Below are 48,507 nucleotides of genomic sequence, written 5' to 3'. Positions count from 1 at the left end.
TAAATGTAATTTTTTTAAAAGTAATCTTTGATTGCTCTTTTTGTCATGCTCTTTTTTATTAATTAAACATTAATCAAACAACTATAAAAATCTTTTAACTTTTACTTGACTTCATATAGTTAGTCTCTTTCAATGAAGCAGCTGCTCTCTTAGATTGATTTCTAAATATAGCATTGGCAACCTCCTCTGAAGATCCCTTTAAAGCAAGAGCCAAATCCTTTGTCTCTACTTCTCTTAATACCCTCTGTATTGATACATCGTCTAATGTAACAATATCTTCGAATACAAACATAGATTCTTTTACCTTTTCTGCTAATTCTGGATTTTCTCTTTCTAATGCTTCTGTTATATTCTTTTCTGTTGTTCTATCTACCTGATTTAATATATCAACTATAGTAGGAACCCCTCCTATTACCTTCATATCTGATTTTACTATTGAAGATAATTTACTATCTAATACTTTTTCTACTTCCTTAACTACTGCAGGTGAAGTACTACTCATAGTAGCAATCCTATAGGCTACGTCCGCCTGTAAATCTTCAGGTAATTCAGAAAGAATTTGTCCAGCCTTATCTGATTGAAGATAGCACAGTACTAGCGCAATAGTTTGCGGATGTTCATCAGATATTATATTTAAAAGCTGGCTTGCATCTGCTTTTCTTGCAATAGCAAAAGGTCTAAATTGCTGTGTAGCCTCTGTAACTTTATCTAATATTTCCATAGCTCTTTGGCTTCCTAAGGCTTTACCTAGAAGAGTTTTTGCATACTCAATACCGCCTTCCACCAAATAATCTTTAGCTTTATTCATCTGTATAAATTCTTCCAAAATTTTTTCTTTCTGTTCTGATTTAACTGTAGTAATATTAGCTATCTCATAAGTAATCTTTTGGATTTCTGCTTCTGGCAGCCTTTTAATAATACCAGCAGAAGCTTCAGGTCCAAGAGTTATAAATAGTATAGCTGCCTTTTGAACACCTGTTAATTTTTCCGTTTCTCCACTTCTAGCCATATACTATCACCTCTCATCCTCTGCCAGCCATGATTTAACTACTTCCGCAACTTGTTCTGGTTTTTCTGTAGCATATTTTTTAATTTCTTTTTCCGTATGGGTTTTTTCATTTTCTACATCCAATTCAATTGGTTTGAATTTAGTCTGATCTTCTACTGGCGTATTATCATCAATAACTGTATCTATATTCTTTGGTAAAATCTCTTCTTCTTCTTCTTCATCTTCTCTTCTCTTTCTGATAATCAAGTATGCAGCAAGTGCAGCCACAGCTAATCCTCCTACTATTCCAAGAATTGTATATAGTTTCTTACGTTTTTGTGCTGCTTCCTCATTTTTCATTTGCTCCAAGTCCTTGTTTATGTTGTCCTTGGCTGTAGTATCAAAGGGAATCCCTTCTACGCTTATGGTATCTCCTCTGTTTTGCTTGTAGCCTACTGCTGAAGCAACAGTATTATTTACAGAGGCTTTTGTGGCATTATCTAAAGCTCCATCTAAAACTACAGAAACTGTAAGTCTTTCAACAGCTCCTGGTGCCTTAATTGTTTTATCCTGTGATTTTGATATTTCATAATTTTTTGTAGCTTCCTCATGAGTAGTTACACTGCCATCAGGATTTTTAGCTATTTTATTTCCCATTGCATCATCTACAGGACTTCCACTAGCAGAGTTGCCAGCATCTTTATTAGTATCCTTTACATTTTTTTCACTTACTACTGTATTTTTTGGATCATAAGTGACACTATCCTTTTCAACAGCATCAAAATTTAAATCCGCATTTACCTTAACCTTTACTTTATCCTTGCCATATACTGCTTCTAGCATATTTAATGCCTTATTCTCTAAATTCTTTTCATATTCTGTTTTTAATGCTTGCTGCTTTTCCGCAGCACCAGTCATGTCTAAATTATCCTTATTAAATAAATCCTTTGTAAGACTTCCATTGGTATCATTTATCTCTACATTTTCTTTTGGTAAATTTCTTACGCTGCCAGATACTAAAGCAACCATAGCTTTTACCTGATCTTCAGTAAGTTTTTTATATGGCTTTAATTTTAATGTTACCGATGCCGTTGCTGGGGTAGAATCCTTTACAAAAACACTATCCTCCGGCATAACCAGATGTACCCTTGCATTTTCAACCTCTGGGAAACTTTTTATGGTTCTCTCTAATTCTCCTTGTAATGCTCTTTGATAATTGATTTTCATTTCGGCATCAGTAGATCCAAATTTACTTTTGTCAAGAAGTTCAAACCCTTGACTACCATTAGTTATAGGTACTTCTGATAATACTTCTACTCTTAAACTATCTACTTGATCCTCAGGTACTAATATTGAATTTCCTTCAACCTTACAATCTACTTTCTTTTCCTTCAACTTATTATAAACAGCACCCATATCATTATTGTCCATACTAGAAAATAGTACTCCATATTTTGTAGTATTTAGTGAAATACCTAAATATATTAAAGCCGCTAAAATACCTATTATAATAGCACCATAGGCTATTTTCTTTTTTTTACTCCACCCATTTAATCTTTCCTTAAAATTTTTCGTCCATTGGGATAGCTTGTTCATTCGTAGCACTCCTTACTATAACTGCATTCTATTCAACTCCTGGTATGCTTCTACAATTTTATTCCTAACCTGCACCGCTAGTTCTAAAGACATTTTTGCCTCCTCAGAATCCAGCATTACCTTATGTATATCAACGTCATCCCCTTTTATAAAAGATTCTGCGGTATTGGCAGATTTTATTTGCTTTTCATTGACTTCATCCAGTTTTTCCTTTAAGGTGCTAAAAAAGCCATTGTCCGAATTTTCTTCTTTAACTTTATTGTCTTCTTTTCCAATACTCATATTTTGAAATATCCTAGTATCCGGTGTAAATTCATTAATTTTCATTTAACATTCCCTACCTTCCTATTTCTAAAGCTTTCATAAACATACTTTTTTCAGAATTCATTGCATCCACATTTGCCTCATATGCACGAGTTGAAGCAATCATATCTGCCATCTCATTTAATATGTTAACATTAGGCATTAAAACATACCCATCCTTATCTGCATCTGGATGCGATGGATCATATACTCTTCTAAATTCCGAATTATCATCTACCACTCCAACTGCCTTGACTCCTAATAACTTTTCTTCATCTTTACCTGTATCTTTATTTAATTCATGTGTTAAATTCTCTTGGAATAAAGCTACTTTTCTTTTATAAGGTTCACCATTTTTCCCTCTTGTTGTTGAAACATTGCTCATATTTGAAGCAATAGTATCCATTCTCAATCTTTCCGCAGAAAGACCACTGGCACTTATTCTTAAATTATTAAATGCTTTTATCAATTAAATATCCCCCATTTCCATATTTATAATTTGATATCAATGTTATCTTCCGTTTATTACATAACGTTTTGAGGAAAGACTATTATTGACTTCAGTAATAAGGGCATTGTACATTAAAGTGTTGGCTGCTTGGTTAGTCTTCTCTAAGTCGATATCTACATTATTGCCATCCTGTCTCATACTTGAGGACTTATCCTGTTTTACTTCTATATCACCATATTTACTTTCTTCAGTTATATGCCTTTCATTAGTAGACTTTAACTTCAAATCATCAGAAGCTTCCTTTAAAGTATCTTCAAAAGTCACATAATGTCTTTTATAATTTGCTGTATTTATATTGGCTACATTATTTGATATTACCCTACTTCTAGTTGAAGAAGCATCCAAGGCTTTCTTCATTAAATCATACGCTTGACTATCTATAGATGAATTTCCATTGTTCATTTCACAATCCTCCAATTATATTAATTACATTAGTATACCTTTTAAGTATACTAATCAAATATTGACTTATCAAATAGGTTATTTACTGAGCAAGACGGTAAACACGGTTTTTTCTTTATTTTTCTCCAAATTATTCTTATTGAATAACATTATGTCAATAATTCTACTTAATTGATATAAATACCACCGTTTCTAAGATAATATTGTGTTACCAATAATACAATTATTATACAATATTTTCTTCTAGTTTTCTACATTAAATTTTAATTTCTTTTATATTCAAATTAAAATTTTACATATACTTTATTTATCCGATTCTATAAATAGACAACTTAGGGTATTATGGCACCCGTTAACTACATTTTACATTATATTATAATATTTAGTAAAGAAATTTCAATGAATATTATGATAAATATCTTTATTTTATAACAGCATTTTTCTTACTCTTTAAAAAAATAAAAATAGAGGCGAATATAGTAATTTATTCGCCTCTATTTTTATTTTTTTATCTACTTTTTACGTTTTCTAATATTCTAAGTGCATCCTGAGGGAATTTGTTTGATTGTACCATCATAGCATTGCCTGATTCTATTAGTATCCCTGTTTTTGTAAATTCTATCATTTCCTCCGCTATGTCTACATCTCTAATTCTACTTTCGGATCTTTGTGTAGCAATTTCAAAATCCCCTAAATTTCCTAAAGTACTTTCAAATTTATTTGAAATAGCTCCATATTTGCTTCTTACATCAACTATAGTATTTGATGCTGCGTCTACTATTTCTAAAGCTTTATCTACAAAATCAGCATCTTTTATATCTAAATTGTCCTTTAAATATTGAAGTGTTTTTTTACTGTCTATTTTCTTTTCATCATTGCTATCAATCATTGTTGCTCCAACCTTGTCTGGAGATAAATCATATAGCTTTATATCCATAGAATCTCCTGAATTTGCTCCTATTTGCATGGATTTTTTAACCACAGCTTCGCCATTATCATTTTTTAAATCGAACAATTTTACTCCATTGAATTCTGTGTTCTTTGCAATTTCCTCATATCCATCTATCATTTGATTTATTTCACCTTTTATTACTTTCTGATCTTCCGGGCTATTTGCTCCACTACCGGATTGTACCACTAACTCTCTAACTCTGCCTAAAATAGAATTTAAGGAACTTAAGGCTCCATCTGCTGTCTGCATCATGCTTACACCATCTTGAACATTCCTTTGAGCCATTTGCAATCCTCTTATTTGAATTCTCATTCTTTCACTTTGGGACATTTCATTAGGTCCATCACTGGCTTTTATTATTTTTTCTCCTGAAGATATACGGGATAAAGACTTACTGTTAAGCTTTAGATTTTTATTATACTCCCGAAATATATTAAGGGAGGATATGTTATTATTTAGTCTCATTTTAATCACTCCATAATAAATTTTATTATTTAATCATATATTTATATTAAATTTCTCATTTATATATCGTATTTTTTCCAAAAAAACTTTATAATGAATTTAATAGAACATTTAATCTTCCGATACCTATGCATAACTACATTAATAAAGGAGAGTAAAAAATGGATACTATAATATTAACAGATTCAAGCTGTGATTTACCTTTGGAAATTATTGAAAAAAATCAAATATCCTTTCTTGGCTTAAATTATCATTTAAGTTATGGGGATTATGTGGATGACTTTGGTAAATCCTTAGATTACAAAAAGTTTTACAATAGTGTTAGGGAAGGAGAAATGCCTACTACATCTCAAATTAATATCTATAGGTTTCAAGATACCTTTAGAAAGTATGCAAAGCAAGGTAAATCAGTTATATATATAGGAATGTCTTCAGCTATAAGCGGTTGTATAAATTGTGCTACTATGGCTAGAGATCAATTACTTGAAGAGATGCCCAATGCCGATATAACAGTAATTGATAGCAAGAGCGCCTCTATAGGGCAAGGTATTTTAATATGTAAAGCAGCTGAAATGCTGTCTAATGGGTATTCTAAATGCGAAATTATAAATTGGGTTGAAGAAAACAAATTAAACGTAAATCATTGGTTTATAGTTGATGATTTAATGCATTTAAAAAGAGGCGGAAGGCTATCCTATACCGCTGCTACAATAGGATCTATACTTGATATTAAGCCCATCCTTTGCATAAATAGAAAAGGTGAGCTGATAAATTTCAATAACATAAGAGGAAGAAAAAAAGCTATAAGAACACTAATTAAACTTTTTGAAGAGAACTGTATAAATCCAGAAAATCAAGTCATAGGCATAAGTCATGGCGATTGTATAGAAGATGCATTATTCTTAAAGGAATTAGTAACAGAAGAGTTCAAAGTTAAAGATGTCATTATAAATTATGTAGGGCCAGCTATAGGATCTCATACAGGTCCTGGAATGTTATCATTATGTTTTTTCGGGAAAGAAAGATCTTAAAAAAATTACTTCGAAATTTTTAAAGCAAATATTTCGGAGTATAGAATATAGAGCATAGGGTATATGGTATAGAGGACAGATTCTGAAATGAAAAAACTGTAGTAAATTTTGGGTAAAAATTTACTACAGTTTTTTACTTCTTTTAATTAGCTTCATCTTTAGCTTTTGCGTAATCTATAAATTGTATTTCTTCAGCAACTACTTGTGTTATGTATCTCCTATCCCCATTGCTATTGTTGTATGACCTGATATTGATTCTTCCAGAAATACTTATAAGCTTTCCTTTTGTTAAGTAAGGGGCAATAGTTTCTGCAGATTTTCTCCAGTAAACCACTGGTACAAAATCAGCTTCTCTTTCTCCATTATTGTTTACAAATGGTCTTTGTACTGCTAATGTAAAAATTAATAGAGGGTTGCCTTCTTCCCCCACATGTTTTAATTCACAATCCTTTGTGAGTCTGCCTATGAGTAAAACCTTATTCATTTTTCCACCTCTAAATACATCATTTTTTTATAATTATACCCACAGTTATTATTTATAAACAGTTACTTAATATTTTTTAGAAAGTTCTACATAATGTTCTGCATTACTCCTAAGTTTTTCTATCTCTTCTTCCCTAAGTTTCCTAATAATTTTTGCAGGTGAGCCCATACATAACACTCCAGATGGTATTTCTTTTCCCTCTGTAATTAAACTGCCAGCTCCAATTATAGTACATTCTCCTATTTTAGCATTGTTCAATACTATACTACCCATTCCAATTAAGGAAGAATTGCCAATGCTACAGCCATGTAAAATTACTCCATGACCAACTGTTACGCTATCTCCAATACTAAGCGGAGCTATGCCATCCACATGAAGAGTGCAATTATCCTGAATATTAGTATTTTTACCTATGATTATTCTATTTGTATCCCCTCTTATTACAGTGCCAAACCATACATTTGAGTTTTCTCCTATATGTACATCCCCTAAAATATCTGCACTGCCAGCTACAAAGCAGCTATTATGTATTTCTGGATATTTATCTTCAAACTTTTCCACCATAATAATGTTACCTCCTTAATAAATTAATATTTTTATCAATATGTCCCCCTTATTTTATCATAAAAATTATTTTTGTAGTATTACTTTACCGAAGTAACAGATTAATTTATTGAAAATTTTGACAAAAATAAAAAATTTGAATATAATATAAAAGATGTGTTATATTATAGACTTTTTAATTAATTAATGTCATAAAAATGTACATAAGGGGGTTCAAAATGGAAAAAAGTATGTTAAACCCAAATGAACTTTGTCAGGCGGGAATTAATTCTGCCATTGGCAAATCAAAATTATCATCCACTCAAACAATTTTACTAGGAATCTTAGCTGGTGCATTTATTGCACTGGGTGGTTTTTGTTCTACAGTAGCTTCCCATAGCATTTCAAACTTTTCTATTTCAAAACTTGTGTCTGGTTTGGTATTCCCTGTGGGATTAATATTAGTTATTATCTGTGGTGCGGAATTATTTACTGGGAATTGCCTAATGATCACAGCATTTTTAGATAAAAAAATAAAACTAAAAAGTATGTTAAGGAATTGGATACTAGTTTATTTTTCTAATTTTATAGGTGCGCTAATAGTTGTTCTATTATTGTACTTTAGTGGTTCAATGGGACTAAATTCTGGGAAATTAGGTGCTACTGTCATTAAAACTGCTTATGCAAAAAGTACTCTAACTGCTTTAAAAGCCTTCTGCAGTGGAATATTATGTAATATTATTGTTTGCTTAGCAGTTTGGGGATCTTATGCTGCTAAAGATGTAGCGGGAAAAATAGCTATAATCTGGTTCCCCATAATGACTTTTGTGGTTTCAGGCTTTGAACATAGCGTTGCTAATATGTACTTTTTATTTGTAGGATTATTAGCAAAAAATAATCCTATTTATGCAAAAGCTTCTCTACTATCCAACTCAGAGCTTTCTAAAATAAATATGGGAACCATATTACATAATTTAACTTGGGTAACCTTAGGCAATATTATAGGAGGTGCATTATTTATTGGTACAGTTTATTGGATAGTATATGGTAAAAATTCTTCAAATGAAAAAGCTTCCAATAAAAAAATAGCCAACATTCCAACTAACATGATAGAGAATAAATGATAAATAATAAATAAGTAAGAGGTAAGAGATAAGAAGTAAGAGTTGTGGTGAAAATTAAGCTTTGCTAAATTTTTTCATAAACTCTTACTTCTTACTTATTAGTTCGTTCTTACCCAAATAACAAATTAGCAATTTATTGTGGTCAAATACACGGTCTACTCCATAGGCTCTCCTTTAAAATTTTCATAGCTAGGCGGATTCTTTTTGCTGCTCTTAGGTCTTCTTTCTTCTGGTCTGACCCCATCATTTTTTCCAGCCTTTTGATGTTTATCTCCTTTAAATGATTTCATTTAACTTCCCTGCCTTTATAATTCTATTTTATTGTTATTTTCCCATGGCGCTTGATTATTATTCAATATAAAAAAATTGTGGCCAATTTTTTTAGTTGACAATTGACAATTGACAGTGAACAGTTAAGGATAATTTTTCTCCATTGTCATTACGAAAAATTGAAATTTGTATTTGAAGTAAGAACTAAGAAGTAAGAGTTAAAAATTAATAAAATTTTATTCAAAGCTTTTCTGTAGTGTAAGCGAAAGAAAAGCCTCCTTAACTGTCAATTTTCAATTGTCCACTGTCAACTGTCCTCTAAACGTCCAGGCTCATGATAAACCTATAGTAAATATAATATGCAATAAAGATACATGATATAGAGCATACTAAAACAATATTAGGTGCTGTTATCTGTATATAAATATCACTTACTCCCACCTGAAATATTAATAATGCTATAGCCCATACAATTCCCAATATTACATTTCGCATTTTATTAGGTCTAAACTTAATAAATAAAATTTCTACTATAAGAAAAAAGCCATAAAATAAATTGTAAATAATGATATTTATAAAGCTTATCTTTAAAAAAGATATAAAACTTTTGTCCATAATAAATCCTAAATATGAAAATGCACTAGAATCCATTATAATAAACATTATAATCCCATAAAACATAACAAAAAAAACTATAAATAAATTAACCATTATTATTTTATTTTTAAAATATTCTCTCCTGCAATAGTTTAAACTTAAAAAATAGCTTATATCTCTTTTTAATCTTTCTGCATCATAGGGTTTAGGAACCGTAATACATAAAAAAACTAACAAGCTGCTAACAATCATGCCTTTATATGGTTTGCTGATACCATAGGGTAACCATAAAGAGGCAAATATTCCCCCTATAATGCTAATTAAAAAGATAAGAATTATAGGTTCTTGTAAAAAAGCTCTATTTAACTGAACATTAAATCTTTTATTATTTATTAGTTTCATATATCTCCCACCCAATCCTTTATAGTTAAACTTACAAATAATTCTAAATAGGTATGGTTTCTATTTCTCTTCATAGCTTTTAATCATATCTATAATTTCTTCTTTATTTATATCAACCTTTTCCCCTTCTTTAATGGTCTTTAAAACAAAGTCCTTAAAAAAGCTCTTTCTTCTTTTTCCTTTTATGTATTCCTTAGCTCCTGGTTTAACAAACATACCTATCCCTCTCTTTTTGTACAGTATGTCCTCCTCTGTTAAAATATTTATTCCCTTTCTTGAAGTGGCAGGATTAATACCATATACTTCTGAGAATTGATTGGTAGACATAACCTGTTCCCCCTCTTTTAAAAGCCCATTTAGTATATCGTCCTCAATCCCTTGGGCTATTTGCATGTATATAGGCTTAGAGTCGTCCAATATTAATTTCAATTTTTTTCACCCCTTTAAAGGCTTGCAATTAAGGTACCTAAATCTTTTATATATATTTAACGAAATGGATAATAGGAATTGCCCATATTCACTATCCATGCAATAGTTTCACTAAATTAACATTCTATGATTTTTTCTACTGTTTTTTCTTCTTTCTTACAAATAGCCATAATGAACATACATAGATATGTCCATACGCTTATTTCTATAAGCTCTATACATGCATAACCCATAGGATTAGTTCTTAAATCCATGCCTATTGGTGACGCCATCTTAAATATAATTCCTAAAAGCAATGATATTACTCCAAATATAATTCCTAAAAACAATATTTCCACGTAATATTTTTTACCCAATGAGGTTCCTTCTTTTAATGCTTCTACTGGATTTGTATTATTATATACCAAATATGCATCGCATGGAATAAGTATGGGGCTAAGATAGGAGGTTACAAAAATATATACAATTGGCATGATTATATCAAAAGCTCCTAAAAGCAATACTCCTATTGTGATAGCATACATAATTATGGTTAGTGCTAAATATCTTAAATAAATGCCTAAACTTTCTTTAAGATCTTCCCTATAATTTACACGCTTTTCATTTATCAATTCTTTTATAACTACCATTAAAAATGCACAAAATAATGAACCTACAAATAATTGAAATAGAATTGGTACAAAATTATCTACTACTGCTTGCTTTAAACCTGATAAATTTCCTTTAAAGAAATCATAGAAATCATACGTGCTAAAACCTAAATTGTGCATAATACTTTCATATAGTGTCCTAACTAAAATAAATGGCAGTAAAAATTTAAATCCTTTCATATATTTTCTCCAAACTTCTTTATACATAAAACTTTCCTCCTGTAATTTATTTATGTTTGTTTATTAATTTCATCTATGTCCCCCTAATCCTTTATAGTTAAACTTACGAATAATTTCTGAATAGGCATGGTTTCTATTTGGAAGCCCATTTCTTCCAATATTTCTTTATCCTCCTCAGATAAGTGTTGAAATACCTCAAGAGTTCCTATTTCTCCATGGGATTTCTTGTTTAAAACATTGAATTTTTCTTCAATGCCTTCTAATTTTTCTTTTTGCCCCCTTATATAAAAAGCTTTTTCCTTCAAAGCATCCACATCATCACATAAAAGAAGCCTGCCTTTATGAATAATAATTATGCTTTCAAAAAGTCTGCTTACTTCTTCTAAATAGTGAGTAGAAAATATTATACATCTTGGATATCTATCATAATCTTCTAAAAGTGCCCTATAAAATATTTCTCTGCCTACTGGATCAAGCCCTGAATATGGCTCGTCAAACATTGTTAAAGGTGCACGACTGGCAAGACCTATTATTATGTTCACCATAGATTTCATGCCCTTAGAAAGGTCTCCATAGTTCTTGCTCACATCTAAATTAAATTTTTCTATTAGCTGTTCTTTAAAATCCTCATCCCAATTAGGATAAAATATCTTTGCTATATGAAAAATTTCCTTAGAATTCATATTAGGCATAAAATTATTTCCATCACCTACAAAACAAATTTGTGATAAAATCTTTTCATTTTCAAAAGGCTCTTCTCCAAAGACTTCTACAGTTCCTGAAGTCTTTATATAATAACAGGCAATTATTTTTAGTAAAGTGGTTTTTCCAGCTCCATTTCTACCTGCCAAGCCATAAATTTTATTATGTTCAATATCCAAAGATAAATCATTTAAAACTTTTTTATTATTAAATACTTTATTTAATTCTTTTATACTTACTGCTAAATCCATAATATTCCCTCCAATAATTATATTAGGAATAAGAAGTTTCACTTGATTAACATTCTATGATTTTCCCTACTGATTTTTCTTCTTTCTTACAAATAAACATAACAAACATACATAGATACATCTCTACACTTGTTATTATAAATTCCATACATACATAAATTATAGAACTAGTTTTCAGTCCCATTCTTACCATACTTACTCCGCTTACTCCCGATACTATTCCTGCTATAATTCCTAAAAAAAATATTTCCATAAAATATTTTTTACCCACTGCCAGTCCTTTTTTGAAAGCTTCAACTGAACTTGTATTGTAGTATATTAAATATGAATCACATGGAATAACTATAGGGGTAATACCTATTAATAAAACCCATGCAATTGCCTTAAGCATATCTATCATTCCTAAAAGATTTATCCCAATTAAGACAGCCTCAATAATGATACTCAATACTAAATATCTTAAATAAAAGCCTATGCCTTCTTTAAAATCTTCTCTATAATCTATATGCTTTTCATTTATTAATTCTTTAATTACTACCATTAAAAATGCATAAAATAACGAACCTACAAACACAATAAATAGAATTGGTGCTAAATTACTCATTACTGCTTGCTTGAAATCCGATAAATTCCCTCTAAAAATATTATATAAATCATATTTGTTAAACCCTAAATTAAAGCCAATACCTTCACACAGTACCTTTACTAAAATAAATGGCAGCAAGAATTTAAATCCTTTCGTATATTTATTCCAAACTTCTTTATACATAAAATCCCCTCCCTTAATTAGTTGGTTACTTATGTAACTAACTATATCACCTGTGTATATGTTTGTCAACTATAAACTAAGAGGTAAGAACTAAGAAGTAAGAGTTGTGGTGAAAATTCAGCTTTGCTGAATTTTTTCATAAACTCTTACTTTTTACTTATTAGTTCTTACCTAAACTGTCATCTAAAGTTCTTGATTTAAAGATAGCATTAGTGCTAAAATTAATTGATAGAGATTATATCTTAGGTAAGGCTTATTATTTAAAATAAAGTTAAATCTAACATATAGATGAAAATAATATAGGATGGTGAAAATTTTAATGGGACAAATTATTCTTACAGATTCAGCCAAAAAGAAAATAGAAGAAGAGTTAGAATTCTTAAAAACAGTAAAAAGAGTTGAAATTAAAGCTGCTTTAAAATCTGCACGTGCTCAAGGAGATTTAAGTGAGAATGCAGATTATAGTGCTGCAAAAGATGATCAATCAATGAATGAGACTAGAATACTTGAATTGGAAACTCAATTAAAAAATTCTATAGTGGTGGAAAGTTCTACTGATACAAATGTTTTTGATTTAAATAAAACTGCTTTGGTAAGATTTCATGATTTAGAGGATGATGAAAAAGTGACCTTAGTAAGCTCTGTGGAAGCAGATGTGAAGAATATGAAGATAAGCATAGAATCCCCTTTAGGAAAGGCTCTTTACAAATTAGAAGTAGGTAAAAGAGTAGCAGTACAATCTCCAGATGGGGATTATGACGTAGAAATACTTAAAATACTTTAGTAAATTACCTCCAGGATAAATAATGGAGGTTTTCGGTGATTTTCAGACATTTTATATAAAAAAGGGCTAGATAGCAAAGCTAGTCCTTTTTTATATTTTAAATAAATAATAGCAAAAAACAATTACTTTTACCTTTAATAAATCTAATTATCAAAGGGTTGTGAGCTTACATATAGATCAAATAAGGCAGCTGCGTCTTGTTCACTTATCTTATTGTCAGATAATTTTCTATATAATATATATAAATTAGCATTTAGTTCAGCATTAGTTAATTTTGTTTCTTTCATCTTCTGATCTATTTTTTCTAATAAACTTAAAGAGTTGTCCTTTAGCTCTTTATCAATCATTTCCAGCATATCCTCTGCCTCTTTAATGATCTGCTTATCTTTAGCCATAAGTTTTATAGCTATAGCCCTAGATTGAATTTTTATTAATACATCTTTATTTACTAATAATTTTTCCTCTCCCATATTTCCCTCCATTAATTATGATCATATATAAAGTTATATAGCTAGCAATATATTCATATTATAACATAATATAAGTAATTGTTCACATCTACCCAGTTATTTTTTTTATCATATTAAAAAGATAAGGTTTCATTGTATCAATGTCATAAGGTTCTTGAAGTATTATAGAACTATAGCATATGGAACTGGTAAGTTCTATAACCATAAAAAGATTTATTTCAAATTCTTCCTCATCTATATTTTCCTTTTGCCTTATTTCTTCCAGTAACTCATTTATAATCCTCATATCTTCATATTGGTTTGCGCTAGCTATAGCTTTTCTATATAATCCCCAGGACAAATTTTTATGGATTATTTTAAGGAGTTTTGTATTGCCCCTAAGATACTCTATTATGTAATCTATAAAAAATATTATGGATTGTGAAAAATCCTGAAGGTTTTTAGATAAAGTTACTTCCACTGCTTCTTTTAGAACAGAAGCACTTTTCTTCAATATTATTTTGTCTATTATATCATACTTATTTTTAAAGTATAAATAGAAGGTTCCCTTAGCTACACCTGCCTTCTTAACTATATCATCTATTGAGGTACCATTTATCCCTTTATTTGAAAAAAGTTCAAAAGCTGAATCATAAAGATTCTTTTCTTTGATGACTTTCTTATTTATAGGCTTATTTTCATCTTTATCATTTGACATAAGCTAAATTTCACTCCTTATAAAAACTTTTCTTATATATTTATTATTGTTTAAAAAAATTTTTCAGTCAATGGTAAACTTTAAATGTTACCTACAAATTTCTAGCTATTTTACACATAACACACAAAAAAGTAGCTATAGGGTATACCTATTAGCTACTTAGTAAAATATGAATTAAAGAATACTTTTAATCCATTGAATAAAGTTTTTCTTCTCTTCAACTGCAACTTTCTTTGGCTCTTTCTTTTGTTTTTTTACTTCAGGAGCTTTTACATCATCAGTTTTCATTATAAACTTAACTTTTCCATCCATATTATCTCCGGTTCCAGTGAAAGTACCATAATTTTTGGACATCTCATAGAGCTTATCCTTTACCTCAATAATATTATTTATATCTCCTATTTTAGGAGTTACTTTAGAGTTAATTTTTCCTATACCTTCATCACTAAATTTTTTAGCTCCTGAATAAAGCTCACCAGTTCCAGAATATAATTTACTGCTTCCTTCCTCTAAAGGATCTATTCCATTATCTACTAAAGAACCTATCCCTAAAGAAAGCTTCTTGCTGCCACTATAAAGTTTATCCATTCCATCTGTCATTTTCGGCATAGCATCTAAAAGTTTATTTGCTTTATCCACATTTCCCTGTTTCAATGCATCATTAACTATGTCTAATATTTGACCGTTATCCTTTAAATCTTGCTGCATTGAGGTGAGTGTGCCCATCATTTGTGGCACTTTTCCCATATCCTGAGGAATGTTTTGCTGTAGTTTAACTAGCTTTGGCCCAGCTTTCTCCAAATCTTTCTGCAATACATTAACTTTATTTAAGGTTTCTTTTAGCTTTGGATCCTTTGTACTAGATATCATAGCCTTTATTTCATTTAAATTTTCCTTATTTGCATCTAAATCCTGTTTCATAGAGGCTATCTTAGGTAATACGCTCTGCATATATTTTACATTGTCAGAATTCAATCCATTTTGAATATCTTTCATTAACTTCACATTATCTTCACTATACACACTGTTTTGAACAGTTTTTAAATCATTTAATAAATCTCTAGCAGCATTTATATTTTCTTTACTTAAACCTTTTAGCAGCTGCTGATTTTTACTTTGTGATAAATCATTTTTAGCGCTTTCCAAATTGTCTATCATAATATTTAAATTATTTATGTTTTCTTCATTTAAAATATTGTTTAATTCAGCTATATTCTTATCTTGACTCTTTAAATTATTTTGCATTTCCTGAAAAGAATTTAATAAAGGTTTCATAGAATTAATACTTTCCTTGGAGTCATTTAAACTCTTATCAGTTTCACATACTGCCTTATAATACCCATTAAGAAGAGCGTTAGCATTTGCCTTTTGCTCAGTAGACATATTTGGATTAGAATCTATACTGCTTTGCAAAAGTTTTATATTGGCATCATTTCTTAGAGGCTCAGTTTGGGCATGAAAAGATTCAGCTCCTGCTATTTGTTTATCTAACAATTGATTTATAGGAGACATATCAATTGTTTCTAATTTTTCTCCCTGGTTGATTACGTTCCTTAAGCTATATAAATTATCCTTATTTAAAATTTCCTTCATAGAATCTAATTTAGCAGTATCCATATTGCTTATACCCTGTAATTTTTCCGTAATATTTGACATAGATTCTGCTCCATCTAACAAACCCGTCAATTCATCTATCTTTTTCATGTCAATATTTCCTAATTTATCTACCTGATTCATAATATTATTTATTTCATTAATATTATCCTTAGATAGTAAGTTCATCACTGGAAGCATTTTATTCATATCAATTTTTTGTAATGCTTCTGCATCATTAATTAAATTATTCATTTTTTTAGTGTTTCCTTCATCTGCTAATGAAGGGGCATTTTTAAATAATGGATTATTTAATATACCATTAACATCTAAACCTTTAAAATCATTAAGGGTCTTACCAAACAATACCATGTTCTCTGTTTTAATAAGTTCTAGTGAGTTTTTAAGTGATGAGGTATCCATATTCTTTGCCACAAAAGCATCTTCTATAAGTTTTCTTTCATTCTGTACCTTATTTTTATCCCTTACAAGGGAAAGTTTATCGGAGTTTTCATCCATATCTTTTCTTATATCCCATAAACCATTATGTGCATCTTCTATACCATTAGATAATTTCCCCGAAGCATATTGGGAAGAAATCATACCATTTTTCACTTTTGTAATACCAACATTTAAACCCTGTGCTCCATTTTTAGTCTGTAAAATACCATTTAATAACTCATTTGAAGCATTTTGCAGATCATTTATTCCATTTTTAAGTTCATCAACATTTTTTGCATCTTTAATTGCCTTTATTTCTGGCAGCTGTGGAGTTACAGTTATAAGTATTGGATCCATTTTAAAATTATTTACATCACAATTTATTTCCAATTCATTAGGTATTTTACTATTTATATCATCATTATTTAAATCAAAACTTTCTTTCATACCTGGAAAAGCTGCAAAATTTATTATCTTGTTATTACCTTCGGAAATTATTGTTCCATCATTTATTTTAATATTTGAAAAGTTATCAAAAGGTAATGTTACCACCGTAAGAGCTGTCATTGGTGTATATATATTTTTCATCTTTCCATTTATATTTACCATTTGCTTATCTGTGTTTTTATAATTAATTTTTATTTTTAATTTTCCCGATTCACCCGCTATATCCTTAGGATTTACTTCTTTTCCATCAAAATAATATTTTACACTTATCTCTACTGGCGGATCTTCTTTTGTAGTTCCCTGATAGAATATGTCTTTTTTATCACTTTTCCAAGTTAGCTTATCTCCATCCTTTAATGGTACCTCATTTCCTTTAACATTTTTTATATCATTTAATTTTGATATATCTTCCACATTCAAATTTTCTTCATCACTATGAAGCCAATCACTTACTATTTCTTCTTTTACCTTACCATTTCCATTTAAATTTACATACACAGATTCATCTTTTACTACTGCATCCTTTGCATAAACTACATTGGGTGCCATCGTTGAACCTACCACTACTAAACATATTAAATTTTTTGAAAGACATTTATTTCTTGCCATAGTTCTCTCTCCTTTTTTAAATTTATTATGTTATCTCTTAAACAGCAGTTTTTTTATCTATTTTAAATCCAGAATCTTTTCTCCAGTTTCTGCTAGTAACAGCAATAAGTTTTTCGCAAACTAACAATATAGAAGGAAGTATAAAGATTATTACTACCATACTTATAAGTGCTCCTCTTGCCATCATAGTACATAAGGTTTTTATTATGGACAAGTTTGATATCATGCCAACTCCAAAAGTAGCACCAAAGAATGTTAGTGCACTGGTAGCAATAGATTTTCCTGACTCCTTAACTGCTTTTTCCATAGCATCAAACTTATTTAAGCCATTTTGCAATTCCTCTTTAAATCTTGATGTTAATAGTATTGCGTAATCAACAGTAGCCCCTAGCTGAATACAGCCTATTACTATAGAAGCAATAAAAGGCACTGTAGTTCCCATATAGAAGGAAACGCTCATATTTATAAGTATTGCCAGTTCAATAGATGCTACTAATAAAATTGGAATTGATATTGACTGAAATACTGCAAAGATTATGGCAAATATAGCTAATATAGATATAGCATTGGAGCTTTTAAAATCCTTATCCGCTAATTGAACTAAATCCTTTGTTAGAACTCCTTCACCAGTTAACATTGCATTTTTATCATAACTTTTCACAATGGATTCTATTTCATCTATCTGATTATTTTCTTCATTTGTAGCTGATTTATATTTTGAATTTACTAGTATCAGATTATATCCACCTTTTTTAAACAAATCTTTAATGTCATTTGGTACAAAAGATTCAGGTATTGCTGCTCCAACAAATTTATCATATCCTAAAACTTTATCTACTCCATCAACTTCCTCAATTTTCTTAATCATCTCAGTTCTCTTATAAGGCGGCACATCATCATTAACTAAAGCAAAATGTGTGGTGGTCATGTTATAGTCTTCTTTTAACTTATTTGTAGCAATAATAGAAGGCAAATTCTCCGGTAAAGATTTATCTAAGTTATAATAAACTTTCAAATGATTATTACCAAATATTGCAGGTATAAATGCTAATAAAAATATAGCAATAAATACCTTGTACTTTTTTGATACCAATGATGCCGTCTTGCTAAAATCAGGCAGTACAGTTTTATGTTTAAACTTGTATATATATTTATCAAACATTAAAATCAAAGCAGGTAGTATTGTTACTGTTGATATAACTCCTAGTAAAACTCCTTTAGCCATGACAATTCCTATATCTTTACCTAGGCTTAACTGCATAGAGCATAATGCTAAAAATCCTGCTATAGTGGTAAGAGAGCTTCCTGAAATAGAAGTTATAGTATTTGCAATAGCCTCCCCCATGGCCTCATTTCTATCATTAAACTTCAATTTTTCTTCCTCATATCTATGAAGTAAGAATATAGAATAATCCATAGTAACTCCCAATTGCAATACTGCTGCAATTGACTTGGTTACATAAGAAACCTGCCCTAAAAATATATTAGTCCCCATGTTATACATTATTGCAAAACCCATACTAATTAAAAATATAAATGGTATTATAGTAGATTCCATAGTAAGAGCAAGTACTATTATTGAAAGTATTACTGCTATCAAAATATAAAAAGGCGTTTCTTTATCTGATAAATCCTTTGTATCCTTAACTATGGCAGATGCTCCGCTTAGGAAACACTGCTTATCTGTAATATTCCTTATCTCTCCTATAGCCTTTTGTGTTTTTTCTGAAGATGCAGAATCAGTATATCGTATTATAAGCATAGTAGAATTTTTACTATAAAAACTATCCTTTATTTCCTCTGGCAGTATTTCTTTTGGTATACTAGTATCCAGCATATCACTTATCCAAATTACTTTTTCCACTCCACTTATCTCTGATATATTATCTTTTAACTTTAAAACATCTTTGCTTTCCATATTTTCAATTATCAGCATAGAATTTGCTGCATTTGAAAACTTTTTATCCAGTATCTCTTGTCCCTTCATAGAATCCAAATTCTTCGGTAAGTACTCTAGCATATCATAGTTTACCTTGGTTTTCGCCATTCCCCAAAAGGATGGTATCAGTAATAGCACTGAAATAATTAATACTAAAACTCTTTTTTCCGCTATTAATTTACCAAATTTTTTCATTGTATTCCCTCCTTGTTGCCCCAAATTTATGACTAATAGTCAATTGGTACCTTTTTATTATATACCAATATGACTATTAGTCAATATTAAAGTATGTCTATTGTGTTAACAAAGATTTAATTTTATATAAAAAAAAAGACATGGCTTATTAACCATATCTTTCTTTATTATTTAAAAAAGTGATCCGCACTTTCTAACATACTTTCTGCTGATTCCAGACTAAGTGGTCTGCTAAAATAATAGCCTTGAATTTTATCACATTCCATATGCTCTAACAAAGATACTTGCCCTTCTTTTCCCACTCCTTCAGCTATTACTTCCATATTTATTTTGTGAGCTAATTTAATTATTCCATGTGTAATATCCCTATCACTAGAATTTAAATCTATATCATCAATAAAAGACTTATCAATCTTTATGGTATTTATAGGCAAACCTTTTAAATGTTTAAATGAAGAATATCCTATACCAAAATTGTCTATAGCAACCTTTACACCTAATTCTTTAAATTCTTTTAATAGCTTAATGCTGCACTCTAAGGATTCCATAAGCATTGTTTCTGCAATTTCAAATTCTATATATTTAGGATCTATATTAGTTTCTTTAATAATCCTTCTTATTTTTTCACCAAAATCTTTATTCTGTATTTGTACAGCGGATAAATTAATTGCAATAGTAAAGGGAGCATATCCTTTTTTCATCCATTCCACATACTGATTGCATACAGTCTTAATAAGCCACTCTCCTATAGGAATTATAAGTGATGTTTCTTCAGCTATTGGTATAAACTCCACTGGAGAAATCCACCCTAGTTCTTTACTATTCCATCTTAATAGTGCCTCAAAACCCGCTAATTTTTTCCCGCTTACATGAATTTGAGGTTGATAGTACACCTGTAATTCATTATTTTCTAATGCATTTCTTAAATATTTTTCAATTTCACTCTTTCTTTCCATTTCCTGTCTCATATTATTGGTGAAAAAACAATAACTATTTTTGCCAGAATTCTTTCCTTTATACATAGCAATATCTGCATTTTTAATAAGAATATTTACATCAGTACTATCCTGGGGAAATATACTTATTCCAATGCTTACCGAAGTACAAGCATATTTATTTCCTATTTTTAAAGGTTCAATGAACATACCCTTTATATTTTCACATAAATTGACTACATTATTGCAATCCTTATCACAACATATGAATATTAAAAATTCATCTCCTCCAATTCTGGAAATATAGTTACCCTCTCCCACATAAAATTTAAGAATTTCCGCAACTATCTTTAATAATTCATCCCCATAATTGTGTCCTAAAGTATCATTTATCTTCTTAAAATTATCTAAATCCAAAAACATTACTGCAATTTTTTCATTGCTATTGGTTTTTATAATTTTATCTATAGTTTTCTGCAAGCTTTTTATGAACATCTCTTTATTAGGGAGATTAGTTAACTCATCGCAGGAGGCTAGAAATATCTCTTCTCTTAGCTCATCTTCCGACTTTATAAGCTCATCAATCCTTTTATCCTTACTTTGTATTTTTACTTCTAAGTAAAATATAACACATAGAATTATAATTAGAGTGGAATTATACATCAGCATATTCATTTTATATTTGTAAAAAGTACTTTGAAATAATATTAATAACAAAGTTACCAATGCTATTTGAACTAATATGTATTTGTTTAGCTTTCCTTTAGTATTTTTTATATTCATAATTTCTCACCTCTGCTTCTTATTATAATTATATATTCTATCCGAACTTTTAACAATATGTTACAAAATGTTTTACAATATTTATAATAATACATCCTATTTCATTAGCATATTATATATTTATTTAATAAAATTAAATAATATGTAATAAAAAGGTGAGGCGTATATAAATCTTTACTTAATAATAAGAGGACATTTCTTTAAATACTAAATTCAACTTTACTAGTATATCAAATTAGCATTTTAAATCAATAGATGTTTACACCTGCTCTTCTATATAAAAAACCACCCTGGAATCAGGGTGGTTTTCACTATCATTTTTTACAATCTTCCCAATATCACCTCTATAAAAGCACTAAAATCTGATAAATGTTTCTCAATAATCTCTTGTATTATATCTAAATTTACTGTATATTACATCATTTCCCATATACAGAACCCCTCTTCTTAATGTTTTCCATTATTGTTTCCCTTTCTTCATTTAAAAGAGCATACTCCTTAAAAGATCGCATTTCAAAATACATTCGTCTAGTTTCATCTGTACAGTAAACCTTTTCTCCTGTTCCTACTACTTGAGCTTTGAAAACTGTAGAAGCCTTTTTTAGATTTATCAAGTCCACATCCCTTTTTACAATATCAGCTAACTCCTGTGCCATAATAAAAACTTCATAATCACTAAATTCTTTATCACTTAAAAAAGCTATATCTATATCACTATTTCCATTGAAATTTCCATTGACAGCAGAGCCAAATATATAAATTAAATATGGTTTTATTATTTTTAAGGAATAGTCTATTATTTTATTAATTGTATCCTCATTTAAATACATAAATTATCACAACCCTTAAATTTTATTATTAAATATTTAAAAGCACTTTACAATATTGCATACTTTAATTATACCAAATTGCTTAAGTTTTTACACTGAATTTTCAAAAGCTCCAAAATGTATTTAAATACTTAAAATAACCTAAATGCATTAATAACTTTTCTATTGATTGTCTAACCTCCACTTTTCCCCAAACCGCAGTTAACCTAACAACCATTTATTTATTACAGTATTTACTCCTTCGTTACTTTGTTTTGATGATACTAACATGGATTTATTATAATTTATAAGTAGGTCATCTTTAACTGATTTCATAAGAGTTGCTGCCATATCTACATCTTCAATTTGAGATAAAGAAGAAGTTAAATTACTACCAGAATTACTTGCATTATTAAAGGCATGTTGAAGGTTATTTAAATGGGTGCCAATTTTCACTCTATTTTTTATAACTGTATCTAAGGCATCTTTAATCTTTCCATTAGCTTCATTAGAATTAGCTGCAGTATTTATACTTGTGCTATCTATGCCTAAAGCTTGTAAAGAATTATTATTTAGCTTTACATTATAACTAGCATAAGGGTTATCTCTTGTTTGAATAACTAGTGTTTTATCCTCATTTAAGATCTTTATTCCATTAAACTCTGTATTTTGCGATATATTTTCTATATTTTCTTTTAACTGATTAAACTCTTCTCCTATAGCTCGTCTATCACCCTCCGTTAAAATATCATTAGACGCTTGTACTGATAGTTCTTTCATCCTATGAAGAGTTTTAGTTATTTCATCCATGGCACCATCTGCTACTTGAAGCATAGAAATGCCATCCTGTGTGTTTTTTCCTGCCATACTCAATCCTCTTATTTGAGCCTTTAAACTTTCACTTATGGATAATCCACCTGCATCATCTGCTGCTCTATTTATTCTTTTACCTGAGGACAATTTTTCTGTAAATTGGTTTTTAGATGTTCTATTGCTTGTCAACTTTTCAAAGGAATTCAAAAGAAATCCATTACTACTAATAAACATCTTTTCACCTCCCTGTTATCTTTTCCTAGGCTTCCTTGCCTTCTATTTATCGTATAAAACTTATTAAAACTTAATCTGGAATTTAAAAAGGGTTTTTGTTAAATCAAAAACCCTTTAATTTGCTTCTTCCAATGTATGTATTCCTTTTGTATAGAAGAAATTATATCCAAACTTTTCTCTAAATCCCCTTTTCCCAAATTAGACTTAAAATCATAAAAATAAGCCTTTAAAATCTGGGTTTGTTTATTTAAACTATTTATTTTGTCCTTGCTGCTTAATTTGTTTAACCCATTTTCTATACTATCTAATGCCTTTATACAATCCTCTGTCATTGAAATAGCTTCAGTTAATTTTTCTTCATTCAGATTGTTCTTCATATAATCTACAGCTTCACCTAAAGTCTCTACAAGTGCTAATATTCTATTTTTAATTTCTTTTTCATTTTCTAAGTCATTAATCTTTTTCACTTTAACATTGTCATCAATATTCTTATTAAAAGATATGTCTTTAAAATTAGTTACAGTTTTATAAGCACTTATGGAAACTGAACTTATAAGGAATATAAGACTTAAGAATAATAATATTTTTTGTTTAGTTTGTAGTTTTTTCATGATATGCTCCTGACAATCAATCAGTTTAGCTGTGCTTTACGTCTTGCAATAGCTGGCTCATAGTTTCCACACATATTGTAATATTCCAATGCCTTTTCCTTAAAACCAAGCACGTCATATATAACCCCTATATTGTAGTATGACAAATAGGATGTAACTCCTTCAACCTTGCTTTCTTCAAACCTAGTGCATTTCATATAGTTTTCAACAGCTAATGTAAATTTTGCATTGTTCATATATATCAGTGCCATTAAAAAGCAGAAATCAGCATTGGCATAATACTTTGCAAACTTTTCTAATTTTAATGCATCAGAATACCTGCCGCTGTCAATAAGTGAATATCCATAGGTTTCTACCAGGTCGGATACATATTCCAGCCTGTAGTCCACATCATGTTTTAAGGCCATTTCAAAACAAGTTGAAGCCTTATTATAGTTTTTCAACATATAATAAGATTTTCCCAACTGGTACTGCAGATATGGATCATCAGGTGCATCCTTCATAGCCTCATTCAGCAAATCAATATTTCTTTTTAACTTGTTTGTTCTATTCACAACTTCCTTGGTATATCCTATGTGATCTACGCTAATAGCCAAATTTTCCGTTTCATAAGCTTCGCCATCCATACTTGAAATCTGCTCATGAATTATTCCTTTATAATGAAAATATTTTTTGTTGAATACCCTGTTTACTCTCTCAAAGTATTTTTTTACTCCAAAAGAATCTTCCATTAAGCTTTTTCTTTTAATTCTACCGACTTTTTTGCAATTGTTTTCATTGCTTATGAATTTTAAAATGCCTTTTCTATCAAAATCCTCTATAAATTCATCTGCATCCAACACTATCACCCAATCATTAGATGCCTTTGATATGGAAAAGTTTCTTGCCTTTGCAAAATCGTTACACCACTTAAAATCATAAACTTTGTCTGTAAATTCTAATGCAATAGATTTTGTTTTGTCAGTAGAACCTGTATCTACTATAACTAGCTCCTTTGCTAAATCAGCTGCTCTGGACAGGCAGTTTTTCAATGTTTGTTCTTCATTTTTAACTATCATGCATAATGTCAACAATGCTTTAATCCCCTTTAATTTCATTTGTCTTAGGTTATTTTACAATAATTCAATTATAGCATCTAACTTAAATATATTACGATATTCCTAATCTCTCCATTAACATATTGGTAAACCTTTCTGCACCATACTTATTTAGATGTGAATAATCAAAGAAATCTTCATCTTCAAACATGTCATTATGAAAGTAATCAAATATTTCAAATTTATAGTTTATCTTGAATTCATTCATTATTTTATAAAACTTATCTTTTTGATAGTTATCCTCATAGAATTTTCTATAGTATTTACTTACAGGTAAAACTGTTATTATAGGGACAATATTATTTTCAGTCAACAGATCTAAATATATTTTGAATATTAGTTTATTTTCCTTTCTAGTTTCAGGATAGTTCATAGTAGCTTGTCTTATAGCAATTTTATCTTCTTGCTTCCTATTTTTGAGATTTAACTTAGTATTAAGCTTATAGTTATGATACATTTTATAATCATTTTCATAATCATGCATTTTATAAAGAGCATTGCATAATCTTAAATGCAATATGTTGTTATAGTTATGAGTTTCTCCTAAATCAGCATAATACCTATGAATCCTTGTGCATTGTTCTGCCTTTGACAAATCATAATCGAAGGCATAGTATCCCATGCTGATCAAAACATATTTAATATTATTCTTTAAATTTGAAAATTTCAACAAAAACTTAAATAACTGGTAATCAAAAAAGATGTCTTGTCCCGAGAGTGCAAAATTAAAACTTGGAATGTTAATTTTATTGCAATCCAAACCTATTTCACCATAGGATAAACCAGTAACTAGCATATCTATTCTACTTTTTTTCAGAAAACTATTCAACTTATATTCAAATCCCTCTATATAATAAGGGTAGTTATAGGAATAAAAATCAAAGATCTTACTTTCATCAATATTAAGCAGCATTAATTCGCTAATTATTGATTTGAATTTATCATCATCTTTCTCCATAATTACTATATAATCAAAATTTGTGTTTCTTAATATTACTTCTCTGATTTCTTTAACATCGAAATGCGAAGTATTTACAATATTATTTATATTACCGACACTTTGAATCAAACTTAATATGTCTTTATCTATTGTTTCTCCAACTAATATTAATTCTAACTTTTTTCTTCTTTCCAATTCGGCAATATTGTTTTCTGACAATATCTTCAAATTCAATTTTTCTATTTCATTTTTTATTAAATTATTGCCAGTATTGATTAATGCCATGTTATTAAATTTATATGCCTCATAGTATTTTTGCTTTCTATAATAAAAGTATCCCAATAATCTAAGTAATCTGTAATCATTATCATTATTTATTAATGCATTTTTAATTTTATATTCCAGATTATTATCAATAAGATTGCAATCATCATATAATAAATGCTCTGCATTTTTCAATTTGACATCTAATTCATATATTTCATCGAAGATATTAGCTAATTTTCTAGTCAAATTTTTTCTTTCATATTTTGTTATAAGTTTGCTTGAGTTACATTTATTTTTAATACTATTTTGCCAGTCTTTATACTCTTTATAAATATAATTGCTTATGCCATTAACATCTTCAAATTCAAAATTCATACCACAATTTGTTTCATTCAACAACTTTTCCACAACGCTTTGCTTAGGAGATAATGCAAGTATAGGTTTACCCATTCTTAAATACTCAAATACTTTTCCAGTATACACTCCTTTGTTTTTTTCACCTGATCCAACAATTAACAATAACATATCTGAATTCATTGATAATTTTATGCTTTCATTATGACTCATATAGTCATTAAATTTAACAATGGATTCCATATTATTTTCTCTTAAATATTTTAACCATTTATCTTTATTTTCTGTATAAGAGAATATAACTTCAATTTTATCTTTATCTATTCTTTTATTATCCAATAGCATTCTAATAGCCTGAAAAAATGTTTCAGGGGTTCTTATCATATATAGTAAACCATTATGCATAATTCTAAATTTATCTCTTTTCCCCGCATCAATTGGAATATTTTTAAAATCCTCTTCATCATATCCATTGGTTATAACAATAACCTTGCTTTCAGGAATATTCAAATCATTTATATAATTTTCTTTTGCTAAAGGAGTTGTAGTAATAATCATGTTACATCTATTCAATATATTTATTTCCATATTTCTCATAATGTTATAGACTATGCCACTCTTATCGAAATTGACATAAGGGTTATTTGTCCACTCATCCCTAAAGTCACATACCCATGGTTTATTAAATCTATCTTTTAAAAAATATCCTATAATATGGTCTGAATAAGGTCCTGAAGTAGAATATAAAATGTCTATGGAGTTAAAATCTATGTATTCATCAATTTTATCCAGTACATCCATTGCCCAAAAGCTAGAGTAATCTGGTATCAAAAATGCTTTTAATAATTCTTCACCATTATTTTCTTTACTTAAATTATTTATTATATTTTTATATTCACATATTATTTCATCATTATTGATTAGTTTTTCATACTTATTAAGTAAATTAGTTGCTTCATTTCCAGTAAAATTTAGTTTTTCATCAAATCTAACTATTTCTAAATTTTCAGGGATTTCTTTTTCTAATGTAGGATCTTTTAAATAATTGAAAGCAGTATTCCCAACAGTAACTACAACTGGCTCCCAACCAAATTTCCTTAGATATTTTACAAATTTTAATGTTCTTTGAACTCCAGAGCCGCCCATTGGCGGGAATATTTGGGCTATCATAAGAACACTCTTTCTTTTCTTATGATTATTAACATTATGATTGGTCTTCAAATTATCTAAAATACCTTTTATATTCTCTTTCATTTCATTATCAGTACACTTTTCATTTGCTTTAGAATAATAATAATATGCTTTTTCATAATTACTATTTAGTTCATATAAATATGCTAAATTAAATAATAAATCAAAATTTTCCCCGTAATTATTTAAAGATTTTATTAATAATTTCATAGCTTCTTTAAATTCATGTTCCATTATTAAAATTACCGCCTTCATAGAAGCTATTTCCACATCATCTTTCACTATTGCTTCATATTGCTGTATCATTTCCTTTGCTTCTTCTAATTGTCCTTCTTCTATTAAATATTGTAAGTTTTTTTTAAATTCCTGTTTATAATTTTCCATTTCATTATTCATAAAAGTTACCACCTTAATTAAAATCTAAACAATCAATCTACAGCATTTGCAGCTATTCTTTTAAACATTTCAGTTAATGCCTATTTCTTGTCTAGTAAAATTATTATGTCTTTGATTTGCAATTTAAGTTCCTTATCTTCACATAGCTCATAAGCTTTACCATAGTAATATTTTGCTTTGTCAAAACTCTGTTTAGCTTCTAGAACACATGCTAAATTATATATCGTATCAAAATTATTTTGTTTTAGCGTATTTGATAATGATAAATTAACTAATGCATTATCAAATTGCCCCTTTGAATACAATACTACCCCCAGATAATTTTTTATATCCACATCATATATAAATAAATCATCCAGTTCCCTTAATATATTTTCAGCTTCATCTAACATATTATTTTTAATAAGTTCTTCAACGCTTTCTAAAACATTTTGTTTTTCTTTCTTCATTTCATCTGTAATGGGATTGTCGTTAATTTTATCGCTTAAGCTTTCTAAAACCTTTTTAAACTCAGGCATATCTTGCACAAGATTTTTTAAATTCTTTATATAACACAGTTTATCCTTAGAATATTTGTTTATAATGTTATATATTTTGTACCAAAAATACTCATACCTGCTCAATATGAATTTACTATTTTCTTCATTTATAATATCAAAGTTATAAATTTGCTGCATGAAGTTAATATTATTTATAAATGCTCGATACATTAAATTTTCTAATTTTTCTCCTTGGATGGATGGTAGAAACATTAATTTTTTTTCTATTATGTTGAAGAAGCATAAATCCTCCACATCTAAGCATGGAAAATTATCCTTGTCATAATCATTTAGGATTTTTATGCAGTCATAATCGTTACACACATAATCCAAATACTTTTCTTTATCTATGTTATCAAGTTTTTTTATTCCTTCTAATACAGAGATGTCCTCTTTAATCTTTAGTTTTAATATTTCTGCTTTCCATAAATAATAATTCTTATAGTTCACATCTATCTTTTGAATATCTTCTTCATCATCAAAAATAATATACTTTAAATAATAATTCAATGTTTTGTTCAAACCCTTAAAGCTATTGAATATATCACTAAAATCATCATTTAAACTATCCGCCATTATTCTTTGTACTACAGAGCCAATAGTTTCAATATCATCATCTTTTATTTCTTTGTCTTTATAAAAATCAGTTATTTTTTTATACTTCTTTTCTCTTATGAATGAATATAAGATAATTTGATTTAATTGATACTTTTCTTTTTCATTTAAACCTTTGCATAATTCAATGACTTTCCTATAATTCTTCAACTCATATAAACTAATAATTCTGTCTTTTACCATGTCACTATACATGGAAGTTGAAAAATCAGTTACTGTAATATAATCTACATACCCTTGCTTATTTTTTTCATATAATTTAAAATATTCATTGAAATACTTTTCAGCCTTAGAATAATTTTTTAGAAATTTATTGCTTTCAGCTAACATATAATAAAAATCTATAAAACTTTTACTTATTAATAAAGCTTGTTTACATACTTCTATAGTTCTTTCATAGTTCCCCATATAAAATAATTCTATGGCTAATTGTCGATATATGTATAAGTATTTTGTTTCATTTATTGTATCTTTATTGTTCCTCACCATATTATAAGCTTTTTCTATTGACTTCAAAGCTTCATTCTTTTTATTCCCCATTGAATAAGTTTGGGATAATTGAAACAAGGTATATACTGTATCTTTTCCTTCATCCAGATCCTTTAATAATAACTTGATATTTCTATCATATTTGTATTTCATTAATTCATAATCATTTCTGATGTATCCGTAATGATTAAATGTTATATTAGTCATACAGGTTGGATTTTTAAACATAGGCTGTTCATGGACTCTCCCTACATAGAAAAAATCATCATCATTTTTGAACAATCTGACTAATCCACCTATAACATACATATCTTTAGATGTATAGTTGTTAAGCCTGATTATTGCACTATTATAGGCTTTATGTTTTTCTTTAAAAAATTCAATTAATTCACTTGGATTTTCTAATATTTCATCTGCATCTATTACTAGAATCCAGTCACCATTGCAATGCTTTATGCTTAAATTCCTCATTTCTGCAAAATCATCAGTCCACTGGTGTTCATATATTTTTTCAGTATATTTTCTTGCTATATTAATAGTATTATCTGTACTCCCTGTATCCACTACAATTACTTCATAATTTATTTTATCTTTCAAAGGTTCCAATGCCTTTAAGCATTTTTCTATATTCTTTTCTTCATTTTTAACAATCATTGCTATGCTTAACAACATATAAATTCATCTCCTCTTTCTTCTAAACTAATACTACTCAAAATCCTATATGTTTTAAACTAAAATTTTAGATTCTCCGTACTATTAGCTTTATAAAAGGAGTCAGAGTTTTCACTCTGACTCCTTAATGTTACTTTTATTTATTCAACAATTATAGGAAATTCATTTTCCTTACTTCGAATGAGTAAACAATTCACGAAATTTTAGTCTTAGCTAAAATTGGTTCACTACTTATCTTAATAACTGAAGAACTCCCTGTGGCTGTTGGTTAGCCTGTGCAAGCATAGCCTGTGCAGCCTGCTGTAATATGTTGTTCTTTGAGAAGTTCATCATTTCCTTAGCCATATCAACATCTCTTATTCTTGATTCTGCTGACTGTAAGTTTTCTGATGCATTGTTAAGGTTGGATATAGTATGTTCCAATCTGTTTTGAGTTGCTCCAAGTTTTGATCTCTCTTTTGATACCTTTTCAATTGCTACATTTACTGTAGAAATTGCAGCTGTTGCTTCAGCTGCAGTAGCTACTTTGGTAGCTACATTTGAAGTATCAACACCTAAATCTGAAGCTTTCATTGCTGAGAAAGTAAGAGATATCTGTTGACCGCAATTTGCTCCAACCTGGAACTTTACTGCAGTACCCGCACTAAACATTGTTTGTGTGTTGAATTCAGTCTGTGTAGCAATTCTATCAATTTCACTAGTTAAAGCAGTTAATTCATCCTTTATAGAATTTCTATCAGCAGTTACATTAGTATCATTTGATGCCTGTACTGTTAATTCTCTCATTCTCTGAAGAATTGAATGAGTTTCATTTAAAGCACCTTCAGCTGTCTGTATCATTGATATGCCGTCCTGAGAGTTCCTTGAAGCCTGATCAAGACCTCTTATCTGTCCTCTCATTTTTTCTGAAATTGAAAGACCTGCTGCATCGTCTCCAGCTCTGTTTATTCTAAGACCTGAAGAAAGTTTTTCCATTGATCTTGCTGAATTTCCAATGTTTATCCCCATGTTTCTATTAGCGTTCATAGCGTTCATGTTGTGATTGATTATCATAATAAATTCCTCCTTGATTTCTTTGATTCACTTCCCTGTGAATCTAAATTTTATTTTTTATTTATAGAAAGCAATTAAGCTAACTAACGTTTGTATAAATAATAAATTATAAAGTAGAAATAATAAATATGGTGAAAATTCCTATATGGAATTTCTGTAACTTTAATTTACTTAGAATTTTGCTTAGGCAAAATTCTTTCCTTATTTATTATTTATTATCTATTATCTATTATCTATTATCTACTATTTAGAACTGTGTTGGCCATACACAATTATACAATTGTACTAAATTTTTTTAAGCTATGACTATTTATCGTAATCAGTTTTCACTACTTTATAGCCATTTTTAAGTTTTTTTGATTTTTTATGTTTGTACACTTGTACTATACTTATCGGTAGGATGGCATATAACTTTATATATTTTTAAAATTATTATATTTTCTTGCTAAAGATTACACTATTACTGTAAAACTTTCTATTATAGCTGCTATTGGCACTTTTATTTATAACTAGTTTTGACAATTCTTCTTTTATAACTGCTCTTTTTTCTTTAATGGTTTTTTCTAATTCTTCATTATATTCTAATAAGCTTAGTTCCTTACAAATATTTGTAAAATCCTGTTTTTTGTAATTTAGTTTATCTATATTATCTATTATGTTTTGTCTTTGTTCCATTAGACTATCCACTGCATCATAGTCCTCTTCTTTTAGCTTATTTGTTAATTCCACTGTAATATCCTTAAAGTTTTCTAGATATTTATTTAAAGTTAACATAAGACTTCTCCCTTTATAATACTTTCAGGAAACTATGGATTATGGTTAACCTCCAAACTGCTGTGCTAACCAAGCAGCCTGAGAGTTATAATTATTCATTACTGTTTCTAATCTAGAAAATTGCATATAAAGAGCATTTTCCTTATCCTTCATCTTTGAATTTAACTCTTTTATTTTATTATCTTTTCTGTAAATTTGATCTGGTAGTGTATTAGATCCACTTGCACCGAATATACTAAAATCTTCCTGTTTGTTTGCATACTTGATTAATATAGAACTATTTAATGTGGTTTTTGCATATCCTACATTTTTAACTAAAATATCATCTATTCTTTGGAAAATTCCTTGGTGCTGAAATTTATATTGCTGTTGTTTCCTTTTCTTGTCTTCTTCGGAAGTACCAGTTATATTATTATAAGCATCATCTTTTACAAATGTTTTGTTAAATAAATTCATTAATTCATCTCCATGCTGAGCTATGGCATTTTTAAATTTTTCTTGATTAAAGATATTAATCTTTCCACCTTCTTTAGGATCACCTGTATCTATGCCAATAGCATCGGCACCATACTGACCTATCCTTAAAGATACTCCATCTACTGCAGTCATAAATGAACTTCTTAAATCATTTAACAAATTTTGAAGGTTATTATCATTTCTTAATACACCTTTTTTAGCTTTTTCTTCCCAGGCCTTTATTTCATCATCCTTCATATCCTTCTTTTGAGCATCTGTTAATGGCTTATAATTCAAATCTTTCTTTTCTGTTAGTTTAGTTTGAATCTTGTCCACTATATCATTATACTTTTTCAAAAAACCATCTATTTTGTCATAAAGCTTTTGGGTGTTTTGAGTTACTGTAAATGTTGAATCCTCTGCCTCTAACAAATTATAGCTTATCCCGTCTATGGTAAAATTGTTTGCTTGCTTTGTTACAGGTACCGCTTCTGCTGAACCTGGTGGAGTTATATATACTAAGGCATCATCACCATTTTTTTCTGTTGTATCTGTTAGCCCTAAATTGGCTACTCCATTTATAATTTTGATACTCTGCGAACTTCCTATATTAGCTGTTTCCATAGTAAATTTACCTGTTAATTCACTGAAACTGGCCTTTACTTCTCCTGAAGTTTCTTTACTTATGCTATTTATAACATCGCTTATTTTATCTGTAGTTTTAATATTTATAGTTACATTAGGTTTTCCATTATAGCTAAATTCTAGAGTAGTATCTGATCCTAGACCTAAGTCACTCATAGTTGTTGTAAGACTTGGATTTGATGTGTTAGCCTTATCTACAGCTCCACTAACCCTAGCTGCTGTAGCCAAATGCCCATCTTTCATACCAGTAGTAGGATTTTTATAGGATATTTTGTAAGTACCACTCTTAGACCCTGACCCTGCAGTTGCACTAATAAATGTAGTATTTGCCGAATTAACAGTTACATCTGCAGAGGAATAATAATTTGGTGACTTTATATAGTTACTTCCATTATTAACATCAAAATAAGTATCCTGTAAATCCTTTATATCCTTTATAATATCCTGATATGCTTCCTGCTTCCAAACTATTGTCTGTCTCTCTTGTGCTACCTTATCTATTTTTGCCTGTTCTCCCAGCATCATCTTTTTTACCATAGCATCTACATCAAGACCAGTAGCCATTCCTGTTATTCTCATCATACTTCCGCCACCAGCCCCAGTTAATCCACTAATTGAATCCGTCACTTATATCACTCCCTCTTCTTTTTTAAAATAATAAATTATAAAGAATAAAGAATAAATAAGGTGAAAATTCCTTAACAGGAATTTTTTTAATTATATTTATATTAGCATTTTTCAAAATTAAAAATACTTTCCTGTTTCATTATTTTTTGTTTACTATTTATTCTTTGCTTTTGGTGCTTATTCTTTATGCAAATCCATTCTCTCTTTTGTGGTATTTATTGTTGATACTAATATTTTTATTAGTTCTTCACATTCACCCAGCAATTGTAATGCTTTTTTCGAATCTAAATAATTACAGTCTTTTAACAATGAAAGCCAGTATTCTGTTTCAGCCGCTTCTTTTAAAGATATACTCATTTTACTTAAAAAATCTTTTCTGCTTTGTCCGTATAAACCTTCTCTTATATTCGCTCCTATACTGGTTCCTGCTCTAAGTAACTGTTTTGACATAACATACTCTTTTTTATTGCTACATAAATACTTATATAAATTTACAATGTTAATAGAAAACTTATAGGACTTATCTAATGCAACATTCATTTCTCTTCCTCCATAATTACAAGTGATTTACTTGTAATTATGGACTATACCTTCTACTTATATTCCAAAAGTTAAATTTCTAATATGATATATAGTGGATTAGGTTAGAATTTTTTATATAGTAAAAAATTCTTTCAATATTTATTATTTATTCTTTCTTATTTATTATTTATTTTTTTATCTGCTTTTTGAAAGCTTGTATGCTTCATTCCAAGTGTCTTTTATGTCTTCTATAAGTGGAATTATTTCATCCATTATGGCTGCATCTTTTTTTATATTCGCCATCATAAGTTTATTTGCAATGAATTCATATATACTCATGAGTTTTGGTGCCCAATCTCCACCTTTTGATACATCTAAAGTTGACATCAGTTCATAAAATATATTCTGTGTTTTAATTATATTTTCATGAGCTTTTTTTACATCCTTATCTAAAATAGCTTGTCTTGCTATTTTAGAAAATTTAACAGCCCCATCTAAAAGCATAAGCAAAAGCTGCTCCTTGGAGGCATAATTTATACTATTATTTTTATAAGTATTATAAGCATTTCCTGCATACATATGATTTACACCTACCTTTTAATGTCTAGAAATCTTCCACTGGATAAAATATTCTTTTCATTTTCATCCATAAAGGCTTCTATTTCTGCATGCTGTACTCTTTCCGCTTCTACAGAAATAACTTTACTCGTATTTTTCTTATTCTCAGAATACTTCTTTAACTGCTCTGAAAAATTTTTATTTTTATTATCCTTATAGACATTCTTATTTATCTTTAAACCCAGTTTTCTATGAATTAGCCCTTCCTTTGTCTCATCCTGTATTGTCTGTCTTACCTCTGTATCAATTTTATTTAGCCTATACTCCATAAGATACCCCCTTTTTTTTAAAGAATAAAGTACAAATAATAAATAATAAAAATTGAGAAAATTCCTTTAGCGGAATTTCTGTAAATATATATTTTTCAAAGTTTTTGTCTCAAGCAAAAACTTTTTCTTTATTTATTATTTCTTCTTTACTATTTATTCTTTAAAAATCACGCTTTCTGATCCATAAACATTCCTGCCAATTCACAAAGCTTGTCTACCATATCTATTATTTTTTTAGGCGGTATTTCTTTTACTACCTCTTTGGTATTGTTGTCTACTATACTTATAGTTATATCTTTAAATTTCCCATACACTTCATATTCCGCGTGGGTAGATTTGTCCTCAAAAAGCTTGTTAAGTTTATCTACGGCCTTTTTTACGTCCTGCTCTTTTATTTTTCCTTTACTTTCTAGATTATTGTTTTCTATTGCACGAGTTTCACCCTTTGGGCTATCCAACGCTTCTATAGAATCATTATTTAAAGAATTTGCATTTACATGAAAGGTTGCATGTCCTCCTTGACAAATATTCTTTACGTCCATGTTAACACTCCTTTTATGATAAACATATTATTTTAATTTCTTAAGTATTGATAAATCCACTTCAGCTGCTTTTTTATTTTCCTCTTCTACTTCCTTATATAGTTCTTTTCTTAATATTGTTACATCCTTAGGTGCTGATATGGCAATTTTTACAGAACCATCTTCTATTTTTACCACTGTTATCTCTATATTATCACCTATAAGTAAAGACTCTCCTTTTTTTCTTCCTATAACTAACATTACTAATCCTCCTGAAAAATTGGGTGCTTTATTTCATACTTATCATTATCTAATATTATTTGTTCCCCAATTTTGTCCTTAATATTTATAATAATAGGAGCTTTTAAATTTGTAGTAATGCTTTTATAGTTTGAGTTTATTGTAACAGTGTTTAAAACCAATACATCTTCTTGAGATTTTATACATAGGCTTTCAGTTATCTCCTGTGGAATGGAAAACTCATAATCATTACATATTGAAAAAGGAGATAACACAGGTATTCCTACACTTGTGTCCTCTAGAGATTGCATAATACTAAATATCTTATTTTCCTCTAAAGGAAAAATTATATACTCCTTCAAGTTTTCAAACCCAGGTAAACCCTTTTTAAAAGTGATAATATTCTCTTTTTCAAACTCTATTGCTCCATGATATTTTGTATTTAGCTTCATAAAAAACACCCTTCTTATTCAGTTGACAGTTGACAGAGGACAATTGTCAACTAAATCAAACTTAATTATCGTCTATATTTATTCTTTATTATTTAAAATTTATTCTTTAACGTAAATAGTCCATTAAAGTAGGCTGAATTATTTTAGCGCTGGTTTGCAAAGCTGCTATATATACTGTTTGTGCTACGGCAAACTGCATAACTTTTTCTGTAATATTTATATCCTCAGTTTTTGATAATATATCTGTCATATCAAAGTTTTCTGAAGAATTCTTTGATTCTGCACTGTCCATCCTATTTTGTTTTGCTCCTACCTTTGAACGGAGCTTCAATATATTGTCCATTACTGCATCTATGGCTTCTAAATCCTCATTTGTGATATCATTTGTTCTATTAGGATTATCTAAATCCCTTACTATTTTTTCTAGAATATCTTTTAAGTCTCTTGGATTTCCCTTTGAATCATTAAACTTTATAATCTCTGCAGCTGTAGTATTATAGTCTACTGTAACACCTTGGGATATTTCTGTTATTAAATCCTCACCCATAATTTGCATCTCATAGTTACCCATGAATTTATTAGTTTTTAACTCGTCAATACCTGTATCCTTTATAAAAACTTTGTTTTCATCAAGTGAATAAATTTGAATAGAACTTTCTTTACCATGTTTTACTTCAACGGCAAACACTTTTCCCTTTAAGTTTTCATCTGAATTTATTTTATTTATAATATCCTCCGGAGTGTTTAGATCTTTCATTTCTACAACTACATCTGGATTATTACCATTTACATTAAAGGTTATTTCTTTCCCATTCCATTTCGTTACATCAGTAGGAATCTTACATTCAATAGGAGGTAAATCACTTAACTCTTCGCCTTTTCTACTGTTAAAAATTAGCTTGGTGTTTCCTTCCGCTATTGCTGTAAATTTATATCCAGTACCATTTACCAAATCTTTATCAGCTTTAAATGTTAATCCATTTTCTAAATCCCAGCTCTTTTCTGTAGCGCCTCCAGTTATTATCTTACCATTGCTAGCTGTGAATGTAACCTTACCTTCACTAACCTCAACTTCATAGTCTATGTTTTCAGCACCAGAATACTTTCCATTGACTGAAGCCTCTACTGGTGGGTTTCCGTCAGCAGATGCTTTATTTTCAATTTTTGTTGTCGCTGGCCCAGTTATAGTATTAGTAGGCTTTGTAGTAGCCCTGGTACCTCCAAATATATATTTTCCATCAAAGTTAGAATTCAATGTTTGAGAAACTTGTCCTATTATTTCATTTATCTCATCTTTAACTTTCTTTCTTTCATCAGTTCCATAGACTCCGCCTGCAGATACTAAAAGCTCTCTTACCCTTTGGAATTGATTTCCCAATTGGTTTAGTGCGGTATCAGTTTCATCTAAGAAGTTTATGGTATCCTTTATATTCTCATTGTATTGTTTATTTGTATTAATATCTGTGTGAAGCTGCATAGCTCTAGCAACCTTAAATGGATCATCGGAAGGTCTTCTAATTTCCTTTCCTGAAGTCAGCTGACCACTAATAGTCTGCAAATTATCAAGATTAATCATCATATCATTTAGAAAGTTATTAGACATCATTCTATTTGTAATACGCAATAAGTACACCCCACTTTTTCAAAATAATAAATAATAGATTATAAATAATAAATAAAGTGAGAATTTTTTACCCTGTAAAAAATTCTTTCATCATTTATTATTTATTCTTTATAATTTATTCTTTGTCTTTTTATAACTATCTCTTCAATCCATTAATAACTACATCCAGCAATTCATCTACAGTGGCTATAATTTTTGAATTGGCCACATAGGCATGTTGAAATTGAACTAAATTAACCATTTCCTCATCTAAGGATACACCGGATACTGCGTCTCTGCTTTGTGTAAAACTTGTTAGAACCTTAGCTTGATTTTTAACCATTCTTCTTGCTTCCTGTTCTTGAATTCCAAGAGCATCTACCATATCTTTAAAATAGTTATCTATTTTCATACCATCTGTAGTTCCATTTATGGTTTTTACTCCATATTCATCTTCCACAAGACCTCCGCAGAAATCTTTTATATATTTATCCCTTGTAGTGCCACTTTTAATTTTTTGAATGCCCATAAGTTTATCTCTTAATCCTGCAATAGCCATAGCTCTCTTTCCATCAGATTCACCAGAAGGCGGTACATCCAATTTTGAGGCTTTTATAAGCATTGGATCTTCCACTATTTTTTTATTTACAGTTATATTAGAAGCATCTATGTCTACTTCAACTCCATCTTCATTTTTATTTACGAAGAAAGACAATTTATCTTTGGCAGAGTCATTTGTCTGCCCATGTATAGTATTTACTGAAAATGCCAATGCCCTTGCTAGGTTATTTACTTTGTCAATGTAAGTGTCAATATCCTGCTGTATGGACATATATCCTTTAAGCTCTCCAGTAGATGGAGTAAATAGTGGTACATCTTCAAAATTAACGCCTGTTGTTTTGCCGTCTGTTATAGTTTCAACTCCATCTCCTATGGTTTCAGCAGTCTTTTTCATTAAAGCTCCATCTTTATCCGTCCAAAGAATTCTACATTCATCTAATTTTTTATATTCATCAGCGTTTAATGCTACACCTTCAACAGTTACTCTATTTTCATTAGCAGTCATATCCCCATTTTTATAATAAACTATATTATAATTTCCATCCTCACGCTTTTCTATGTTGCTAACATAGGCAAACCTAGCTACACTATCTGGATCTAACGTCTGAACTAAATTAACTGGTTTGCCACCAATCATAGGTGAGTTAGCACCAGCATCTTCTCTGGTGTTTATTTCAATGGATTTAAAATTCTTTTTATCTATACTAATGCCAAATTTTGAACTTAATTGATCTAATAATAGATCCCTTCTGTCCATAAGGTCGTTTGGATTATTTCCTGATACACTTATTTGTATTATTTCTTTATTTAACTGGTCTATTTGATTTAAAAGGCTATTTACATCTATAGTTGTCTGTTTTATAAGATCTTGGGCATTGCCTTTAATTTTATTCAATTGTCCATACATATGATTTAATTCATTTGCTAAAGCCATGGACTGCTCAGATACCATGGTTTTACCATTAGATGTTTCTGGTTGCTTAGAAAGCTGCTGCCAAGAATCAAAAAACTTTCCCAAAAGTGTTGACAGTCCCGTATCACTAGGTTCGTTAAATACATTTTCTACTTGACTTAAAAATTTATCTCTACCTGAATAATTACCTTGAACACCCAATTCTACCCTTACCTGATAATCTAAAAATGTATCCCTAATTCTTTGTATTTGAGATACTTGAACTCCTGTACCTACTTGTCCAGGTGCTGCTGCATTATTCATAGAAGGTGTACAAAAAGGCCTTGTGGTTTGTAACTCTGCCCTCTGCCTTGAATACCCATCTGTATTGGCATTGGCAATATTATGAGATGTTACATCTATAGCTCTCTGGCTTGTAAAAAGGCCACTTTTTCCAATATTTAAAGTTCCAAATAAACCTGACAAACTCATTCCCTCCAAACTTTTTTCAGTTGACAATTGACAGTGGACAGTTATGGAAGAAATTTTTTACGAAGTAAAAAATTTCGATAAATTATATAATTTAAGTTTTTCTAGGCATATCCTAGGAAAACATCCTTAACTGTCAATTGTCAATTGTCAACTGTCAATTTTCTCTGTACTCTGTTCTCTGTTCTCTGTACTCTGTAATTATCTCTTCATCTTCCCATAGGCCCCATATGTCTTAGGCTGCCTATCGGGATTTAATACTTGGAGCATTCTTGTGGTATATCCCAATCCCTGCTTTATAAGTATTTCGTTTGTTTCTTTCTGAACTTTAAGCTCTTCTACTAATTTTCTAGCCTTTCTATAGTTTTCATCCAATTCACTATAATCTGAGGCATTAACTATTTGTTCCATGGATTCTCCTTTGGTTATGTTTCGTCTTTCCATTTCTAACTTTGCTATTTTTTTATTGCAATTATTAATGTCCTCTACCACTGCTTCCATTTTAAATACATCATCTTTGGCTATATACTCATGCTGCCTATCTAAACAGCCTAGTAAAACTTCAAGAGCCTTTATTTCTTCAATAATTATTCTATTTAAATCTTCAATCAACTAATTCACCACCCTTAATTCAGTTGACAATTTTCTCTGTACTCTGAATACTACCCTCTGTTTTTCATAGCATCAATTATGCCTTGCGCTACCAGCCTTGAATCTCTGTTATAAGTGCCTTTTGATACTTCTTCTTTTATCTTCTCTATTCTTTCTTTTAAATTTACATTATTTTCATCAATAGAATATGAGCTTAGACTTTTGCCTATTGAAGATATTTCTATAGTATCACTACTATTTTCTTTCCTAATTTCTTTGCTTTCTATCTGCTTTTTATTATCTCCATAGGAATTCAATATCTTATTTGCACTTATTCCATAAATTTTCATTTAATACACCCCTTATCCTACACACATACTGTTTTACAACATAGATAAATTTTTGTTGTTTTTTAATTATATTATATGTGGAATTAAACTCTCCTACATATTTCCAATTTATATGCTATTTATATTATCGTGATTAAACTTTATTTGTTTATATGTGTACACTAAAAAATAACGGCCTATACAGCCGTTATTTTTGCCTACCAAGAGACTTAACTTTTTCCTCATTACTTACTATACTAGTTATCCTTACACCAAAGTTTTCATCTACCACTACAACTTCACCATAAGCTACTTTCTTTCCGTTTACAAGGATTTCCACAGGTTCCTCAGCTAATCTATCCAGTTCAATTAAAGAACCTGTACCTAAATTTAATATTTCCCTTATATTTAATTTTGTTCTTCCTAAAACTACTGATACTTCCAATGGTACATCCATTATAAGATCAATATTCTTAGGCATAGGCGTTCCTTGAGCTTCTGCATTTAAGGGCTGGAATGCTGCCTGCTGAACCTCTATTGGTTTCTCTACAATTGGTTCAGAGCCATAATTTTGCTCAGAAGCGCCCTGGGGTGATTGTGGATGTTCAGTATTATAACCTTTTACCACCTTAGCCTGCTGTTTATGTTCCTGTGGCGGATTTCCCTTAGGTGTTTTATTAACCTGTTTCTGTTCTTTAGGCTGTTTCTGTTCTTTAGGCTGCGCTGTTTTTGCAGCTGTATCACTATTAGTATTGTTTTCTTTTCCCATCATTATGTCTACAATTTTTTTTGCTGTATATATAGGCAAAAGCTGCATTATACTACTATCTACCAATTCTCCAATGGTAAGGCTGAAGGAAACCTGAACTATGGTTTCATCCTCACTTAATTCATCAGATAGAGGAGAAGTAAGATCATTCCATATTCTTGACACAGGCGGAGAAATATTTACTTCTCTAGAAAACATAGTAGCCATGGATGTAGCCGCAGAACCTATCATCTGATTCATAGCCTCAGATACAGCGCTCTCTTCTATTTCTGATAGAGTAGTTACTTCATTAACTTTTCCATCTCCACCCATCATAAGACTAGCTATCACTGCGGCATCTGTTATTTTCATAACTAACAAATTTTCTCCAACAATACCACTGGTGTATTTAACCTCTAGAGCAATATTAGGTACCTCAAAGGTATTCTTAAGTTCCCTTAAGGTAGTAACAGTAACTACTGGAGTTGTTATGTTTACTGGCTGTCCTATTATAGTTGATAGGGCTGTAGAGGCAGAACCCATAGAAATATTTCCTATTTCGCCTAACAAATCATTCTCAAGATCGCTTAATTCAACTTTTTCAGGGCTTTCCCCTGCTGCTGCTTCTTTTGCATTATCTATTTCAATATCATTGCCAGCGCTGTTTCCGTTTAACAATGAATCTATTTCTTCCTGCGAAAGGAATCCATTACTCATAATTTTCCACATCCTTATCTATTATATCTAGTACCTGAACACCCATATTTTCCCCTATTAATCCTGGCTTACCCAAACAATATAATTCATCTTCTACCATTACTTTAGATGCACTATTAGTCTTTTCATCTAAAACCAATACATCTCCTATAGATAACTTTAGAAATTCCTCCACAGTAATATTAGTTGAACCAATTACTGCAGATACTTCTGCATCAACTACATTTAATCTATCCCTTAATTTATGCCTTGACTTATCTAAAACTTCTTCATCAGTTTGCTGGAACCAATATTGTACAACTAACTTATCCAATGTTTTTTCTATACTTAGATAAGGTATGCATATATTTATAAAGGTATTGCTTTTACCCATCTCTACAGAAAAAGTTATTAATGCTACAGGCTCATTTGGTGCCAGAGTTTGATTAAGAGCAGGATTAGTTTCCATTCCCTCTATTTCTGGGTGTACTTCTAAAATATCCTCCCAGGCCAATTTAAGATTTGATATAAGCCCTTGAGTTATATGCTTTGTAATATTTTTATCTATATCCGTAAATTCCCTTAATTTGAATTTACCATGTCCACTTCCGCCAAGGAGCACATCCATTATTTCATAAATAAACTGAGGATTAGTCTCAAAAAGAATGGAACCATCTAATGGCGCCATCTTGAATATAGTTAATATGGTAGGATTTGGAATAGAATGTATAAATTCTTCATAGGTTATCTGCTGAACAGATTCTACTTTCACCTTTACATTTGCTCTTATCTGGGCGGTTAAATAATTTGATATAATTCTTGCATAATTATCATGTATAAGTTCTAAAGTTCTTATATGATCCTTTGAAAACTTCTGTGGACTTCTAAAATCATATGGCTTTACCTTTTGATTTTCCTCTTCCTTTGGCATTTCATCTGGGGTAATTTCACCAGATGATAGAGCAGATAAAAGGGAATCTATTTCGCTTTGTGATAAAACATCTGCCATATTTCTCCCTCATTTCTTGCTAATTTGAAAGGAGTTTATCTATATCAATCAATGTAACTACTCTATCTTTAAAGTTTATAACTCCTTTTATATAAGCTCTTTTTCTATCTTCTTCTAGTTTTTCTAAAAGGCTTTCATCTACTTCTAATACTTCATCTACCTGATCAACGGTAATTCCTACCATCTCATCTTCTATATTTAAAATTATAATATTGTCTTGTTCATTACCATTATGGTTTACACCTAATAATAAATTTATATCCAATAGGGATATAATATTTCCTCTAAGATTTATAAGCCCTTTAATATGTTCTGGTGCATTAGGTACCTTTGTTATTTTCATCATATCATTTATGCTTTGAACCTTGGCAGTTTCTACAGCAAATTGTTCATTGCCTAATCTAAATATTACAACTTGCAAAGCTTCACCCCCTAATAATCAGTTGACAGATAACAGAGGACAGAGGACAGTTATTGAAGAAATTTTTTTGCTTAGCAAAAAAAATTTCATAAACTACATGATTTAAGTTTTTCTAGGCTATGCCTAGAAAAACCTCCTTATCTGTACTCTGTACTCTGTACTCTGTACTCTGTAATCTGTACTCTGTACTCTGTAATCTGTAATCTGTACTCTGTAATCTGTACTTTGTACTCTGTTTTTATTGTCCAACTACCTTATTAATTGCTTCTAAAACTCTATCTGGTTGGAATGGTTTTACTATAAAGTCTTTTGCTCCAGCTTTTATTGCATCCATTACCATACCTTGTTGTCCCATAGCAGAACACATAATTATTTTTGCTGACGCATCAAGGGACTTTATTTCTTTTACTGCCTCAATACCATCCATATCAGGCATTGTTATGTCCATAGTAACTACATCAGGTCTTTCCTTTTTATAAAGTTCTATAGCTTTTAATCCATTATTGGCTTCTCCTATAACCTCAAAGCCATTCTTTTCCAAAATATCTTTAATCATCATTCTCATAAAAGCAGCGTCATCAACAATTAATACTTTTGCCATTTTATTCCCTCCAAATTACATTACTCCTAATGAATTTAATATTATTTCTAAAGAACCGGGCATTGGGATATAATAAAAATGCCCGCTAATTTTCGAATTATCCTGTAAAAATTGAGTTTCTATGTCAAGTACATATTCATCGAATTGACCTGACTCAATAAAAGTTGTTGAAAGAATTGCACCTAACATATCATAGGCTACTGCTGGCACAGACGGTATCATAGTTAAATTCGTAAATTTAGCTATAGCATTCATATAGGAAGCAGAAATTATATTTCCAATCTCTGCTATTACTGACTGTCCCATTTCACTAACCATGTCTTCCTTTACTCCCATCAAGGTTTCTATTATGTTAACAGCTGTTTCCTTTTCAAATACAAATAGAATGTTTCCTGGAGTATCTCCTAAAACTCTTACCAATACTCCATACACAATTTCATCTCCACCTATTCCGGAAAATATTTCGTCAAAAGGAACCACATTTATAGATGGTACAGCCATATCTACCTTTTTGTTTAAAAGCTGTGATAAAGCTGTAGCCGCATTCCCAGCGCCTATATTTCCAACCTCTCTCAAGGCATCCATCTGAATAGTGGTAAGGTGTTCATATGCCATAATTTTTCCTCCTTAAACTAAAGCAGCAACATCAAGAATTAGTGTTACAAGGCCATCTCCAAGAATAGTTGCTCCTGTATATTCTTTCATACCTTGAAGTGTCTTTCCCAAAGGCTTTATAACAATTTCCTGTTGACCTAATAGAGAATCTACCATAAGGCCTATATTTTTTTCACCTATTTTAACAATGACAACATATTTTTTATTACTTTCTGATGCTTCTATGTTTAACTTTTCGTTTAACCTTATAAGTGGAATTACATTATCGTTGTAAATAATAACCTCTTTATTATTTGTTCTCTTAACCAAACTTTCTTCAAAATCAATAACCCTATCTATATATCCTAATGATATAGCCATAGTTTCACTGCCTACTTTTATAAGTAAAGCTTGTATAATTTGGAGTGTAAGTGGAAGTGCTATAATAAATACAGAACCTTTATCACGTTCACTTACTACTTCTACACTTCCTCCTAAGGATGCAATCTTTGTTTTAACTACATCCATGCCAACTCCTCTTCCAGATATATCAGTTACTTCCTCATTGGTGCTAAAGCCTTGTAAGAAGATTAAATTTATTATATCATTATCAGACATACCCTCTGTATTGATTCCTGTTTTTTCTGCCTTAGCCTTTACTTTTGCTACATCAATTCCACCACCATCATCTGATACCTTTATAATAGCCTTTGTACCTTCCTGATAGGCAGTTAACCTTATTTTGCCAACAACATCCTTGCCCTTCCTAATTCTCTCATCTTTAGGTTCAATACCATGATCTGCTGCATTTCGTATTAAGTGTATCAATGGTTCTCCTATTTCGTCAATGACAGTTCTATCTAGCTCTGTATCCTGCCCTTGAATAATAAGTTCCATTTCTTTGCCGAGCTCTACTGATAGATCTCTTACCATTCTTGGGAATCTATTGAATACTACATCCAAAGGTAACATTCTTATCTTCATTACCAAGTCCTGTAAATCAGAGGTTGTCCTAGCTACCTGTTCTAAAGTCTCATTTAAATCTGTAAGCTTATAATTTGAGCTTATCTGTTCAAGTCTTGTCCTATGTATTACCAATTCAGAAACCATATTCATAAATTTATCTAGTCTTTCTAGGTCAACTCTTACAGATTGATGCTGCTTTTTATGTGTAGCTTCTTTTCCCTTATTGGTATTTTTTATTTGTTTAACTTTATTTTCTTCTTGATTAGAGGATACTTTTTTTGTTTTGTTTTCTTCTTGCTGTTCTAATATCTTCTCCTTTACTTCAGATGTCTTCTTTTCCCCATCCTTAATTTTTTTTGCTTTTTCTTCTTTTACATTTACATTATCGATGATAACCTGATCAACTTCAGAGATATTCATCAAAATATTGTATATTTCATCTTTATCTTTGGTGGAAAGAAATACTAAGTCAATTTCAAAATCAAAATCTTCATTTTCAATATCTTCTGTACCAGGTACTGATTTTATTATTTCCCCTAGATCCTCTAAATTTTTAAAAATCAAAAAAGCTCTAGCAGACTTTAACAGTGTATCTTTACTTAGTTCTATTTTTATATGATAAGCATCAAAACCTTTATCAGTGGCCTGCTGTATAACATTTATATCATATTCATTTAAATCCATATGCTGATTTTCCTGTGTTTCGTCATTTGTACTAATTTCTTTTTCTTCTATTTTCTCTATTGCTGCTTCTGATGAATCTTCTCCAGAAGTTATTGCTTCAAGTTCTTTGATTATATCTTCTATAGGTACTTCTTCTTCTATTCCATCAGATATATTGTTAACCATTTGTTCCAAGGTATCTAAGCATTTAAAGAGAACTGTAACTACCTTTTGATTAACCTTAAGCTGTCCATCTCTAAATTCAGAAAGGACATCTTCCATCTTATGAGTAAGTTCTGCCATCTTATTAAATCCCATAGTAGCTGCCATACCTTTTATAGTATGGGCAACTCTAAATATCTCATTTAATTTATCTACATCATCTGGCTGCTGTTCTAATTGGAGCAGTGATTCATTTAGTGTTTGAAGATTATCCATAGATTCTTCTAAAAACATTGACATGTACTGTGATGTATCCATACTTACCATTCCCTCCTTATATTTTTCTGTATATAAATGTTGAAGCTTTATCAAAGCCAAAGTCTTTATAATTATAAATACTTTCTGTTGCTCCTACAAAAAGCAGCCCATCTTTATTTAAGGATTCACTAAATTTCTTATAAATTTTATCCTTTACATCTCCATTAAAATATATTACCACATTTCTACATACAATTAAATCAAAGTCTGTATCATATCTATCCAATATTAAATCATGTTTTTTGAAAGTAACCATGTTTTTTATTTTATTGTTAATTATATACTTGTCCTCTTGCTTATTAAAGTATCTTTCAAGACGTTTTTTCTCAACATTTTTTATTTCTGACTCTGAATACTCTCCTCTTTTGGCCCTCTCCAATATGGTACTATCTATATCAGTTGCCAATATAGTATGTCTTTTTGCAGGTGCTAATTCATCCAAAATCATAGCTATTGAGTATGGTTCTGCTCCTATGGAACAAGCAGCACTCCAAATCTTTAAGCTTTTATTTTTAGGTAAAAGCTCTATTTTTATTTTATCTTTCAAATCATCAAACATTTCTGGATTCCTAAAAAATTCAGATACATTTATTGTTATGAAATCCAAAAATCTTTGTCTTTGCTCTCTGTCCTTTTTTAATAATTCTATATATTCTTCTACAGAATTCACACCAACTCTAGACATGAGACTTAAAATTCTTCTATGCAATTGAGTAGGCTTATAGGCTTTTAAATCTATCCCAAACTCTTTAAGGACCCATTCTTTAAAGTATTCTAAATCCATAACTACCTCCAATTTTCCTTAGTTATCCTTACTATTTCATCTGCTATATTATTAAGAGGCAAAACCATATCTACCATGCCAGTTTCAAATGCGACCCTGGGCATTCCATAAATTGTGCAAGTTGATTCATCCTCAGATATTGTTATCCCGCCATTTTCTTTAACTTTTATTGTGCCTTCCGCACCATCCTTACCCATACCAGTAAGTACAATACTCAGCAATTTTTCCTTATATAACTTTGCTGCAGATAAAAAAAGCTTGTCTACAGCTGGTCTTACTCCCCAAATAGGCGGTTCGGAATTTAAATGTATTTTTTTATCCATTCCTACTTCCA

Annotated in this window: 49 protein-coding genes (1 of these 49 cut by a window edge); 3 read left to right on the top strand and 46 right to left on the bottom strand. The window is 29.9% G+C overall.

The features are described from left to right. Positions 1-94: 94 nt before the first annotated feature. The 6 genes from fliG to CLLI_RS04570 form a co-directional block, all read right to left on the bottom strand. Positions 95-1,009 carry a flagellar motor switch protein FliG gene (fliG, locus tag CLLI_RS04595; protein ID WP_106063056.1) on the bottom strand — a complete coding sequence of 305 codons (915 nt, stop codon included), beginning with the start codon at positions 1,007-1,009 and terminating at the stop codon, positions 95-97. A gap of 6 nt (positions 1,010-1,015) precedes the next feature. Then, complete coding sequence (gene fliF, locus CLLI_RS04590; protein ID WP_106063055.1) at positions 1,016-2,584, bottom strand: flagellar basal-body MS-ring/collar protein FliF; 1,569 nt, start codon at positions 2,582-2,584, stop codon at positions 1,016-1,018. A gap of 15 nt (positions 2,585-2,599) precedes the next feature. Continuing rightward, positions 2,600-2,911 carry a flagellar hook-basal body complex protein FliE gene (gene fliE, locus CLLI_RS04585; RefSeq protein ID WP_106063054.1) on the bottom strand — a complete coding sequence of 104 codons (312 nt, stop codon included), beginning with the start codon at positions 2,909-2,911 and terminating at the stop codon, positions 2,600-2,602. A 10-nt stretch (positions 2,912-2,921) separates the two neighbouring features. Further along, a complete protein-coding gene (gene flgC, locus CLLI_RS04580; RefSeq protein WP_106063053.1) occupies positions 2,922-3,356 on the bottom strand; it encodes a flagellar basal body rod protein FlgC in 435 nt (144 codons plus the stop codon). 42 nt (positions 3,357-3,398) lie between these two features. Then, entirely contained in the window at positions 3,399-3,800 is a 402-nt protein-coding gene (gene flgB, locus CLLI_RS04575) for a flagellar basal body rod protein FlgB (RefSeq protein WP_106063052.1), read from the bottom strand. Between the two features lie 508 nt (positions 3,801-4,308). Then, a complete protein-coding gene (locus CLLI_RS04570; RefSeq protein WP_106063051.1) occupies positions 4,309-5,217 on the bottom strand; it encodes a flagellin N-terminal helical domain-containing protein in 909 nt (302 codons plus the stop codon). Positions 5,218-5,378: 161 nt separating this feature from the next. Between CLLI_RS04570 and CLLI_RS04565 the strand changes: the two genes are divergently transcribed. Further along, positions 5,379-6,248, top strand: coding sequence for a DegV family protein (locus CLLI_RS04565; protein WP_106063050.1), 870 nt, complete (start codon positions 5,379-5,381; stop codon positions 6,246-6,248). A gap of 142 nt (positions 6,249-6,390) precedes the next feature. Here the strand turns inward: CLLI_RS04565 and CLLI_RS04560 are convergent, their stop codons facing one another. Together CLLI_RS04560 and CLLI_RS04555 are read right to left on the bottom strand one after the other, a co-directional pair. Then, positions 6,391-6,732 (bottom strand): single-stranded DNA-binding protein, encoded by a 342-nt coding sequence (locus tag CLLI_RS04560; protein WP_106063049.1) that lies wholly within the window; start codon positions 6,730-6,732, stop codon positions 6,391-6,393. Positions 6,733-6,798: 66 nt separating this feature from the next. Next, positions 6,799-7,296 (bottom strand): gamma carbonic anhydrase family protein, encoded by a 498-nt coding sequence (locus CLLI_RS04555; RefSeq protein ID WP_106063048.1) that lies wholly within the window; start codon positions 7,294-7,296, stop codon positions 6,799-6,801. A gap of 218 nt (positions 7,297-7,514) precedes the next feature. Between CLLI_RS04555 and CLLI_RS04550 the strand changes: the two genes are divergently transcribed. After that, the gene (locus tag CLLI_RS04550; protein ID WP_106063047.1) at positions 7,515-8,399 is read left to right on the top strand and encodes a formate/nitrite transporter family protein; all 885 of its coding nucleotides are present in this window, start codon (positions 7,515-7,517) and stop codon (positions 8,397-8,399) included. A gap of 155 nt (positions 8,400-8,554) precedes the next feature. Here the strand turns inward: CLLI_RS04550 and CLLI_RS14980 are convergent, their stop codons facing one another. The 6 genes from CLLI_RS14980 to CLLI_RS04525 form a co-directional block, all read right to left on the bottom strand. Next, positions 8,555-8,689 (bottom strand): hypothetical protein, encoded by a 135-nt coding sequence (locus CLLI_RS14980; protein ID WP_278335566.1) that lies wholly within the window; start codon positions 8,687-8,689, stop codon positions 8,555-8,557. A gap of 298 nt (positions 8,690-8,987) precedes the next feature. Further along, positions 8,988-9,668: a hypothetical protein gene (locus CLLI_RS04545; protein ID WP_106063046.1), complete on the bottom strand. Its 681-nt coding sequence runs from the start codon at positions 9,666-9,668 to the stop codon at positions 8,988-8,990. Positions 9,669-9,728: 60 nt separating this feature from the next. After that, positions 9,729-10,097: a GntR family transcriptional regulator gene (locus tag CLLI_RS04540; RefSeq protein ID WP_106063045.1), complete on the bottom strand. Its 369-nt coding sequence runs from the start codon at positions 10,095-10,097 to the stop codon at positions 9,729-9,731. Between the two features lie 116 nt (positions 10,098-10,213). Beyond that, positions 10,214-10,954: a hypothetical protein gene (locus CLLI_RS04535; protein WP_106063044.1), complete on the bottom strand. Its 741-nt coding sequence runs from the start codon at positions 10,952-10,954 to the stop codon at positions 10,214-10,216. A gap of 56 nt (positions 10,955-11,010) precedes the next feature. Beyond that, a complete protein-coding gene (locus tag CLLI_RS04530; RefSeq protein ID WP_106063043.1) occupies positions 11,011-11,880 on the bottom strand; it encodes an ABC transporter ATP-binding protein in 870 nt (289 codons plus the stop codon). Positions 11,881-11,926: 46 nt separating this feature from the next. Then, complete coding sequence (locus tag CLLI_RS04525) at positions 11,927-12,649, bottom strand: hypothetical protein (RefSeq protein WP_106063042.1); 723 nt, start codon at positions 12,647-12,649, stop codon at positions 11,927-11,929. A gap of 319 nt (positions 12,650-12,968) precedes the next feature. On the opposite strand from CLLI_RS04525, the gene greA reads away from it, so the two are divergent. Then, on the top strand, positions 12,969-13,433 hold the full coding sequence (gene greA / locus CLLI_RS04520) for a transcription elongation factor GreA (RefSeq protein ID WP_106063041.1): 465 nt from the start codon (positions 12,969-12,971) through the stop codon (positions 13,431-13,433). Between the two features lie 143 nt (positions 13,434-13,576). On the opposite strand, the gene CLLI_RS04515 is transcribed toward greA, so the two are convergent. From CLLI_RS04515 to CLLI_RS04360, 32 genes are all read right to left on the bottom strand, one after another. Continuing rightward, a complete protein-coding gene (locus CLLI_RS04515) occupies positions 13,577-13,903 on the bottom strand; it encodes a hypothetical protein (RefSeq protein ID WP_106063040.1) in 327 nt (108 codons plus the stop codon). Between the two features lie 88 nt (positions 13,904-13,991). Continuing rightward, positions 13,992-14,600 carry a TetR/AcrR family transcriptional regulator gene (locus CLLI_RS04510; RefSeq protein WP_106063039.1) on the bottom strand — a complete coding sequence of 203 codons (609 nt, stop codon included), beginning with the start codon at positions 14,598-14,600 and terminating at the stop codon, positions 13,992-13,994. A 174-nt stretch (positions 14,601-14,774) separates the two neighbouring features. After that, complete coding sequence (locus tag CLLI_RS04505) at positions 14,775-17,690, bottom strand: YhgE/Pip domain-containing protein (RefSeq protein WP_106063038.1); 2,916 nt, start codon at positions 17,688-17,690, stop codon at positions 14,775-14,777. A gap of 37 nt (positions 17,691-17,727) precedes the next feature. Continuing rightward, positions 17,728-19,824 carry an efflux RND transporter permease subunit gene (locus CLLI_RS04500; RefSeq protein ID WP_106063037.1) on the bottom strand — a complete coding sequence of 699 codons (2,097 nt, stop codon included), beginning with the start codon at positions 19,822-19,824 and terminating at the stop codon, positions 17,728-17,730. 167 nt (positions 19,825-19,991) lie between these two features. Next, complete coding sequence (locus CLLI_RS04495; RefSeq protein WP_106063036.1) at positions 19,992-21,542, bottom strand: putative bifunctional diguanylate cyclase/phosphodiesterase; 1,551 nt, start codon at positions 21,540-21,542, stop codon at positions 19,992-19,994. Positions 21,543-21,961: 419 nt separating this feature from the next. Continuing rightward, the gene (mntA, locus tag CLLI_RS04490) at positions 21,962-22,372 is read right to left on the bottom strand and encodes a type VII toxin-antitoxin system MntA family adenylyltransferase antitoxin (RefSeq protein WP_106063035.1); all 411 of its coding nucleotides are present in this window, start codon (positions 22,370-22,372) and stop codon (positions 21,962-21,964) included. A 201-nt stretch (positions 22,373-22,573) separates the two neighbouring features. Next, entirely contained in the window at positions 22,574-23,398 is an 825-nt protein-coding gene (locus CLLI_RS04485; protein WP_106063034.1) for a flagellin, read from the bottom strand. A gap of 98 nt (positions 23,399-23,496) precedes the next feature. Next, a complete protein-coding gene (locus tag CLLI_RS04480) occupies positions 23,497-24,009 on the bottom strand; it encodes a DUF8042 domain-containing protein (protein ID WP_106063033.1) in 513 nt (170 codons plus the stop codon). Positions 24,010-24,029: 20 nt separating this feature from the next. Next, positions 24,030-25,082 (bottom strand): glycosyltransferase, encoded by a 1,053-nt coding sequence (locus CLLI_RS04475; protein WP_207655074.1) that lies wholly within the window; start codon positions 25,080-25,082, stop codon positions 24,030-24,032. Positions 25,083-25,158: 76 nt separating this feature from the next. Continuing rightward, positions 25,159-28,254: a tetratricopeptide repeat-containing glycosyltransferase family protein gene (locus CLLI_RS04470; RefSeq protein ID WP_106063031.1), complete on the bottom strand. Its 3,096-nt coding sequence runs from the start codon at positions 28,252-28,254 to the stop codon at positions 25,159-25,161. A gap of 80 nt (positions 28,255-28,334) precedes the next feature. Continuing rightward, a complete protein-coding gene (locus CLLI_RS04465; protein WP_106063030.1) occupies positions 28,335-30,569 on the bottom strand; it encodes a glycosyltransferase in 2,235 nt (744 codons plus the stop codon). Positions 30,570-30,800: 231 nt separating this feature from the next. Continuing rightward, positions 30,801-31,622, bottom strand: coding sequence for a flagellin N-terminal helical domain-containing protein (locus tag CLLI_RS04460; protein WP_106063029.1), 822 nt, complete (start codon positions 31,620-31,622; stop codon positions 30,801-30,803). A 432-nt stretch (positions 31,623-32,054) separates the two neighbouring features. After that, a complete protein-coding gene (gene fliT / locus CLLI_RS04455; protein ID WP_106063028.1) occupies positions 32,055-32,396 on the bottom strand; it encodes a flagellar protein FliT in 342 nt (113 codons plus the stop codon). A 45-nt stretch (positions 32,397-32,441) separates the two neighbouring features. Further along, a complete protein-coding gene (gene fliD / locus CLLI_RS04450; RefSeq protein WP_242975526.1) occupies positions 32,442-34,124 on the bottom strand; it encodes a flagellar filament capping protein FliD in 1,683 nt (560 codons plus the stop codon). Positions 34,125-34,301: 177 nt separating this feature from the next. Continuing rightward, positions 34,302-34,664 carry a four helix bundle protein gene (locus tag CLLI_RS04445; protein ID WP_106063027.1) on the bottom strand — a complete coding sequence of 121 codons (363 nt, stop codon included), beginning with the start codon at positions 34,662-34,664 and terminating at the stop codon, positions 34,302-34,304. Positions 34,665-34,841: 177 nt separating this feature from the next. Next, positions 34,842-35,225, bottom strand: a complete 384-nt coding sequence (gene fliS / locus CLLI_RS04440; protein WP_106063026.1) for a flagellar export chaperone FliS — start codon at positions 35,223-35,225, stop codon at positions 34,842-34,844. Between the two features lie 11 nt (positions 35,226-35,236). After that, a complete protein-coding gene (locus tag CLLI_RS04435) occupies positions 35,237-35,533 on the bottom strand; it encodes a hypothetical protein (RefSeq protein ID WP_106063025.1) in 297 nt (98 codons plus the stop codon). 167 nt (positions 35,534-35,700) lie between these two features. Then, positions 35,701-36,075: a flagellar protein FlaG gene (locus tag CLLI_RS04430; protein WP_106063024.1), complete on the bottom strand. Its 375-nt coding sequence runs from the start codon at positions 36,073-36,075 to the stop codon at positions 35,701-35,703. A 27-nt stretch (positions 36,076-36,102) separates the two neighbouring features. Further along, positions 36,103-36,315, bottom strand: coding sequence for a carbon storage regulator CsrA (csrA, locus tag CLLI_RS04425; RefSeq protein WP_106063023.1), 213 nt, complete (start codon positions 36,313-36,315; stop codon positions 36,103-36,105). 2 nt (positions 36,316-36,317) lie between these two features. Further along, positions 36,318-36,746, bottom strand: coding sequence for a flagellar assembly protein FliW (fliW, locus tag CLLI_RS04420; protein ID WP_106063022.1), 429 nt, complete (start codon positions 36,744-36,746; stop codon positions 36,318-36,320). A 106-nt stretch (positions 36,747-36,852) separates the two neighbouring features. After that, complete coding sequence (gene flgL, locus CLLI_RS14825; RefSeq protein ID WP_242975525.1) at positions 36,853-38,370, bottom strand: flagellar hook-associated protein FlgL; 1,518 nt, start codon at positions 38,368-38,370, stop codon at positions 36,853-36,855. Positions 38,371-38,506: 136 nt separating this feature from the next. Then, positions 38,507-40,288, bottom strand: a complete 1,782-nt coding sequence (gene flgK, locus CLLI_RS04410) for a flagellar hook-associated protein FlgK (protein ID WP_106063021.1) — start codon at positions 40,286-40,288, stop codon at positions 38,507-38,509. A 204-nt stretch (positions 40,289-40,492) separates the two neighbouring features. Next, complete coding sequence (locus tag CLLI_RS04405) at positions 40,493-40,903, bottom strand: flagellar protein FlgN (protein ID WP_106063020.1); 411 nt, start codon at positions 40,901-40,903, stop codon at positions 40,493-40,495. Positions 40,904-40,953: 50 nt separating this feature from the next. Further along, complete coding sequence (locus CLLI_RS04400; protein WP_106063019.1) at positions 40,954-41,232, bottom strand: flagellar biosynthesis anti-sigma factor FlgM; 279 nt, start codon at positions 41,230-41,232, stop codon at positions 40,954-40,956. 187 nt (positions 41,233-41,419) lie between these two features. Next, positions 41,420-42,676: a flagellar motor switch phosphatase FliY gene (gene fliY, locus CLLI_RS04395; RefSeq protein WP_106063018.1), complete on the bottom strand. Its 1,257-nt coding sequence runs from the start codon at positions 42,674-42,676 to the stop codon at positions 41,420-41,422. Beyond that, positions 42,669-43,664, bottom strand: a complete 996-nt coding sequence (fliM, locus tag CLLI_RS04390; protein WP_106063017.1) for a flagellar motor switch protein FliM — start codon at positions 43,662-43,664, stop codon at positions 42,669-42,671. The genes fliY and fliM overlap by 8 nt, the downstream gene beginning before the upstream one ends. Before the next feature lie 19 nt (positions 43,665-43,683). Next, positions 43,684-44,085, bottom strand: a complete 402-nt coding sequence (locus CLLI_RS04385) for a chemotaxis protein CheW (RefSeq protein WP_106063016.1) — start codon at positions 44,083-44,085, stop codon at positions 43,684-43,686. Positions 44,086-44,323: 238 nt separating this feature from the next. Further along, positions 44,324-44,686, bottom strand: a complete 363-nt coding sequence (locus CLLI_RS04380; RefSeq protein ID WP_106063015.1) for a response regulator — start codon at positions 44,684-44,686, stop codon at positions 44,324-44,326. A gap of 15 nt (positions 44,687-44,701) precedes the next feature. After that, the gene (locus CLLI_RS04375; protein ID WP_106063014.1) at positions 44,702-45,301 is read right to left on the bottom strand and encodes a chemotaxis protein CheC; all 600 of its coding nucleotides are present in this window, start codon (positions 45,299-45,301) and stop codon (positions 44,702-44,704) included. Between the two features lie 12 nt (positions 45,302-45,313). Continuing rightward, entirely contained in the window at positions 45,314-47,389 is a 2,076-nt protein-coding gene (locus tag CLLI_RS04370) for a chemotaxis protein CheA (protein WP_106063063.1), read from the bottom strand. Positions 47,390-47,405: 16 nt separating this feature from the next. After that, positions 47,406-48,173 (bottom strand): CheR family methyltransferase, encoded by a 768-nt coding sequence (locus tag CLLI_RS04365; RefSeq protein WP_106063013.1) that lies wholly within the window; start codon positions 48,171-48,173, stop codon positions 47,406-47,408. Between the two features lie 2 nt (positions 48,174-48,175). Then, on the bottom strand, positions 48,176-48,507 hold the end of the coding sequence (locus CLLI_RS04360; protein WP_106063012.1) for a protein-glutamate methylesterase/protein-glutamine glutaminase. 775 nt of this gene lie beyond the right edge of the window; the window shows 332 of its 1,107 coding nt (coding positions 776-1,107); its start codon lies beyond the right edge, outside the window; its stop codon occupies positions 48,176-48,178.

The sequence above is a fragment of the Clostridium liquoris genome (assembly GCF_002995785.1).
GTDB classification, from domain to species: domain Bacteria; phylum Bacillota; class Clostridia; order Clostridiales; family Clostridiaceae; genus Clostridium_AO; species Clostridium_AO liquoris.
The sequence above is the reverse complement of the archived record's forward strand: the minus strand, read 5'-3'. Positions and strand labels throughout refer to the sequence as shown.

Coding starts and splice junctions, on each gene's coding strand:
- fliG (WP_106063056.1), bottom strand. CDS start 1,009: ATGGCTAGAAGTGGAGAAACGGAAAAATTAACAGGTGTTCAAAAGGCA.
- fliF (WP_106063055.1), bottom strand. CDS start 2,584: ATGAACAAGCTATCCCAATGGACGAAAAATTTTAAGGAAAGATTAAAT.
- fliE (WP_106063054.1), bottom strand. CDS start 2,911: ATGAAAATTAATGAATTTACACCGGATACTAGGATATTTCAAAATATG.
- flgB (WP_106063052.1), bottom strand. CDS start 3,800: ATGAACAATGGAAATTCATCTATAGATAGTCAAGCGTATGATTTAATG.
- CLLI_RS04570 (WP_106063051.1), bottom strand. CDS start 5,217: ATGAGACTAAATAATAACATATCCTCCCTTAATATATTTCGGGAGTAT.
- CLLI_RS04565 (WP_106063050.1), top strand. CDS start 5,379: ATGGATACTATAATATTAACAGATTCAAGCTGTGATTTACCTTTGGAA.
- CLLI_RS04560 (WP_106063049.1), bottom strand. CDS start 6,732: ATGAATAAGGTTTTACTCATAGGCAGACTCACAAAGGATTGTGAATTA.
- CLLI_RS04555 (WP_106063048.1), bottom strand. CDS start 7,296: ATGGTGGAAAAGTTTGAAGATAAATATCCAGAAATACATAATAGCTGC.
- CLLI_RS04550 (WP_106063047.1), top strand. CDS start 7,515: ATGGAAAAAAGTATGTTAAACCCAAATGAACTTTGTCAGGCGGGAATT.
- CLLI_RS14980 (WP_278335566.1), bottom strand. CDS start 8,689: ATGAAATCATTTAAAGGAGATAAACATCAAAAGGCTGGAAAAAATGAT.
- CLLI_RS04545 (WP_106063046.1), bottom strand. CDS start 9,668: ATGAAACTAATAAATAATAAAAGATTTAATGTTCAGTTAAATAGAGCT.
- CLLI_RS04535 (WP_106063044.1), bottom strand. CDS start 10,954: ATGTATAAAGAAGTTTGGAGAAAATATATGAAAGGATTTAAATTTTTA.
- CLLI_RS04530 (WP_106063043.1), bottom strand. CDS start 11,880: ATGGATTTAGCAGTAAGTATAAAAGAATTAAATAAAGTATTTAATAAT.
- CLLI_RS04525 (WP_106063042.1), bottom strand. CDS start 12,649: ATGTATAAAGAAGTTTGGAATAAATATACGAAAGGATTTAAATTCTTG.
- greA (WP_106063041.1), top strand. CDS start 12,969: ATGGGACAAATTATTCTTACAGATTCAGCCAAAAAGAAAATAGAAGAA.
- CLLI_RS04515 (WP_106063040.1), bottom strand. CDS start 13,903: ATGGGAGAGGAAAAATTATTAGTAAATAAAGATGTATTAATAAAAATT.
- CLLI_RS04510 (WP_106063039.1), bottom strand. CDS start 14,600: ATGTCAAATGATAAAGATGAAAATAAGCCTATAAATAAGAAAGTCATC.
- CLLI_RS04505 (WP_106063038.1), bottom strand. CDS start 17,690: ATGGCAAGAAATAAATGTCTTTCAAAAAATTTAATATGTTTAGTAGTG.
- CLLI_RS04500 (WP_106063037.1), bottom strand. CDS start 19,824: ATGAAAAAATTTGGTAAATTAATAGCGGAAAAAAGAGTTTTAGTATTA.
- CLLI_RS04495 (WP_106063036.1), bottom strand. CDS start 21,542: ATGAATATAAAAAATACTAAAGGAAAGCTAAACAAATACATATTAGTT.
- mntA (WP_106063035.1), bottom strand. CDS start 22,372: ATGTATTTAAATGAGGATACAATTAATAAAATAATAGACTATTCCTTA.
- CLLI_RS04485 (WP_106063034.1), bottom strand. CDS start 23,398: ATGTTTATTAGTAGTAATGGATTTCTTTTGAATTCCTTTGAAAAGTTG.
- CLLI_RS04480 (WP_106063033.1), bottom strand. CDS start 24,009: ATGAAAAAACTACAAACTAAACAAAAAATATTATTATTCTTAAGTCTT.
- CLLI_RS04470 (WP_106063031.1), bottom strand. CDS start 28,254: ATGAATAATGAAATGGAAAATTATAAACAGGAATTTAAAAAAAACTTA.
- CLLI_RS04465 (WP_106063030.1), bottom strand. CDS start 30,569: ATGTTGTTAAGCATAGCAATGATTGTTAAAAATGAAGAAAAGAATATA.
- CLLI_RS04460 (WP_106063029.1), bottom strand. CDS start 31,622: ATGATAATCAATCACAACATGAACGCTATGAACGCTAATAGAAACATG.
- fliT (WP_106063028.1), bottom strand. CDS start 32,396: ATGTTAACTTTAAATAAATATCTAGAAAACTTTAAGGATATTACAGTG.
- CLLI_RS04445 (WP_106063027.1), bottom strand. CDS start 34,664: ATGAATGTTGCATTAGATAAGTCCTATAAGTTTTCTATTAACATTGTA.
- fliS (WP_106063026.1), bottom strand. CDS start 35,225: ATGTATGCAGGAAATGCTTATAATACTTATAAAAATAATAGTATAAAT.
- CLLI_RS04435 (WP_106063025.1), bottom strand. CDS start 35,533: ATGGAGTATAGGCTAAATAAAATTGATACAGAGGTAAGACAGACAATA.
- CLLI_RS04430 (WP_106063024.1), bottom strand. CDS start 36,075: ATGGACGTAAAGAATATTTGTCAAGGAGGACATGCAACCTTTCATGTA.
- csrA (WP_106063023.1), bottom strand. CDS start 36,315: ATGTTAGTTATAGGAAGAAAAAAAGGAGAGTCTTTACTTATAGGTGAT.
- fliW (WP_106063022.1), bottom strand. CDS start 36,746: ATGAAGCTAAATACAAAATATCATGGAGCAATAGAGTTTGAAAAAGAG.
- CLLI_RS04400 (WP_106063019.1), bottom strand. CDS start 41,232: ATGAAAATTTATGGAATAAGTGCAAATAAGATATTGAATTCCTATGGA.
- fliY (WP_106063018.1), bottom strand. CDS start 42,676: ATGAGTAATGGATTCCTTTCGCAGGAAGAAATAGATTCATTGTTAAAC.
- fliM (WP_106063017.1), bottom strand. CDS start 43,664: ATGGCAGATGTTTTATCACAAAGCGAAATAGATTCCCTTTTATCTGCT.
- CLLI_RS04380 (WP_106063015.1), bottom strand. CDS start 44,686: ATGGCAAAAGTATTAATTGTTGATGACGCTGCTTTTATGAGAATGATG.
- CLLI_RS04375 (WP_106063014.1), bottom strand. CDS start 45,301: ATGGCATATGAACACCTTACCACTATTCAGATGGATGCCTTGAGAGAG.
- CLLI_RS04370 (WP_106063063.1), bottom strand. CDS start 47,389: ATGGATACATCACAGTACATGTCAATGTTTTTAGAAGAATCTATGGAT.
- CLLI_RS04365 (WP_106063013.1), bottom strand. CDS start 48,173: ATGGATTTAGAATACTTTAAAGAATGGGTCCTTAAAGAGTTTGGGATA.